51 protein-coding genes, 3 tRNA genes, 3 rRNA genes and 2 pseudogenes (1 of these 59 only partly in view) are annotated in these 56438 nt (G+C 66.4%); 19 read left to right on the plus strand and 40 right to left on the minus strand.

The window, feature by feature from the left end:
• From fabG to R5H19_RS16505, 8 genes are all read right to left on the minus strand, one after another.
• Positions 1 to 111, minus strand: the beginning of a protein-coding gene (gene fabG, locus R5H19_RS16470) for a 3-oxoacyl-ACP reductase FabG (protein WP_318160130.1). It extends 627 nt beyond the left edge of the window; the window shows 111 of its 738 coding nt (coding positions 1-111); its start codon is at positions 109 to 111; the stop codon falls past the left edge of the window.
• A gap of 18 nt (positions 112 to 129) precedes the next feature.
• Positions 130 to 564 carry a phosphotransferase gene (locus tag R5H19_RS16475; protein ID WP_318160131.1) on the minus strand — a complete coding sequence of 145 codons (435 nt, stop codon included), beginning with the start codon at positions 562 to 564 and terminating at the stop codon, positions 130 to 132.
• Positions 548 to 2965: an MMPL family transporter gene (locus R5H19_RS16480; RefSeq protein ID WP_318160132.1), complete on the minus strand. Its 2418-nt coding sequence runs from the start codon at positions 2963 to 2965 to the stop codon at positions 548 to 550. The genes R5H19_RS16475 and R5H19_RS16480 overlap by 17 nt, the downstream gene beginning before the upstream one ends.
• Positions 2966 to 2967: 2 nt before the next feature.
• The gene (locus R5H19_RS16485) at positions 2968 to 3624 is read right to left on the minus strand and encodes a LolA-related protein (protein WP_318160133.1); all 657 of its coding nucleotides are present in this window, start codon (positions 3622 to 3624) and stop codon (positions 2968 to 2970) included.
• Positions 3551 to 4507, minus strand: coding sequence for an acyltransferase (locus R5H19_RS16490; protein WP_318160134.1), 957 nt, complete (start codon positions 4505 to 4507; stop codon positions 3551 to 3553). The genes R5H19_RS16485 and R5H19_RS16490 overlap by 74 nt, the downstream gene beginning before the upstream one ends.
• Complete coding sequence (locus tag R5H19_RS16495) at positions 4504 to 4803, minus strand: hydroxymyristoyl-ACP dehydratase (protein WP_318160135.1); 300 nt, start codon at positions 4801 to 4803, stop codon at positions 4504 to 4506. The genes R5H19_RS16490 and R5H19_RS16495 overlap by 4 nt, the downstream gene beginning before the upstream one ends.
• Positions 4800 to 5519: a xanthomonadin biosynthesis protein gene (locus R5H19_RS16500; RefSeq protein WP_318160136.1), complete on the minus strand. Its 720-nt coding sequence runs from the start codon at positions 5517 to 5519 to the stop codon at positions 4800 to 4802. Before R5H19_RS16500 ends, R5H19_RS16495 begins: the two co-directional genes overlap by 4 nt.
• Positions 5520 to 5622: 103 nt before the next feature.
• Positions 5623 to 5892, minus strand: a complete 270-nt coding sequence (locus tag R5H19_RS16505; RefSeq protein ID WP_318160137.1) for a phosphopantetheine-binding protein — start codon at positions 5890 to 5892, stop codon at positions 5623 to 5625.
• A gap of 95 nt (positions 5893 to 5987) precedes the next feature.
• Here R5H19_RS16505 and R5H19_RS16510 point away from each other — a divergent pair, with 95 nt between their 5' ends.
• Positions 5988 to 6977, plus strand: coding sequence for a pteridine-dependent deoxygenase (locus R5H19_RS16510; RefSeq protein ID WP_318160138.1), 990 nt, complete (start codon positions 5988 to 5990; stop codon positions 6975 to 6977).
• Between the two features lie 18 nt (positions 6978 to 6995).
• Here the strand turns inward: R5H19_RS16510 and R5H19_RS16515 are convergent, their stop codons facing one another.
• From R5H19_RS16515 to R5H19_RS16585, 15 genes are all read right to left on the minus strand, one after another.
• Positions 6996 to 7409 carry a hemerythrin domain-containing protein gene (locus tag R5H19_RS16515; protein WP_318160139.1) on the minus strand — a complete coding sequence of 138 codons (414 nt, stop codon included), beginning with the start codon at positions 7407 to 7409 and terminating at the stop codon, positions 6996 to 6998.
• 156 nt (positions 7410 to 7565) lie between these two features.
• Entirely contained in the window at positions 7566 to 8936 is a 1371-nt protein-coding gene (gene glmU, locus R5H19_RS16520; protein WP_318160140.1) for a bifunctional UDP-N-acetylglucosamine diphosphorylase/glucosamine-1-phosphate N-acetyltransferase GlmU, read from the minus strand.
• A 73-nt stretch (positions 8937 to 9009) separates the two neighbouring features.
• Positions 9010 to 9546 carry a hypothetical protein gene (locus tag R5H19_RS16525; RefSeq protein ID WP_318160141.1) on the minus strand — a complete coding sequence of 179 codons (537 nt, stop codon included), beginning with the start codon at positions 9544 to 9546 and terminating at the stop codon, positions 9010 to 9012.
• A gap of 228 nt (positions 9547 to 9774) precedes the next feature.
• Positions 9775 to 10200 carry a F0F1 ATP synthase subunit epsilon gene (locus R5H19_RS16530; protein WP_318160142.1) on the minus strand — a complete coding sequence of 142 codons (426 nt, stop codon included), beginning with the start codon at positions 10198 to 10200 and terminating at the stop codon, positions 9775 to 9777.
• Between the two features lie 55 nt (positions 10201 to 10255).
• Entirely contained in the window at positions 10256 to 11668 is a 1413-nt protein-coding gene (gene atpD, locus R5H19_RS16535) for a F0F1 ATP synthase subunit beta (RefSeq protein ID WP_318160143.1), read from the minus strand.
• 133 nt (positions 11669 to 11801) lie between these two features.
• A complete protein-coding gene (gene atpG, locus R5H19_RS16540; protein ID WP_318160144.1) occupies positions 11802 to 12719 on the minus strand; it encodes a F0F1 ATP synthase subunit gamma in 918 nt (305 codons plus the stop codon).
• Positions 12720 to 12792: 73 nt separating this feature from the next.
• Positions 12793 to 14343: a F0F1 ATP synthase subunit alpha gene (atpA, locus tag R5H19_RS16545; RefSeq protein WP_318160145.1), complete on the minus strand. Its 1551-nt coding sequence runs from the start codon at positions 14341 to 14343 to the stop codon at positions 12793 to 12795.
• 148 nt (positions 14344 to 14491) lie between these two features.
• On the minus strand, positions 14492 to 15025 hold the full coding sequence (locus R5H19_RS16550) for a F0F1 ATP synthase subunit delta (RefSeq protein WP_318160146.1): 534 nt from the start codon (positions 15023 to 15025) through the stop codon (positions 14492 to 14494).
• A 3-nt stretch (positions 15026 to 15028) separates the two neighbouring features.
• Positions 15029 to 15499: a F0F1 ATP synthase subunit B gene (locus R5H19_RS16555; RefSeq protein ID WP_318160147.1), complete on the minus strand. Its 471-nt coding sequence runs from the start codon at positions 15497 to 15499 to the stop codon at positions 15029 to 15031.
• Positions 15500 to 15589: 90 nt separating this feature from the next.
• Positions 15590 to 15868, minus strand: coding sequence for a F0F1 ATP synthase subunit C (gene atpE / locus R5H19_RS16560; protein WP_027491150.1), 279 nt, complete (start codon positions 15866 to 15868; stop codon positions 15590 to 15592).
• 68 nt (positions 15869 to 15936) lie between these two features.
• Positions 15937 to 16755, minus strand: a complete 819-nt coding sequence (gene atpB, locus R5H19_RS16565) for a F0F1 ATP synthase subunit A (protein ID WP_318160148.1) — start codon at positions 16753 to 16755, stop codon at positions 15937 to 15939.
• Between the two features lie 3 nt (positions 16756 to 16758).
• Entirely contained in the window at positions 16759 to 17124 is a 366-nt protein-coding gene (locus R5H19_RS16570; protein WP_318160149.1) for a hypothetical protein, read from the minus strand.
• Between the two features lie 238 nt (positions 17125 to 17362).
• Positions 17363 to 17752: a phasin family protein gene (locus R5H19_RS16575; protein WP_318160150.1), complete on the minus strand. Its 390-nt coding sequence runs from the start codon at positions 17750 to 17752 to the stop codon at positions 17363 to 17365.
• 150 nt (positions 17753 to 17902) lie between these two features.
• Positions 17903 to 18265, minus strand: coding sequence for a 6-carboxytetrahydropterin synthase QueD (gene queD, locus R5H19_RS16580; RefSeq protein ID WP_318160151.1), 363 nt, complete (start codon positions 18263 to 18265; stop codon positions 17903 to 17905).
• 59 nt (positions 18266 to 18324) lie between these two features.
• Positions 18325 to 18401 (minus strand) — tRNA-Met (locus R5H19_RS16585).
• Positions 18402 to 18582: 181 nt separating this feature from the next.
• Between R5H19_RS16585 and R5H19_RS16590 the strand changes: the two genes are divergently transcribed.
• The 8 genes from R5H19_RS16590 to ampE all read left to right on the plus strand — a co-directional run bounded on the left by R5H19_RS16590 (position 18583) and on the right by ampE (position 23686).
• The gene (locus R5H19_RS16590; protein WP_318160152.1) at positions 18583 to 19143 is read left to right on the plus strand and encodes an RNA pyrophosphohydrolase; all 561 of its coding nucleotides are present in this window, start codon (positions 18583 to 18585) and stop codon (positions 19141 to 19143) included.
• A 66-nt stretch (positions 19144 to 19209) separates the two neighbouring features.
• Positions 19210 to 19407, plus strand: coding sequence for a (2Fe-2S)-binding protein (locus tag R5H19_RS16595; RefSeq protein ID WP_318160212.1), 198 nt, complete (start codon positions 19210 to 19212; stop codon positions 19405 to 19407).
• Between the two features lie 126 nt (positions 19408 to 19533).
• On the plus strand, positions 19534 to 20004 hold the full coding sequence (gene bfr / locus R5H19_RS16600; protein ID WP_318160153.1) for a bacterioferritin: 471 nt from the start codon (positions 19534 to 19536) through the stop codon (positions 20002 to 20004).
• Between the two features lie 103 nt (positions 20005 to 20107).
• A complete protein-coding gene (locus R5H19_RS16605; protein ID WP_318160154.1) occupies positions 20108 to 20863 on the plus strand; it encodes a DUF6776 family protein in 756 nt (251 codons plus the stop codon).
• Positions 20850 to 21278, plus strand: a complete 429-nt coding sequence (locus R5H19_RS16610) for a polymer-forming cytoskeletal protein (protein WP_318160155.1) — start codon at positions 20850 to 20852, stop codon at positions 21276 to 21278. Before R5H19_RS16605 ends, R5H19_RS16610 begins: the two co-directional genes overlap by 14 nt.
• Positions 21279 to 21324: 46 nt before the next feature.
• Positions 21325 to 21693, plus strand: a complete 369-nt coding sequence (gene erpA, locus R5H19_RS16615; RefSeq protein WP_318160156.1) for an iron-sulfur cluster insertion protein ErpA — start codon at positions 21325 to 21327, stop codon at positions 21691 to 21693.
• Between the two features lie 11 nt (positions 21694 to 21704).
• Positions 21705 to 22679, plus strand: a complete 975-nt coding sequence (gene nudC, locus R5H19_RS16620) for an NAD(+) diphosphatase (protein ID WP_318160157.1) — start codon at positions 21705 to 21707, stop codon at positions 22677 to 22679.
• Positions 22680 to 22816: 137 nt separating this feature from the next.
• The gene (gene ampE / locus R5H19_RS16625) at positions 22817 to 23686 is read left to right on the plus strand and encodes a regulatory signaling modulator protein AmpE (protein WP_318160158.1); all 870 of its coding nucleotides are present in this window, start codon (positions 22817 to 22819) and stop codon (positions 23684 to 23686) included.
• A gap of 9 nt (positions 23687 to 23695) precedes the next feature.
• On the opposite strand, the gene R5H19_RS16630 is transcribed toward ampE, so the two are convergent.
• Positions 23696 to 25570: an MFS transporter gene (locus R5H19_RS16630; RefSeq protein ID WP_318160159.1), complete on the minus strand. Its 1875-nt coding sequence runs from the start codon at positions 25568 to 25570 to the stop codon at positions 23696 to 23698.
• Positions 25571 to 25775: 205 nt separating this feature from the next.
• A complete protein-coding gene (locus R5H19_RS16635; RefSeq protein WP_318160160.1) occupies positions 25776 to 28838 on the minus strand; it encodes a TonB-dependent receptor in 3063 nt (1020 codons plus the stop codon).
• A 582-nt stretch (positions 28839 to 29420) separates the two neighbouring features.
• On the opposite strand from R5H19_RS16635, the pseudogene R5H19_RS16640 reads away from it, so the two are divergent.
• The 3 genes and pseudogenes from R5H19_RS16640 to R5H19_RS16650 form a co-directional block, all read left to right on the plus strand.
• Positions 29421 to 29843 (plus strand): annotated as a pseudogene (locus R5H19_RS16640) (transposase); the annotation flags it as partial.
• Between the two features lie 177 nt (positions 29844 to 30020).
• Positions 30021 to 30260: pseudogene (locus R5H19_RS16645) on the plus strand (transposase); the annotation flags it as partial.
• Positions 30261 to 30572: 312 nt separating this feature from the next.
• Positions 30573 to 31142, plus strand: coding sequence for a helix-turn-helix transcriptional regulator (locus tag R5H19_RS16650; RefSeq protein WP_318160161.1), 570 nt, complete (start codon positions 30573 to 30575; stop codon positions 31140 to 31142).
• 68 nt (positions 31143 to 31210) lie between these two features.
• On the opposite strand, the gene glyS is transcribed toward R5H19_RS16650, so the two are convergent.
• Positions 31211 to 33358, minus strand: a complete 2148-nt coding sequence (gene glyS / locus R5H19_RS16655; protein ID WP_318160162.1) for a glycine--tRNA ligase subunit beta — start codon at positions 33356 to 33358, stop codon at positions 31211 to 31213.
• On the minus strand, positions 33355 to 34266 hold the full coding sequence (glyQ, locus tag R5H19_RS16660) for a glycine--tRNA ligase subunit alpha (protein WP_318160163.1): 912 nt from the start codon (positions 34264 to 34266) through the stop codon (positions 33355 to 33357). The genes glyS and glyQ overlap by 4 nt, the downstream gene beginning before the upstream one ends.
• Positions 34267 to 34363: 97 nt before the next feature.
• Here glyQ and R5H19_RS16665 point away from each other — a divergent pair, with 97 nt between their 5' ends.
• Both R5H19_RS16665 and R5H19_RS16670 read left to right on the plus strand, forming a co-directional pair.
• Positions 34364 to 36184 (plus strand): ATPase, T2SS/T4P/T4SS family, encoded by a 1821-nt coding sequence (locus R5H19_RS16665; protein WP_318160164.1) that lies wholly within the window; start codon positions 34364 to 34366, stop codon positions 36182 to 36184.
• A gap of 33 nt (positions 36185 to 36217) precedes the next feature.
• Complete coding sequence (locus R5H19_RS16670; RefSeq protein WP_318160165.1) at positions 36218 to 36946, plus strand: glutamine amidotransferase; 729 nt, start codon at positions 36218 to 36220, stop codon at positions 36944 to 36946.
• A gap of 6 nt (positions 36947 to 36952) precedes the next feature.
• Here the strand turns inward: R5H19_RS16670 and R5H19_RS16675 are convergent, their stop codons facing one another.
• From R5H19_RS16675 to tyrS, 7 genes are all read right to left on the minus strand, one after another.
• Positions 36953 to 37636 (minus strand): rhomboid family intramembrane serine protease, encoded by a 684-nt coding sequence (locus R5H19_RS16675; RefSeq protein ID WP_318160166.1) that lies wholly within the window; start codon positions 37634 to 37636, stop codon positions 36953 to 36955.
• Positions 37637 to 37866: 230 nt separating this feature from the next.
• Positions 37867 to 37980 (minus strand): 5S ribosomal RNA (gene rrf / locus R5H19_RS16680).
• 118 nt (positions 37981 to 38098) lie between these two features.
• Positions 38099 to 40980: ribosomal RNA gene (locus tag R5H19_RS16685) — 23S ribosomal RNA — on the minus strand.
• 182 nt (positions 40981 to 41162) lie between these two features.
• Positions 41163 to 41238, minus strand: a tRNA-Ala gene (locus R5H19_RS16690).
• Position 41239: 1 nt separating this feature from the next.
• Positions 41240 to 41316: transfer RNA gene (locus R5H19_RS16695), tRNA-Ile, on the minus strand.
• A gap of 213 nt (positions 41317 to 41529) precedes the next feature.
• Positions 41530 to 43075: ribosomal RNA gene (locus tag R5H19_RS16700) — 16S ribosomal RNA — on the minus strand.
• Together the 16S, 23S and 5S rRNA genes with 2 tRNA genes alongside form the textbook arrangement of a ribosomal RNA operon.
• A 465-nt stretch (positions 43076 to 43540) precedes the next feature.
• Complete coding sequence (tyrS, locus tag R5H19_RS16705) at positions 43541 to 44752, minus strand: tyrosine--tRNA ligase (protein WP_318160167.1); 1212 nt, start codon at positions 44750 to 44752, stop codon at positions 43541 to 43543.
• Positions 44753 to 44937: 185 nt separating this feature from the next.
• Between tyrS and R5H19_RS16710 the strand changes: the two genes are divergently transcribed.
• Positions 44938 to 46383, plus strand: a complete 1446-nt coding sequence (locus tag R5H19_RS16710; protein ID WP_318160168.1) for a peptidoglycan DD-metalloendopeptidase family protein — start codon at positions 44938 to 44940, stop codon at positions 46381 to 46383.
• A 13-nt stretch (positions 46384 to 46396) separates the two neighbouring features.
• Positions 46397 to 47530: an anhydro-N-acetylmuramic acid kinase gene (locus R5H19_RS16715; protein ID WP_318160169.1), complete on the plus strand. Its 1134-nt coding sequence runs from the start codon at positions 46397 to 46399 to the stop codon at positions 47528 to 47530.
• Here R5H19_RS16715 and R5H19_RS16720 read toward each other — a convergent pair.
• The 3 genes from R5H19_RS16720 to R5H19_RS16730 all read right to left on the minus strand — a co-directional run bounded on the left by R5H19_RS16720 (position 47500) and on the right by R5H19_RS16730 (position 50026).
• Positions 47500 to 47802 (minus strand): hypothetical protein, encoded by a 303-nt coding sequence (locus R5H19_RS16720; protein WP_318160213.1) that lies wholly within the window; start codon positions 47800 to 47802, stop codon positions 47500 to 47502. The two genes, R5H19_RS16715 and R5H19_RS16720, sit on opposite strands and share 31 nt — an antisense overlap.
• 150 nt (positions 47803 to 47952) lie before the next feature.
• Positions 47953 to 49191, minus strand: coding sequence for an MFS transporter (locus tag R5H19_RS16725; RefSeq protein ID WP_318160170.1), 1239 nt, complete (start codon positions 49189 to 49191; stop codon positions 47953 to 47955).
• A 67-nt stretch (positions 49192 to 49258) separates the two neighbouring features.
• Positions 49259 to 50026, minus strand: a complete 768-nt coding sequence (locus R5H19_RS16730) for an exodeoxyribonuclease III (RefSeq protein ID WP_318160171.1) — start codon at positions 50024 to 50026, stop codon at positions 49259 to 49261.
• Positions 50027 to 50139: 113 nt separating this feature from the next.
• Between R5H19_RS16730 and pyrE the strand changes: the two genes are divergently transcribed.
• Positions 50140 to 50787, plus strand: a complete 648-nt coding sequence (gene pyrE, locus R5H19_RS16735; protein ID WP_318160214.1) for an orotate phosphoribosyltransferase — start codon at positions 50140 to 50142, stop codon at positions 50785 to 50787.
• Between the two features lie 106 nt (positions 50788 to 50893).
• Positions 50894 to 51535, plus strand: coding sequence for a DUF4124 domain-containing protein (locus tag R5H19_RS16740; RefSeq protein WP_318160172.1), 642 nt, complete (start codon positions 50894 to 50896; stop codon positions 51533 to 51535).
• An 83-nt stretch (positions 51536 to 51618) separates the two neighbouring features.
• Here the strand turns inward: R5H19_RS16740 and R5H19_RS16745 are convergent, their stop codons facing one another.
• The 3 genes from R5H19_RS16745 to coaBC are packed head-to-tail and all read right to left on the minus strand — an operon-like array spanning position 51619 to position 55659.
• Positions 51619 to 53940, minus strand: a complete 2322-nt coding sequence (locus tag R5H19_RS16745) for a phosphomannomutase/phosphoglucomutase (RefSeq protein WP_318160173.1) — start codon at positions 53938 to 53940, stop codon at positions 51619 to 51621.
• Between the two features lie 58 nt (positions 53941 to 53998).
• On the minus strand, positions 53999 to 54457 hold the full coding sequence (gene dut / locus R5H19_RS16750; RefSeq protein ID WP_318160174.1) for a dUTP diphosphatase: 459 nt from the start codon (positions 54455 to 54457) through the stop codon (positions 53999 to 54001).
• Positions 54454 to 55659, minus strand: a complete 1206-nt coding sequence (coaBC, locus tag R5H19_RS16755) for a bifunctional phosphopantothenoylcysteine decarboxylase/phosphopantothenate--cysteine ligase CoaBC (protein WP_318160175.1) — start codon at positions 55657 to 55659, stop codon at positions 54454 to 54456. The genes dut and coaBC overlap by 4 nt, the downstream gene beginning before the upstream one ends.
• Before the next feature lie 96 nt (positions 55660 to 55755).
• Here coaBC and radC point away from each other — a divergent pair, with 96 nt between their 5' ends.
• Complete coding sequence (gene radC, locus R5H19_RS16760) at positions 55756 to 56427, plus strand: DNA repair protein RadC (protein ID WP_318160176.1); 672 nt, start codon at positions 55756 to 55758, stop codon at positions 56425 to 56427.
• Positions 56428 to 56438: the final 11 nt, after the last annotated feature.

Raw genomic sequence — 56438 nt, forward strand, 5'->3', positions numbered from 1 at the left:
GTGCACGACGACGTGCCAGCCGGCCGCGGCAAGCGCGTGGCAGATCGCGCCGCCAAGCTCGCCACTGCCGCCGGTGACCAGGGCGCGACGTGCATTCTTCGCTTCGGACATGATGGAATTCGCTCCGAATCAGCGGGCAGGATGGAGCACCGCGGCACGCCCGCTGGCGAGCAGGCGGCCCCGATGCCCGACGCGGAACGCATACTGCGCGCCGCCGTCGTCGGCGTAAAGGCATTCGGCGTGGACGTCCAGAGGGCCATCGAGCCGGTCGACGTATTCCTCGAACAGCTGCACGTCACGCAGACTGACCAGCATGCCGGGGCGCACCGTCTCGTCGCCGCGCGACCGCGCCAGCAGCGCGCCGTGCACCGCCATCGCCTGCGCGCCGTATTCGGCCAGGTACACGGCGTGCAGTCCGTGCGGGCCGCGCAGCGGGTTGTCGGCGCGCGCGTGGCCGGCGCTGATCGCATGAATGCTGCGTTCGTCCCACGCCAGCACCGCGTCGAGCAGGCACATCGCGCCCGCGTGCGGGATCAGGTGAGCCCAGTCAGTCCTGTCGAGCATGCGGCGCCATCAGGATCGACAGACAGAAATGGAACGCCACGCCCAGGCTCACGGTGAGCCCGATCGCGCGCAGCACCGGGATCGTGGCCCACGCCAGCATGCCGAACACCAGCAGCGCGGACAGTACGCAGACCAGGGTGGCGTGCAGGGTGCGCCGCTGCTCGGCCGGGTCGCCGGTATCGCGCTCGAAGAACAGCGCGTAGTGCAGGCCGAGGCCGCCGGCGAGGATCAGCGCGACCAGGTGGAACAGCGAGATCTCGATGCCGGCCACGCGCTCCACCGCCAGCACCAGGAAGGTGGCCAGGGTCATTGGCGCCAGCACGTGCCAGGCGCGGCGCAGGCTGCGCAGCGCGAAGGCGATGGTCAGCACCAGCGAAATTGCGGCGACCAGCAAGGCCTGCAGGATACGCGTGCGGTAGTCGACCACCAGCGACTCCGAGGCCGCCTTCATGTCGAGCAGGCGCACCGCGCCGCGCGTGTTTTCGCCCAGCGCCTGCAGCGCAGCCACGTCGTGCACCCCGCTGACCGTGCCCAGGCCCAGCCAGTGGCCGTCGCGTTCGACCAGCATCGCGGCGAGGCGCTGGCCCAGCGGAGTCTGCGCGTAACGCTGCGGCGTCAGCGGCGGCAGCTGGCGTGCGGCTTCCACATCGTCGACGAACGGCTGGAACAGGTCGGCACGGAACGGCAGGCCCTGCGACGCTTCGTCCAGCGCGTGCTGCAGCGTGGCACGATCGGGCAGCTTCTGCTGGCGTTCGCGCTGCAACGCCACCGTCGGCAGATAGCGCGACGGCAGTTCCAGCGCATCGGCCGCGTGTTGCGCCAGCAGCGCATCGACCCGCGGCTGCAGTTGCTCCGACAGCGCCAGCACGCCCTGCGCAGTCGGCGCCTCGAGCACCAGCAGGTAGCGCACGTCCGGCGCGCCCAACGCCTCGCGCAGGCGCGCATCGTGCTGCAGCAGATCCGGCGGCAACGGAGTCAGCGCAGCGAGGTTGTCCTGCCAGAACGGGCCGCGGGCCAGCGCCAGCATCGCCACGACCGCCGCGGCGACCAGCACGGGAATCCAGCGCGGGCGCGGCAGGCGGTCGACGAAGCGGCGCGCCTCGATCAGCCAGCGCATGTCGGCCACGTCGCGCACGCGTCGCGGCAGCAGGTGCGGCAGCAGATAGCGCGTGCTGAAGCCGGCCACCAGCAGGCCGACGATGGTGAACACGGCCAGCTGTTTCAGCCCGTTCACGCCGGACGCGTAGAACGCCAGGTAGGCGATGCAGGCCGAGGCAATCGCGGTCAGCAGCAGCGGCCACAACGCACGCACGCTGGCCAGCGCATCCTCGCCGGCGCGGCGGTGGCTGAGCACGCGGATCGGGTATTCCTGCGCCACGCCAAGCAGGGTGAAGCCGAACGCCAGGGTGATGCCGTGCACTTCGGGGAAGGCGAGCGTCAGTGCGGCGATGCCGGCCAGTGCGGCGCTGGCGATCGGCAGCGCGGACAGCAGCAGCGAGCTGAAGCTGCGGTAGGCGAGCAGCAGCAGCGCGATGAAACCGACGGTGGAGATGCGCCCGATCCAGTCGGCCTGATGCCGCGTCTGCGCCGCGGCCACCATGCTGAAGTAGCCCGGTCCGCTCAGCTCGAGGGCTGCTCCGGCGCTGTCAGGCAGCGCAGCGAAGGTCTGGCGGATGCCGTCGATCGACTGCTGCTGCGCCCCCGGGTCGAAACCCGCGGCCGCCGTCTGCACCAGCAGCAACGCCTCGCCCTGCGGCGAGAACCACACTCCATCGCGCAACTCCGGCGACTTCGCCGGTGCCCATGCTTCGGCCAGCTTCAGCACTTCCAGCGTGGGGTCGCGCGGCAGCAGGCCTTTCAGCAGGCTGGCCGCGGGCGAGGACAGGTCGTCCAGCCGCTGCTGCAGTTGGTCGGCCAGGTACGCCTCGTCCAGCGGCTGCGCATCCAGCGTGGGCGACAGCAGGTAACGGTACGGCAGCAGGTTGGCATCCAGTGCAGCGAGATCGAAGCTGCCGTTGAGCACCTGGCTGTAGCGCGGGTCTTTCTTCAGCGCGGCGGCAAGGCCCTGGCTCAGCGCCGCCAGCTTCGCGTCGGACTGTCCAGCGCCGGCCATGGATGGCCCAGTGCCGCGAGCGCAGGCGACGGCAGGGATGCCGGAGTCAGAGCAATGCAAGGAGCAATTGCCGGATGCGCAGGAGCGGCCGATGGCGAGCAGCAGCAAGCGCGAACCCGGCCCCTCGCCGACCTGCTCCATCAGCAGGCGCTGGTCCGGCGTGGTCGGCGCGGGCATGAAGCTGCGCAGGTCGGTGCTGACGTGCAGGCGCTGACTGATCATCCAGCCGAGCCCGGCCAGCGCCAGCAGCCATCCAATCAGCAGTGCCGCGCGGGCGCTCCGGCGCATGCTCAGGGCTCGCCCTGGCACAGCGCCTGCAGCGCCTCACGGGTGGGTTCGGCCGGCATCCGCGCGGCCAGCGGGCCCAGCAGGTCGACCGCGAGGTCGCCGTCGGCTTCCTGCATGTGCATGCAGCGCGAGACCTTCGCGTAGCCGTCGATGCGGATGCTGGCGACGGTCTTCGCCACGCGGGCGTCGCGCGGCACCAGGGTCAGCGTCCACGCACCCGCCGCGTCGCCGTGCTGGCGGATCTCGAACGCCTGCTGCAGGCGCGCGGCATCGCCGCCGAGCAGCGCCACGAAGCTGTCCAGCAACACCTGCAGCTGCGGCGCACGCTTCAGCGAGAAGCGGCGCGGACTTTTGCCGGGGCGCTGCTGGGTCACCTCGCCGTCGGCGATGGTGGACGTTTCCTGCTGCGGACGATCGACGCGGCGCTGCAGCCGGTCGCCGCCCAGCCACGACAATTCGCCGGAGACCACCAGCGGGCGGTCGAGCACCTGCAGGAAGCGCGCCTCGGCGAACGCGGTGTGCGCGGGCGCCGGCTGGCCCAGGGCCGCGATCAGCGCCGGTGCGGACGACGCGGCCGGCGTCGGCTCAGACGCCGACGCGCTCGCCCACAGCGGCAGCAGCAGGCCCATCAGCCACAGGCGCGTCTTGCCAGAAATCATAGAAGTTGAACCAGTTGTAAGGAGCGACGTGCACGTAGTGTTCCAGCCGTTGCGCGTAGCGGGCAATCAACGCATCCAGCGCCGAGCCGCGATCATGCCGCGGGACCTCCACCCGATCACTGAACGACTCGAAGATCAGCTTGTAGCGATTGCCGCCCAGGTACAGGCCGAAACACAGCACCACCGGCACCTGCAGCGTATGCGCCAGCAGCCACGGGCTGATCGGGAACGGCGCGGAGGAACCGAGGAAACCGGTGTGCCGCAATACCTCGTGGCCGCGACCGCGGTCGGCCAGCATCGCCACCAGCGCGCCGTCGTGGCAGGCCTCGGCCATCGCCAGCGCGATCGTGGTGCCGTCCTGCGCCGCGTCGATCACGCAGGCACCCACGTCCGGCGCCAGCGCTTCGAGCAGTTCGGTCATCGCCGGGGTCTTCTGCTTGTCCAGTACCACGCGCAGCGGCATCTCCGGGCGGCGCGCGCCGAGCGCCCGCAGCGCCTCGAAGCTGCCCTGGTGCGAGCCGAACAGCAGCACGCCGCGGCCCTGCGCGAGGCGCTGGTCGAGCAGGTCCAGGCCTTCGGTCTCGATCCGGAACGACCGCTCGCCGTGTGCAAGCAGGAAGATCCGGTCCAGGGTGGTGGCGGCGAAACAATGGATGTGCCGCAGTACCTGCCATGTCGTGGCCGGCCGGCCGAACACGCGCTGCAGGTACTGGCGCGAGGCCCGCCGTTCCGGCGCGCGACGCAGGAAAAAGTACAGCGTGATCGGGTACAGGCACAGGCGGCCCAGCCGGCGGCCGCCATGCAGCGCGATGGTGCGGATCAGCCACAGCGCGAAGCGGCCGCCGCCTTCGGGCCGGCTCTGCCAGTGCCCCTGCGCGCTCATGCCGCTCCCTCGACCAGGCCGCGCGCCAGCAGCATGCCGTCACGCCGGATCTCGAAGCGGGCGCGCGCACCCTCGGCAGCCGTCAGGCGCAGCGTGGCGGTCTGCTCCGGCAGCAACGGCGCCGCGAATTTCGCCTCCAGCACGCGGCCCAGCCGCTGGCCGCGCCAGGTGCGCAGGGCCAGCGCCACCTGCTCCAGCAGCACCACGCCCGGTACCAGCGGCGCACCGGGGAAGTGGCCGGGCAGCGCCGGATGCTCCGCGCCGATGCGCAGCGCTTGTTCGAAGCCGGCGTTCATGGTGCCGCCGGGCGCTTGCCGCGCAGCAGTTGCGGCCAGTGCAGCGCCAGTTGCAACAGCATGTCGTGCAGACCGGGATGATGCAGATGACGCAGCCGCCAGCGGCGATAGACGTATTCCAGCGTGAAGGCCGCCGCCAGCAGGAGATAGCCGCCCAGATGCAGCCATGTCGCGGCCCAGCCCGCGGGCACCGGCAGCGGCGAGACCACGCCGACGCGCGCCAACAGCCCGTCGTGGTCGGCGCACAGCAGCAGCACGGCCAGCAGCAGCGCCTGGGCAGCCAGCAACACCGCCCAGAACCAGGTGATCTGGCGCGCATAGGCGGCCACCCCGGGCTGACGCAGCCGCTCGTCACCCTCGATGGCGACGATGAAACGCGCCACCAGCGGCTCGGCCGTGCCCAGCGTTCGGCCGAACCAGCCGGCCAGCAAGGCGTTGATCAGTACCGGCACCGCCTCCAGCAGCAGCCCGGCCAGGCCGCACCGCCATGCCACCAACAACCCGGCCTGCGCGCCCGACCACGACAGCCACGGCAGCACCCGACGCGCCAGCAGCTGCGGCAGCATCAGCGCGGTCAGCAACAGGGCCAGCGCCAGCAGCGCGAACACCTGCCGCTGCGTCAACACGCCGGCGATCGCCAGCAGCGGATAGGCCGGCAACAACAGCAGGCCGTAGCGCCGCGTGGCGTGGTCGGGCGAAAGTGAAGAGGACGTCATGCCGGATTCCGCATCGGCTCCGCCGGAGCCGCGAGCGTGCCACGGGCATGCGAACGCCGCATGAAGGGAGTGTGGCGGGCGCGACCGGACCGAACCGCCGGCCTCAGCCGGCGCGATGCTGCTCGACATGCGCGGAGAGCGTGCGCAGGCTGGTGAAGATCTGCCGGTTGTCCGGGTTGTCCGAACGCAGCTGGAAGCCGTAGCGCTTGGATACGGCCAGGGCGATTTCCAGCGCATCGATCGAGTCCAGCCCCAGTTCGCCGCCGAACAGCGGCGCATCGGGATCGATCTGCTCGGGGGTTACGGAGTCGAGATTCAGGCATTCCACGACCAAGGTGGCCAATTCGTGCTGCGCCGCTGTCTGTTCCGCCATGCTCGGTTCCGTACGCTGAATGCATTGCCTCCCCCCGGTGGCAGTGGGCGCGAAGTGTAACATAGCGCCCTTGTCGTCCCCGCTTTCAGGCAACCATGCAGAGCTGTGAAAAACCCCAGATCGAGCCGCAGCCGCGCCGTGCACCGCGGGTCTCCTACCGTGCGGCCGAGGCCGCCGCGCTGCTGGCCGAAGCCGGTACGCTGGCACTGTTCGGCTTCGGTGCCGGCGCCCCGGCCAGCACCGACCCACGCTACCTGCCGGTGGCGCTGGAAACGCTCGACGCGAGCGCGCCGCTGGAGCTGTGGCAGGTCGATGCACCGGTCAGCTGCGGCAGCGACGGCGCGCTGTGCTGGTCGGCCGGTGGCGGCTGGCTGTTCGCCTCGATCGAACTGGACGAGCACCAACACGGCGGCCCCATCGCTGCCGCCCGGCTGGCCTACGAGCAATTGCACCGCTTCGTCGCCACGCGCGACGAACGGCACGTGCAGCGTGTGTGGAATTACCTGGGCGCGATCAATCAGGGCGAAGGCGACGCCGAGCGCTACAAGCATTTCTGCGACGGCCGCGCCGCCGGCATGGGCGACTTCTTCGCCGAAGGCTTCCCTGCCGCCACCGCGATCGGCCACCACGGCGATCCGCACCGGCTGCAGGTCTACCTGCTGGCCTGCGATCAGGGCGGCCTGCGCGTGGAAAACCCGCGCCAGGTGAGCGCCTGGCGCTACCCGCGCCAGTACGGGCGCACTCCGCCCAGCTTCGCTCGCGCCATGGTGCTGCCGGCGCACGATGCGCTGGCGATCTCCGGCACCGCCGCCGTGGTCGGCCACGCCTCGGCACACCAGGACAACCTGGACGCCCAGCTGGCCGAGACCCTGACCAACCTCGAAGCGCTGCTGAGCAGCGCCGGCATGGCCGCCGGCTTCGACGCCCGCTCGCCGCTGAAGACCTACGTGCGCCATGCGGCGGATGCCGAGCGCGTGCGCGAGTTCCTGCAGCACCGCCTGCCCGGCGTGCCGCTGCTGCTGTTGCACGGCGACATCTGCCGCCGCGAACTGCTGGTGGAGATCGACGGCTGGCGCTACGCCTAGGCAGCGTCGCGCCAGCGCTCAGCCGACCTTCTTTGCTCCGCCGCAATGCGCATCGTAGGCCGGGTACAAGCGCACTTCCTCGCGCGTCCAGCGCTTGTTGAGCGTACCCATCACCCTGCCGAAGCCGCGCGCGAACACCAGGTCGTCGTGTTCGCCTTCCATGCCGTCGAAGAACGCCAGGATCTCGCGCGACAGCTCCTGCATCTCGTTGGCGTACGCGTCGGCCAGCGCCTGGGTTTCCGCACAGCCGCGCAGGGCGGGATACAGCAGCGCATCTTCGCGCTGCAGGTGTTCGACGATCAGCCGGCGCGCCTGTTTCAGGTACTGATGGCCCTGGGCGCTGGAAACGCCGTGGCGGCGTACGGTTTCCAGCAGATCGCGCATCTGCGCATGGTCATGCCGCAGGCTGGGGATGAGGGTGGTCGGGGACATGGTGCATCCGGTAACGGGGAGGAAGGCGACGACAGCCTTTCGTCGCGTGATCCGCCGGCATGGACATCGCGCGCTGTCGATGCCGCCAGCATGCCGGGCCAGCGCCGCGCCGGCACTGACCTGGATCACCGGCCGCGGCTTACGCCGCCGCTTCGGCTACGCCTGCTTCACCGGCCGCTTCCAGCCGGGAAACGTCTGCTGCTTGCCGCGCGCCACGGTGAGTTCGCCGTCGGGCGCGTCGCGGGTGATCACCGAGCCGGCGCCGATGGTGGCCCGGGCGCCGATCGTCACCGGCGCGACCAGCGCGCTGTTGGAGCCGATGAAGGCACCGTCGCCGATGCGCGTGGCGAACTTGTTCACGCCGTCGTAGTTGCAGGTGATGGTGCCGGCGCCGATGTTGACGCCGCGGCCCACCACGGCGTCGCCGAGGTAGCTCAGGTGGTTGGCCTTGCTGCCTTCGCCGAGATGGGTCTTCTTGGTCTCGACGAAGTTGCCCACGTGCACGCCGGCGTCGAGTTCGGTGCCGGGGCGCAGCCGCGCGAATGGGCCGATGGTGCACGGGCCGTGGGTGACCACGCCGTCGAGGTCGCAGTGCGGCAGCACCACCGTGCCGGCGGCCAGCTGCACGTCCTTCAGCCGGGTGAACGCGCCGATGCGCACGTCGTCGCCGAGCGACACGTGGCCTTCCAGGATCACGTCGACGTCCAGCTCGACGTCGTGGCCGGCCTCGACCGCGCCGCGCACGTCGATACGCAGGGGATCGGCCAGGCGCACGCCGTTGCGCATCAGCGCACGCGCCGCGCGCTGGCGATACTCGGCTTCCAGCCCGGCGAGCTGCAGCGCATCGTTCGCGCCCGAAGCCTCCACCGGATCGGCGCACTCCACGCCGAGCGCGGGGCGCTTCTCCTCGTTCGCCATCGCGAAGATGTCGGTGAGGTAGTACTCGCCCTGCGCGTTGTCGCGGTCGAGCCCGGCGATCCAGACGCGCAGCGCGGCGGCAGGCGCGACCAGGATGCCGGTGTTGACCAGGTTGACGGCACGCTGCTCCTCGTCGGCGTCCTTCTCCTCGATCACCGCCCGCACGTGGCCGTTGCCGTCGCACAGCACGCGGCCGTAGCCGCGCGGTTCGGTCAGCCGCATGGTGAGCAGGCTGAAGCCGCCTTCCGCCGCCGCCAGCTGCTGCAGGGTCTCGACCCGGGTCAGCGGCACGTCGCCGTACAGCACCAGCACGCGCGCGCCGTCGGGCACCTCGCCCAGCGCCTGCTCCACCGCATGACCGGTGCCCAGCCGCTCGGCCTGCAGCACCCAGCGCAGGTCAGGCTGGTCGGCGAACGCCGCGCGCACCTGCTCGCCGCAATGGCCGTAGACGACGTGGATGGCCGCTGGCTGCAGCGCCCGCGCGGTGTCGATCACGTGCGCCAGCAACGGCCGCCCGGCCAGCGGCATCAGTACCTTGGCCCGGTTCGATTTCATCCGCGTGCCGGCGCCGGCGGCGAGGATGACGACGTGGAGAGGAGTCTGGTTCATGGATGGAGCCCTGGCGCATTCCGATCGAAAAAGCATATCAGCCCGTTCTGCCCGCTCGCTGACGGGGCAGGGCTCAGGGCTTCGTGTCCGCGGACGACACCATGCCCTTGCCGGCATGGCATTCGAAACGGAACACGTAGTCGAGGCTGAACGGTTTTGTCTCGCTGTCCACTACATGGCTGTTGCCGTCGGCATCGGCGGCCCAGCGATTGATCGTCAACGGATTGAACTGCCACTGCAGCGCGGCCGTGCGCACCGCGGCGATGAAGGCGCGCCGATCGGCATCCGCCTGCGCCTCGTCCGCCACGCGCACCTCGCCGACCCTGCCGGCCTGATCCACGATCAGCAGGGCCGGCACCTCCTGCGGCGGCGGGCACGCGGCGAGCTGACCGGCCGGATAGATCGGCACGACGCGCCGGATCGCTGTGCCGCCGCTGGAGACCTCGCCCAGCGCCAGCTGGTAGCGCACCGTGCCGGGCTGCACGGCCCCACGCCACGACGCGTCACCGATGGCCGGCGGCGGTGGCGCGTGGCGTGGCATGGCGCAACCGGCCAGCAGCAGCAACAGCACGCAGCCGCCATGGCGGAATGTGGGCATCGATCCGGTCATCGGCTCTTCCCTGTGCAGCCAGGCTCGCATCCTGCCGATACGAAAACGCCGGCACAAGGCCGGCGTTCTTCTGCGCAATGTCCGTCGAAGCGACCGCTTCTATTGGGAGTGCGGCCATGGACGGCCGCCTTTTGATCCCGCTCTGCACTCATGGATGAGTGCACAACCCTCATTCCACGGATGGCCGCCTTTTGACTTTGCTCTGCGCTCACGGAAGAGCGCACAAGCTCAGTGCTTGAGGCTCTTGCGCAGGCGCTCCAGCGCCTGCAGCTGGGTGATCGCCTCGGCCAGCTTGACCTGCGCCTCGGCGATTTCCATCGCGTCGGTGCGGTTGGCCAGCGCGTCCTCGGCCTCCTTCTTGGCGCGCTGCGCGGAGGCCTCGTCCAGGTCGGCGGCGCGCGCGGCGGTGTCGGCCAGCACGGTGACCACCTGCGGCTGCACTTCCAGCATGCCGCCGGAAATCCAGAATTGCTGGCGCTCGCCACCGGTCAGCAGCACGTCGACGTGGCCCGGCTTGAGACGGGTGATCAGCGGTGCGTGGCGCGGCGTGATGCCGAGCTCGCCGATCTCGCCGGTGGCGACGACCATCGTCGCGTCGCCGGAGAAGATCTCGGCTTCGGCACTGACGATGTCGACGCGAATGGTGTGGGTCATGACTCAGATTCCAGATGCTTGAGGCGACGGACGGACGCGCGGTCCGCCCGGAGGATCAGGCGGCCTTCTTGGCGCCCATCTCTTCCGCTTTCTTGATCGCCTCGTCGATGCCGCCGACCATGTAGAACGCCTGCTCCGGCAGGTGGTCGACGTCACCGTCGACGATCATCTTGAAACCGCGGATGGTCTCCTTCAGCGACACGTACTTGCCCGGCGAGCCGGTGAACACCTCGGCCACGTGGAACGGCTGCGAGAAGAAGCGCTCGCACTTGCGCGCGCGCGCCACGGCCTGCTTGTCCTCTTCGCTCAGCTCGTCCATGCCGAGGATCGCGATGATGTCCTTCAGCTCCTTGTAGCGCTGCAGCGTGCCCTGCACCTTGCGGGCCACGTCGTAGTGCTCCTGGCCGATCACGTTCGGGTCGAGCTGGCGGCTGGTCGAGTCGAGCGGGTCCACCGCCGGGTAGATGCCCAGGCTGGCGATGTTGCGCGAGAGCACCACGGTCGCGTCCAGATGGGCGAAGGTGGTGGCCGGCGACGGGTCGGTCAGGTCGTCCGCGGGCACGTACACGGCCTGGATCGAGGTGATCGAGCCGGTCTTGGTCGAGGTGATGCGCTCCTGCAACACGCCCATTTCCTCGGCCAGGGTCGGCTGGTAGCCCACCGCCGACGGCATGCGGCCGAGCAGCGCGGACACCTCGGTACCGGCCAGCGTGTAGCGGTAGATGTTGTCGATGAACAGCAGCACGTCCTTGCCCTTGCCGGTCTCGTCCTTCTCGTCGCGGAAGTACTCGGCCATGGTCAGGCCGGTCAGCGCGACGCGCAGGCGGTTGCCCGGCGGCTCGTTCATCTGGCCGTACACCATCGCGACCTTGTCGAGCACGTTGGAGTCCTTCATCTCGTGGTAGAAGTCGTTGCCCTCGCGGGTACGCTCGCCCACGCCGGCGAACACGGACAGGCCCGAGTGCGCCTTGGCGATGTTGTTGATCAGCTCCATCATGTTCACGGTCTTGCCCACGCCGGCGCCGCCGAACAGGCCGACCTTGCCGCCCTTGGCGAACGGGCAGACCAGGTCGATCACCTTGATGCCGGTTTCCAGCAGGTCGGTCGCGGCCGCCTGGTCGGCGTAGCTCGGCGCCTCGCGGTGGATCACCCAGCGGTCCTGCTCGCCGATCGGGCCGGCCTCGTCGATCGCGTTGCCGAGCACGTCCATGATACGGCCCAGGGTGGCCTTGCCGACCGGCACCTTGATGCCTTCGCCGGTGTTGCGCGCCGCGAGGCCGCGCTTCAGACCCTCGGTGGAACCGAGCGCGATGGTGCGCACGATGCCGTCGCCCAGCACCTGCTGCACTTCCAGCGTGATTTCGGTGCCGTCGATCTTCAGCGCGTCGTACACCTGCGGCACCTGGTCACGCGGGAACTCCACGTCGATGACCGCACCGATGATCTGAACAACTTTGCCCTGGCTCATGCTGATAGCTCCGGATGGATCTTTGAGATTTCATGTCAGCGCCGCCGAAGCGTCGCTCTTGTTTAGAGTGCAGCCATGGATGGCTGCTTTTTGATCTTGCTCTGCGATCACGGACGATCGCACTTATATCCACTTACACCGCTGCCGCGCCGCCCACGATTTCCGAGATTTCCTGGGTGATCGCGGCCTGGCGGGCCTTGTTGTAGACCAGGGTCAGTTCGTCGATCACCTTGTTCGCGTTGTCCGATGCGCTCTTCATCGCGACCATGCGCGCAGCGTGCTCGCTGGCCAGGTTCTCCAGCGCCGCCTGATACACCACCGACTCGATGTAGCGGGTCAGCACGTGCTCCAGCACGGTCTGCGCGTCCGGCTCGTAGATGTAGTCCCAGTCGTGGCTGGACTCCAGCTTCACACCGGCATAAGCCGACTCGCCGGCCGCCTGGTGCTCCTCCATCTCCGCTGCCACCAGCGGCAGCGGCAGCAGCGCGTCGATGGTCGGCTTCTGCGTCATGGTGTTGACGAAGTCGTTGTAGGCGAGGAACACGCGATCCAGGCCATTGGCCTGGTAGGCGTCCAGCATCACCTTGATCACGCCGACCAGCTGCTCGAGCTTCGGCTTCTCGCCGAGGTGGCTGACGCTACCGACCAGGTTGACGCCCTTCAGGCGGCGGAAGAACGCCACCGCTTTCTGGCCGATCGCCACCACGTCGACCTGCACGCCCTGCTTCTGCCACTCGGCGATCGCCGGCAGCAGGCGGCGGAACAGGTTGGAGTTGAGGCCGCCGCACAGGCCGCGGTCGGTCGACACCACGATGTAGCCGACCCGCGCCACGCTGTCGCGCTGGACCAGGAACGGATGGCTGAAATCGGTGCTGGCCTGGGCCACGTGCGCGATCACCTTGCGCATCGAGCGCGCATACGGGCGCGAGGCCTTCATCAGATCCTGCGCCTTGCGGATCTTCGAGGCCGAGACCATCTCGAGCGCGCGCGTCACCTTGCGCATGTTCTGCGTGCTCTTGATCTTGGTTTTGATTTCGCGTCCGCTTGCCATGCTCTACCCGCTCGTTATGCTCGCTGGTGGGAAGGGAGAAGATTGCCTCCCTTCCGATTCGCCACTACCCGTATTACCAGCTGCCGGTCTTCTTGTACTCGTCCAGCGAAGCCTTGAAGACGGCCTCGATGTCCTTGTCCCAGTTGCCGGTGGCCACGATGGTCTTCATCAGGTCGGCGTGGTTCTGGTGCATGAACGCGTGCAGGCCCTTCTCGAACGCCAGCACCTGGTTCACCGGCAGGTCGTCGAGGTAGCCCTGCTCGGCGGCGTACACCGACAGCGCCAACTCGGCGATCGACAGCGGCGAATACTGCTTCTGCTTCATCAGCTCGGTGACGCGCTGGCCGCGGTCGAGCTGGGCGCGGGTGGCCGGGTCCAGGTCCGAGGCGAACTGCGCGAACGCGGCCAGTTCGCGGAACTGCGCCAGCGCCAGCTTCACGCCGCCGGACAGCTTCTTGACGATCTTGGTCTGCGCGGCGCCGCCGACGCGGGACACCGAGATGCCGGCGTTCACGGCCGGGCGGATGCCGGCGTTGAACAGGTCGGTCTCCAGGAAGATCTGGCCGTCGGTGATCGAGATCACGTTGGTCGGCACGAACGCAGACACGTCGCCGCCCTGGGTCTCGATGATCGGCAGCGCGGTCAGCGAACCGGTCTTGCCCTTCACTTCGCCGTTGGTGAACTTCTCGACGTACTCCTCGGATACGCGCGAGGCGCGCTCGAGCAGACGCGAGTGGAGATAGAACACGTCGCCCGGATACGCCTCGCGGCCCGGCGGACGCTTCAGCAGCAGCGAGATCTGGCGGTAGGCCACGGCCTGCTTGGACAGGTCGTCGTAGACGATCAGCGCGTCCTGGCCGCGGTCGCGGAAGTATTCGCCCATGGCGCAACCGGAGTACGGCGCGACGTACTGCAGCGCAGCCGACTCGGACGCCGAGGCGACCACGATGATGGTGTTGGCCAGCGCGCCGTTCTCTTCCAGCTTGCGCACCACGTTGGCGATCGACGAGCGCTTCTGGCCGATCGCGACGTAGATGCACTTAATGCCGGAATCCTTCTGCGCGATGATCGCGTCGATCGCCAGCGCGGTCTTGCCGGTCTGGCGGTCGCCGATGATCAGCTCGCGCTGGCCGCGGCCGACCGGGATCATCGCGTCGACCGACTTGTAGCCGGTCTGCAGCGGCTGGTCGACCGACTTGCGCCAGATCACGCCCGGCGCGACCTTCTCGATCGGCGCGTTGAGCTTGGCGTTGACCGGGCCCTTGCCGTCGATCGGGTTGCCCAGCGCATCGACCACGCGGCCGAGCAGCTCCGGGCCGACCGGCACTTCGAGGATGCGACCGGTGGTCTTGGCGGTGTCGCCCTCGCGCAGGTGCTGGTATTCGCCGAGCACCACCGCGCCGACCGAGTCGCGCTCCAGGTTCAGCGCCAGCGCAAACGCGTTGCCGGGCAGCTCGATCATTTCGCCCTGCATCACATCGGCCAGGCCGTGGATGCGCACGATGCCGTCGGACACGCTGATGATGGTGCCCTCGTTGCGCGCTTCCGCACCGAGCTTGAACTGCTCGATGCGGCTCTTGATCAGTTCGCTGATCTCGGACGGATTCAGTGTGCTGCTGGACATGGTCATCTATCCCGAAATTGGATGCTTTTTTAAGAGTCCGGCCAAGGATGGCCGGTTTTTGCTCTTCGCGAAACGGACTTCGCGTTTACTCAATCTGTCCGGCCCGGACGGCCGGTTTTGCTCTTCGCGAAACGGACTTCGCGTGAAACTAGTGGCTGAGCGCGCCGGCCAGCTTCGCTAGCCGCCCACGCGCCGAGCCGTCGATCACTTCGCTGCCGGTATCGATCACCACGCCCGCCAGCAGCGAGGCATCGACCCGGGTGTCCAGTTCGATCTCGCGCTTGAAACGACGCTTCAGCGAAGCCTTGAGCTGTTCGGCCTGGGCCGCGTCGAGCGCCATCGCGCTGGTCACCTTGACCAGCAGCTGCGATTCGGACTCGCGCTTGAACGCCTCGAACAGTTCAGCCACTTCCGGCAACAGCGCCAGCCGGCGCTGCTCGGCCATCTCGGCAAGGAAGTGCCCGAACGGGCTGTCGGCCGCCATGCCGGCGGGCAGGTGCAGGCCCACCAGCTGTGCCGGCAGCACCCGCGGGTCGTTGCCGAAGCCGGCCACGCGCGGATCGTTCGCCACCGCGGCGGCGAACGCCAGCGACTGCGACCATTCAGCCAGCGAACCGGCCGCATGTGCCACCTCGAAGGCGGCGCGGGCATACGGGCGGGCGAGGGTGATTGCCTGGGCCATGGATCAGATCTCGGCCGCGAGCTGGTCGAGCAGGGCCTTGTGCGTGGAGGCGTCGACCTCGCGCTGCACGATCTTGCTGGCACCGGCCACGGCCAATGCGCCAACCTGCTCGCGCAGCTGGTCGCGCGCACGCTGCGCCATCGAGGCGATGTCGTCCTGTGCCGCCGCCTTCAGCCGGTTGATCTCGGCGATCGCTTCGGCACGGGCCTTGTCGATGATCTGATTGGCCTGCTGCTGGGCCTTGTCGATGATCTCGGAGGCCTGCTGCCGCGCCTGCTTGATCTCGCCGGCGACCTTGACGTCGGCGCTCTTCAGCTCGGCGTGGGCGCGCTCAGCGGCGTTCAGACCTTCGGCGATCTTGATCTGGCGGTCTTCGATGGCCTTGTTGATGTGCGGCCAGATGAAGTGGACGCTGAACCAGATCAGGATGGCGAACGAAATCATTTCGCCAATCAAGGTCGCGTTGAAATCCATCGCTGCGTTACCTGTAAATGCGGGTTGAAACAGGCCCGGGCGTCACGACACCCGGGCCGCAACGGCGACGCCGCGGCGTCGCCAGGGGGCTCACGCGCCTGCCAGCTTCGACAGCAGTGGGTTCGCCACGGCGAAGTACATCGCCAGCGCCACGCCGATCAGGAACGCCGCGTCGATCAGGCCGGCCAGCAGGAACATGCGGCCCTGCAGCAGCGGCACCAGCTCCGGCTGACGGGCGGCGGCTTCAAGGAACTTCGAACCCATGACGCCGATGCCGATACAGGCACCCAGCGCGCCGAGGCCGATGATCAGGCCCAGCGCGATGGCGGTGAAGGACTGGACTTGAGCAATGTGAGTGATGAGTTCCACGACGGTCTCCTGAGAAATTCAAACTGGAAAAGGCAAAGCGGTTGAACAGATGGTTTCGACAACGCCGATCAGTGGTGATCGTGTGCCATCGAGATGTACACGATCGTCAGCACCATGAAGATGAACGCCTGGATCGAGATGATCAGGATGTGGAAGATGCCCCACACCGTGTAGCCGATGACGCCTGCGCCGTACAGCGCCCAGCCGGCCAGGCCGGCGCCGGCGCTGAACAGGCCGGCGATCAGCATGAACACCAGCTCGCCGGCGTACATGTTGCCGAACAGTCGCATCGCCAGGCTCACCGGCTTGGACGCCAGTTCGACCATGTTGAGCAGGAAGTTCGGAATCCACAGCAGCGGATGCTTGCCGAACGGCGCGGTGAACAGCTCATGCATGTAGCCGCCGGCGCCCTTGGCCTTGAAGCTGTAGAAGATGATCAACACGAACACCGTCAGCGACATCGCGAAGGTCATGTTGATGTCGGCGGTGGGCACGGCGCGGAAGTGCTTGATACCGAACATCTCGGTGATCCACGGCAGCAGGTCGACCGGCAGCAGGTCCATCGCGTTCATCAGGAACACCCAGACGAACACGGTCAGCGCCAGCGGGCCCAGCACGCGGCGATCGCCATGGAACACGTCCTTGACCTGGCCGTCGACGAACTCCAGCACGATCTCGACGAAGGCTTGGCCCTTGCCCGGCACGCCGGCGGTGGCCTTGCGCGCCTTCAGCCAGAACCACAGGCAGAACAACACGCCCAGCACCAGCGACACGGTGACCGAGTCGATGTTCACCGCCCAGAAGCCGCCCTCGCTGGTGTGCGGGGTCAGGTGCTGCAGATGGTGTTGGATGTACTCGGTAAGACCGCCAGTCGGCTCGCTTGCCATGGATCAACCCTTGAATCTGAACGCCAGCAGATAAACCGCGTAAGCCGCCGCCAACCCCGTGATGGCGGCCAGCGGTGGCAACTTGAATTGGAACAGGATCACGACCAGCCCCCCGACGACCACGATCCACTTCAGGAACATGCCCGTCAGCAGACGGCCCAACACCAGGCCAGCCCCGCCGAGACCGCTGAAGAATCGCGCCGACATCAGCGCGGTACCCAGCGCCACTACCGCCGCGCCTGCCACCGCCGCCACTGCTGCGCGATAACCCAGCGGCAGGAAGCCCAGGCCAGCCAGCAACGCCACAGCAAGCTGCAGCAGGACGATGCGCAAGGCGAGACGTCGACCAGAGGCAAGACTGTTGAGCACGTAGCGTCTCCGCGCGGCCTGCTTCAGGCGGCACCGATACAGCTGCGGGCCACGATCCAATCCGCGGAAGTATATCAGTGCGGCAATTGAGGCAACAAGCCGTGCAGCCTGCGACATCGTGTCCCGTGATCCGCTCTCCAGCTCCGCACTGCATGCCTCCTGCACGAGCACACGCAAACAGGGCCGAGCATGAAGCTCGGCCCTGTTTCATCGCGTGAACTGCAACGGTACGACCGGATTACTTGGCGGCGGCCTTCTTGGCCGCAGCCACCGGCGCGGCGACGGCGTCGTTGGCGGCCTGGCGCTGCTCCTGCACAAGCGCATTCAGCGACTCGGCGGTCTTCTGGGTGACCGCGAGCACCTCCTGCGACACCGCTACGGCGCGCTCGGCGTTGTCGCGGCCCAGGCTGGCGCCCTTCTCCCACAGGCTGCGCAGGCCATTGATGTCGCGCGCCTCCAGCGCCTCGGCGACGAAGTCGGCAGACACCTTGGCCTGCTCCTCGAGCGCCTTGAGCTGCAGCCCGGCGACCGTCTCCAGGCCCTTCAGGGCCAGCGACTGCGCCTTGAACGCGCTGTCGGTGAACTGCTTGGTGAAAGCAAAAAGCTGGTTGTTGAGTTGCTGCGTCATGGCGTCGTCCTCGTGGAGGATGGGGGAGTGGCAAGCACTCTAGCAGCCATTTTTGTGCAATGCAATATATTTTGGGAATCCATCCAGCACAGTCAACAAATGTTCATGAAACATACTGACTTACGAAGCGTCACCGGCTATCGCATTGCGTCAAAAACTATCGCGGCTACAGCTGGCCCCCGAGGTGCACGTTTCATGCACCACCACCTTGTCCAGTCCCGCCAGACGCGACTGCAGGCGCTGCCAGATCCAGCGCGCGAGCGCCTCGCTGGTCGGGTTCTCCAGCCCCTCGATCTCGTTGAGGTAATGATGGTCGAGCTGGTCATGCAGCGGCGCAAACGCCGCCTTCACGTCGGCGAAGTCCATCACCCAGCCAAGCTGCGGATCCGGCTCGCCCGCCACGTGGATCTCGACGCGGAACGAATGCCCGTGCAGCCGCGCACACTTGTGCCCGGCCGGCACATGCGGCAACCGATGCGCTGCCTCGATCTGGAACACCTTGAAGATATGCATGGCGGACGCCCGCGTGTCGTGACGATGAGGAACCGGCGGAAAACACACGCTCTGGCCATTGGTGGCTATGGGTGGACTCGAACCACCGACCCCAGCATTATGAGTGCTGTGCTCTAACCGGCTGAGCTACATAGCCTTGGGGAGACCCGCCGTACCGGCATCAGGACGATGCAGGCGGGGCGCGGCAGTTTAGTCGCGTAGCCGTGCAGGTTCAAGTCCGCTGCTTGCCGCTGCTTCACGCGCTGTGGTTGAATCGGTGACGGGACTCAGCTGCGGCTTTGCCGGCCACGCCGCGCCGTTCGGCCCCAGGAGGCGACATGATTGATGCAGATGGCTATCGTCCGAATGTCGGCATCGTACTGCTGAACGCGGACGGCCAACTGTTCTGGGCGCGCCGAGTCAATCGCGACGGCTGGCAGTTTCCGCAGGGCGGGATGCGTTCGGACGAGACTCCGCTGGAGGCGATGTACCGCGAGCTGGGAGAAGAGACCGGACTCGCCCCCCATCACGTCGAGGTGATCAGCGCCACCCACGGCTGGCTGCGCTACCGCCTGCCGAACCGCTATGTACGCCATCACCAGCGCCCCACCTGCATCGGCCAGAAGCAGGTCTGGTTCCTGCTCAGGCTGATCGGCGACGAGGATGCGCTGAAGCTGGACGCCTGCGACAAGCCGGAGTTCGATCTGTGGCGCTGGGTCGACTTCTGGTATCCCGCCGCGCATGTGGTCAATTTCAAGCGGCAGGTCTACGAGCGGGCGCTACGGCATTTCGCGCCGCTGGTCGAGGATCTGTTCGGCGTCCAGTTGGGCACGCTGCCGCCACGTGATGGCGCCGGGAACCCGCCCACCCGCCCCCGTGACGGCCGCGCCGCTGCCTGAACGGATGCGGTTGCGGCCGTCGATTGATTGTTGACAATCATTCGCATTCGCGTTCCAATGCGCGGCATGTACATCTGCATGTGCAATGCCGTCACCGACCACGACATCCGCCGCGAGGCTGCCGATGGCGTGCGTACCTTCGCCGAACTGCAGGCCCGCACCGGTTGCTCGGACTGCTGCGGGTGCTGCGAGCACGACGCGCGCGCCACCTTCGACCAAGCCTTGTCGCAGATCACCTGTCAGCTGCCGCTCGCCGCCGCCTGACCCTCTTGCCTGCACGCGCGTTCGCCCCGCTCCCGCGAGGCGAACTGTTGCCGTTCTCATTCCCGTCATCGAAGCGTGGAATTTGTATAGTCCTGGTCTTTGCTGTCTTCTATCGGAGTGGAAGCCATGAAAGGTGATGCCAAGGTCATCGAGTTCCTCAACAAGGCGCTCTACAACGAACTGACCGCGATCAACCAGTACTTCCTGCATTACCGCATGCTCAAGGACTGGGGCTACGCCGAACTGGCCGAGCACGAATACAAGGAATCCATCGAGGAGATGAAGCACGCCGATCACCTGATCGAGCGCATCCTGTTCCTCGACGGGCTGCCGAACCTGCAGCACCTGGGCAAGTTGCGCATCGGCGAGAACGCCCTGGAATCGTTGCAGGGCGACCTGGATCTGGAGCTGGCCGCGGTGAAGGATCTGCGCGAGGCGATCGCGTACAGCGAAGGCATCGCCGACTACGTCAGCCGCGACCTGTTCAAGGACATCCTGCACGACGAGGAAGAGCACATCGACTGGCTGGAAACCCAGTTCAGCCTGGTCAAGGACATCGGCGCGGAGCGCTATCTGCAGAGCAAGATGCAGGGCTGAGCCGCACCACCCGCCGGCAGGCGGCGAACGGAAGCGTGCGTCCGTTCCTTGACGCTTTCGTCGCGCCGGGGCTATACCTCTGGCTTTCCCCGGAACGCGCCGCATGGCCTCACGACCACCTCCGCGCTTCGTCGTGCGCCGGTACGACGACACCGGCCATCGCCGGCGCCGGTTGTGGCTGGGTCTGGCCTGGCTCGGCAGCCTGCTGGCGGTCGGCTTGATCGTCGGTGTACTGGTGCGCCAGGCAAACGCCCCAATCACCGTGGACAACCGCCAGCAGCGTGCCCTGCGCGGCCAGATCGACGACTTGAAGCAGCAGGTCGCCAACCTGGAACGTGCGGCCCAGGTCAACGAGGTCGCCACCCGTTCGCTGCGCGGCACCCTGGCACAACGCGAGGAGGAACTGAACGGCCTGCGCGCCGACCTGGGTTTCTATTCGCGGCTGGTCGGCGGCGACGCCCAGCGGCAAGGGCTGAAGCTGCAGGAGGTCAAGCTGCAGCCGATCGTGGGCTCGCGTGGTTGGAACATCAGCCTCAGCCTGACCCAGAACGCGAAACGCGGCGACGAGATTTCCGGCAATGTTCTGGTCAGCGTGGAAGGCCTGCGCGGCGACCGGGTGGCGCGGCTGGACTGGCCTGCGCTGGGCGATGCCGCGCAAAAGGACGGCCTGCCGTTCCGTTTCACCTATTTCCAGCAGTTGCACGGCACCATCGTGCTGCCGGCGGATTTCCGCCCGACGCGGCTGCGCATCAGCATTCAGCCCGCCAGTGGCGAACCGGTCAACCGTGCCGTCGCCTGGGCCGCCGCACTGAGCGGAAACATCACCAACGCCGAAGGGGACCGCGATGCTCAACCGTAGACGCAGCGATCGCAACGATCGCAACAGCAGCAACGAAACCAGCCTGATCGCCCGCGGCACGGTGGTCCGCGGCGACCTGCGCTTCAGCGGCGCGCTGCACCTGGACGGCCGCATCGAAGGCAGCGTGCTGGGCGAGGGCGACGATGCCGTATTCACGCTCAGCGAGCACGGCCAGGTGCACGGCGAGATCCATGTGCCGCAGGCAGTGATCAACGGCCACGTGACCGGCGACGTCAACGTCAGCGTGCGACTGGAGCTGGCGGCGCAGGCGCGCATCGACGGCGACCTGCGCTATCACACGATGGAAATGGCCGCCGGTGCGCAGGTCAACGGCCGCATCTCGCGCCAGACCGGGGAAACGCCGCGCGAACTGCCGGCACCGGACGCCGAGCTCGACGAGGCGATGCCGGCCTGACGCGGTATGCTTGGTTACAGTCCACCCTGCCCCCACCTAGATGGCCATGGAAACTCTCGTCGCGATTCCCGATTACCGCAGCAGCGGCGCCCCACTGGTGTTCACCGCCGCCGCCGCGCACAAGGTGCATGAACTGATCACCGAGGAAGGCAACCCGGCGCTGAAGCTGCGCGTGTACATCTCCGGCGGCGGCTGCTCGGGTTTCCAGTACGGATTCACCTTCGACGAGGCGCAGGCCGAGGACGACCTGGCGATCGAACGCGACGGCGTGACCCTGCTGTGCGATCCGCTGTCGCTGCAGTACCTCGGCGGCGCGCAGATCGACTACGCCGAGAACCTCAGCGGCGCGCAGTTCGTGATCAGCAACCCGAACGCCAAGACCACCTGCGGCTGCGGCTCCTCGTTCTCGGCCTGAAGACGGCGCCGATGGACCGGGCCATCCAGCCCCCGCTGAACACCTTCGCCGGGCTCAGCCTGGTGCTCGACCGCGTCGCCGAATCGCGCGACGAATCGGTGTGGATCGTCGAACAAGCCCGCTCGCCGCAGGCACGCTACCTGCTGCTGGACGGCGCCGGCGAGGCCTTTTTGCACCGCGACCGCGACGCGTTGCGCTGGCTCGATGCGAACGAACGCGAGCAGTGGCTCGACGACCTGCGCGCCAGCCTGCTCGGCATGGCGTACGAACGCCCGCACTTCCTGCTGGTGGTCGACGACACCGGTCGCATTGGCGAACTGGAGCATGCGCTCGACGCCCGCCGCATGAGCCTGCGCGGCGCCGGCCTGCAGCTGGCGGCCGACGAGGCCGGCCTGTTCGCCTATGCCAAGGGCCTGTCGCACTGGCAGCGCGAGACGCGCTTCTGTGCCCACTGCGGCGCGCCGCTGCTGCTGGTCGCCGCCGGCCACCGCGCCCAATGCACCAACCCGGATTGTGCGCGGCTGCATTTCCCGCGCACCGACGCCGCCGTGATCATGCTGGTCGAGCACGACGGCGCCTGCCTGCTCGGCCGCCAGGCCGGCTGGCCGCCCGGCCGCTACTCCACCCTGGCCGGCTTCGTCGAGCCGGGCGAGGCGCTGGAGGACGCAGTGCGCCGCGAAGTGGCCGAGGAGGCCGGGGTGATCGTCGATACGGTGCGCTACCACTCCTCGCAGCCGTGGCCGATGCCCGCCTCGCTGATGGTCGGCTTCATCGCCACCGCCGCGTCGCGGCAGATCCGCATGCGCGACCACGAACTGGAAGACGCGCGCTGGTTCACCCCCGAACAGATCGCCGACGGGATTGCCGACGGCAGCTTCCTGCCATCCACGCGCCTGTCGGTGTCTTACCAGCTGCTGGCGTACTGGTTGCGCCAGCAGGCCGGACTGGAGCTGGACGCACTGGTGGCCGACGCCACGCCGGGCTGACCTGACGCACGTTCGCAAGCGCGACAGCATGGCCGCTGCGGATCGACGAACGCGACCCGGCAGCGACCGGCCTCTGCTGCTGTCGGCCGCAGTCCGTCGCTTACAATGGCAGCCACCGTCTGCGAGCCCGCCCCGCCATGGCCATACGTTTGCTAGTTGCCCTCGTCGCCCTCGGTCTGCTGCACGTCATGCCGCAATTGGCGCGCTGGCGCGGTGACGGCCTGTTCCGTCGCTGGGTCGCACAACTGGCGGACACCAGCGGTGGTGGACGCGTGGCATTGACCCTGCTGGTGCCGCTGGTGCTGTGTGCGCTGCTGGAGTGGCTGCTCGGGCGCTCGCTGCTGGGCGAGCTGCTGCCGCTGCTGTTCGCGCTGGCGGTGTTGCTGTACTGCCTCGGTCCACGTGAGTTCGAGGCCGACCTGGAGGCGATCCTGGGCGCCCCGGACGGCGCCAGCCGCGAAGCCGCGGCGCAGGCGCTGGCCGACGATGGCCGACCTGTCGCCTGGAACGCGCCGGCGCTGGGCGAGGCGATCGCCTATGCCGCGTTGCGCCGGCGTTTTGCCGTGCTGCTGTGGTTCTTCCTGCTCGGCCCGGCCGGCGCGCTGGGGTACCGGCTGGCGCAGACGCTGGGCCGTGACGACGCGCTGCAGCTCGATACGGACAGCCGCCGCGCCGCCGGCTACGTGGCCAACGCGCTGGACTGGCTGCCGGCGCAGCTGCTGACTTTCACCCTGGCCGTGGTCGGCCACTGGGAGGCGGTAATCAATGCCTGGCGACGCTGGCACAACCAGGCCGCACCGACCAGCTGGTACGCCAGCGCGCCGGGTTTCCTCGGTGCCGCGGCGCAGGCCGACGTGCTGATCGACATCGAGGCCGGCGACGGCTACGCCGAAGAGCACAGCGATCCGCTGGCCGAGCTGCGACGCCTGCGCAGCGCGCTGCTGCGCGCGTTGCTGGCGTGGCTGAGCGTAGTGGCGCTGGTGGTAGTCGGCGGCTGGATCGGCTGAGTCGGCGGTTCAGGCCCGTTCGCCGCGCAGCTCGCGCACCCGCGCCTCCAGCGTCGCCGCCGAGACCTGCGCCGGCGCCTGCGGCGTGTCCACCACCAGTTCCACCCTCGCCCGGAACCGTCGTGGCAGGCGCGCTCGACGCAGCATCGAGTCACGCCGGCTCCACACGCTGCCCCACAGGCCGCGCAGCGCCATCGGCACCACCGGCACCGGCCGGCGCGCCAGGATCTTCTCCACGCCCGAGCGGAACGGCGCAATCTCGCCGTCGGCGGTGAGCGCGCCTTCCGGAAAGATGCACACCACCTCACCCGCGGCCAGCGCGGCGTCGATCGCGTCGTAGGCTTGCTGCAGCACCGCGGGGTCTTCCTTCTGCCCGGCGATCGGGATGGCTTTCGCGGTGCGGAACACGAAACTGAGCAACGGGATGTTGAAGATCCTGTAATACATCACGAAGCGCACCGGTCGGCGCAGCTTCGCCATCAGCAGCAGCGGGTCCATGAAGCTGACATGGTTGCAGACCAGCAGCGCCGGCCCCTCCCAGGGAATCCGGTCGCTGCCGTCGGCGCGCACCCGGTACAGTGTGTTCACCAGCACCCAGGTGATGAAGCGCATCACGAACTCGGGCACCAGGGTGAAGATGTACCAGGCCACCAGCACGTTGAGCAGCGCCGCGGCGAGGAAGATCTGCGGCGCATCCAGCCCCAGCGCGCCCAGCCCCAGGCCGAAGCCGGCCGCCAGCACGATCAGCAGCGCATTCAGGATGTTGGTGCCGGCGATGATCCGCGACAACCTCTCGCGCGGCGCACGCGCCTGCACGAAGGCGAATAGCGGCACCACGTAGAAGCCGGCGAACACGCCGACCAGGGTGAGGTCGAGCACAATGCGCCAGCTGCCCGCGGCATGCAGGAAGGCCAGCCAGTCCAGCCCGCGCACGGACGCCATGCCGTGCCGCGCGAAGTACAGGTCGACACCGAACGCGGTCAGCCCGAACGCACCCAGCGGAACCAGGCCGATCTCCACCCGTCGGCCCGACATCTTTTCGCACAGCAGCGCGCCGGCACCGGTACCGATCGAGAACAAGGTGAGCACCAGCGTGTTGACCGAGCCGTCGCCGCCCAGCGTCTCGCGCGTGTAGATCGGCAGCTGCGCGATCAGCACCGTGCCGAAGAACCAGAACCACGAGATGCCCAGCACCGCGTTGAACACCGCGCGATCGGCGCGGGTGATCGCCAGCACCCGCGCGGTCTCACTGAACGGGTTCCAGTTGAATTCGAGTCCCGGCGCGGTGGCCGGCGCCGGCGGAATCCGGCGAGAGGCCAGGTAGCCGGCCACTGCCACCGCGATCGTGGCGCCGGACGCCAGCAGCGGCCCCACGCCAGCCACCAGCATCAGCGAGTTGCCGGCGATCATGCCGATCAGCATCGCCATCTGCGTGCCCATTTCGACCAGCCCGTTGCCGCCGACCAGCTCGACCGGCGTCAGCGCCTGCGGCAGGATCGCGTACTTGATCGGCCCGAACATGGCCGAATGCATGCCCATCATGAACAGCACGACCAGCAGCAACGTGGTGTGGTGCGTGTAGAAACCGTACGCGGCCAGCGCCATCGCGCCGATCTCGAACAGCTTCACGTAGCGGATGATCCGGCTCTTCTCGTACTTCTCGGCCAGTTGCCCGGCCGTGGCGGAGAACAGGAAGAACGGGATGATGAACAGTGCCGGTGCGAGGTTGGTGTACAGCGACACCGTGCGGTCGCCCAGCCCCATCTGGAACGCCACCAGCATCACCAGCGCATTGCGGAACGCATTGTCGTTGAACGCCCCCAGCGCCTGGGTCCAGAAGAACGGCGCAAAGCGCCGCTTGCCCAGCAGTGCAAACTGGCTCATGCAATGTCCTTTGTGTGTCGTCTCGCTGCGGCCAACGAGCGGCGGCGCCCGCTCTCCCGGCCATTATTGCCGGCGCTCGCGATGAGCGACAGCGCAGATCCCGTCATGTAGTCACCTTCGGCACGCACGCCGGGCACGAAAAAAGGCCGCCGGGTCATCCCCGGCGGCCTCCTTGCAACTACCACATGCGTGTTACTTCAGCTCATCAGAAGTCGTACGAAGCACCGAAGCGGACGTAGCGACCCGTCTGCATGCTGTACGGACGGCCGAAGCTCGAGCTTGCCTCGATCGGATAGGTCTGCGTGATCTTCTGGCTGTCGAACACGTTGTTGACCATCACGTTGAAGGCCAGCTTCTTGCCCGCCCACTCCGGCCGGTACTCCGCGCTCAGGCTGAGCGTGTAGGTCCACGGGTTGCGCGTGGCGCCCGGAGGCGACGGCTGACCCTTGCAGAAGTGGTAGTACGGACCGTAGCCGAGACCCGGGTTGGTCTGGGCAGCACCGTAGTAGCCCAGGCAGGTCTTCGGCGAACCGGACAGGATCGCCAGGTTGCCCGACACCATCCATTCCGGCGCGATCTGGTACGAGCCGTATGCCTTGAGCTGGTGGCGACGGTCGTTGGAGAGTGCGCCGTTGGCGTAATCCATGGTCGCGGCGTAATCCCAGTCCACCGTCGCCGACACGTCATCCTGACCGATGTCGGAGCGCACCTGGCCTTCGCTGTTGCCGTAGCTGCGCGAGAACAGGTAGTCGACCTTGCCGTACCACTTGCCGTCGAACGGATGCTCCAGGTACAGGTTCAGGCCATAGTACTTGCGCTTCATCGTGGTGTTGAAGTGGAAGTCGTTCTTCCAGTCCATCTCCACGGTGTAGTAGCCGCCGCCCAGCTTCGGAATGTTGAAGATGGAGGTGCTGCCCGGGTTGATCAGGATGCTCGCCGGCACCTGGGTGGCATCGTAGCTGTTCGGATCGATGCCCATCGCGTTCATCTTGGCGATGATCGAGACGTTGTCGCCGACGTCGTCGATGGCGTTGCGCAGGTTGCGGTAGGTCGCCTTGGCGCCGTACACCCACGAGTCGCCCAGCTTCTTGTCGAAGCCGAGGATGTACTCGTCCTGGTACTCCGACTTCAGGTTGGTCGAGGCCGAGGTCTTCGGATCGCGTGCCTGGCCGTACTCGCCGTTGGCCGACACGGGCGCACCGGCACCCAGGTAGGTGTCGAGCGGGGTCAGGCCGGTCGGGATGCCGTTGGCATCGATACCCGTGTACGTGAAGTACTCGCGGGTGTACAGCGAGGTGCCGGCGGAGCGCAGCGCCACGCTGGTCGGCAGCGCGAGGTAGTAACGACCGGCGTTGCCGTAGACCTTGAAGCTGGAATCACCATTGACGTCCCAGCTGAAGCCCACGCGCGGCGCCCACTGCGGGCTGGTCAGGCGCAGGTAGGGCTGGCCGACGGCGTTGTAGTTGGTGAACTGGTCGTTGCGCAGGCCGAGCTTGACCAGCCAGCGGTCGTTGACCTGCCAGCTGTCCTCGACGTACTGCGCACGCTGCGCCACGCGCACCGAGGCATTGTCGTGGTAACGGTAACGGGCCACGTAGTAGCCGGTCTCGCCACCCGGCTGGGAGCCGGTGTTGGCCACCCACGGCGAGTTCTGCCAATCGGCACCCGGCTGAGCGGTACCCGGGCCACCCATGACGTAAGTATCGGGATCGCCGAAGTCATTGTATTCCCACGCGTAGCCAAGACCCTCGTCGGGGAACTTGGTACCACCGTCAATGTTCTTCTGGTCCTGATTGTCGATACCGGCGGTCAGTGTGTGGTCGCCGAGCTTGTAGCTCACGTCGATGCGCAGGTTGGTGTTGGTCGAGCGGTGACCCGGCAGGTTGATCGTCGACACCGTCTGGCTGTTGGTGATCGTCGAGCCGCCGTTGAGGGCGGGGTTCTGGTCCTGGGCGCCGAAGATGTACGGATAGGTCGGATCGTAGTCGGCAACGCTGCTGTACCAGGTGCCCTTCATCTTGCCGTACAGCGCGCTGACGGTCAGGTCATCGGTGATGTAGCTGGTGAACTTCGCCGAGTAGACGTCCGCACCGTTCTTGGTGTGGGTGTCGTTGCTGTTGAAGCCGCCTTCGGTCAGGGTGGCGTAGCTGAAGTCGTTGAAGACGCCCTGGTAGGACGACTTGTTCGACGCACCGGTCAGCTCGAGGATGTTGCTGTCGGTGATGTTCCAGTCCAGCTTGCCGTACCACTTCGGGTTGTCGTAACGGTAATGGGTAACGAACGGCGCCACGTTGGAGCCGGTCGACTCGCCCTGCTGGCGCTCGGCCTCGACGGCGGCGAACAGGAACAACTTGTCCTGGATCAGCGGGCCGCCGACGTAGGCGTCCACCGTGGTGGTCCACGACTTGTTGTTCTTGCGGTACTGGCGCAGCTTGCCCTGCGAGCCGTCCTTGTTGACGTAGTACCAGTTCTTCGGATCGGCGCGCAGACCCTTCGGGGTCCACTGGATCTGGCCACCGAAGTGCCACTCGTTGGTGCCGCGCTTGCCGACCTGGCTGATCACGCCGCCGTCGGAACGGCCGTAGGCCGCGCCGTAGCCGCCGCTCATGATTTCCTGCTGGTCGATGGCGCCGTACGGCAGGGTGATGCCGCCGAAGCCGCTGAGCGGATCGGTGGTGTTGAAGCCGTTGATGTAGTACGCGTTCTCGGTCACCGAGGAGCCGCCGAACGACACCACCGAGCCACCGGTGAGGTTGGTGAACAGGCCGCTGCCCTGGACCACGCCCGGGGCCAGCAAGGCAATCGCCTCGGCGCTGCGCGCCAGCGGCAGGCGGGCCAGCTGCTCGGCGGTGATGACCGTACGGGAGTCGACGCCGCTGACGTCGATGCTGGGCAGGGCGTTGGCCTGCACCGTCACCGCCGACAGGTTCTGGGCGTTCTGGGCGCCGAAGGAAACCTCGGTACCCGAACCCACGCGCAGCGTGACGTTGGAGCGCGAGTCGACAGCCTGGCCGTCGCGCTGCAGGGTCACCGTGTAGTTGCCCAGCGGCAAGGAGTCCACCGTGTAACGGCCGGAGGTGTCGGCCGTAACTTGCCGGGTGATACCCGACGTGCTCTTGACCAAGACGGTGTCACCCGCCTGCGCCTGACCGAAGATGCTACCGGTAGTCGCCTGACCAAAAGCCAAGCCGCTGAGGCCCATACCCAGTGCCAGAGCAAGCGCGGTGCGCTGCGCCCCTCTCGTCTTGAAATTTTTACGCGAATTCATCAGTTAACTCCCCAAGGTTCGACCCGAATGGCTCGGGCAAATCAAACTTCAGTGTGTTCACAACTTCCCAACGGACGATGCAGGCCCGGGCCGATCTACGCGGTCCGGGCTGCGTTTCTCACGCAAATGTTTACGTAAGTTGTTGTGACGCTAATTCAAGAAATTGCGCAGGTCAACACTTTCATAACTTTTGCCGCGCTCCCGCCCCGGCTGGCCACGCAGGCTTGCGCAGGGCCACGCCCCCGATCCGCCCAGCACGGTACGCACGAATTTGCGCTTGACCCGCGGCGTACTGCGCTTTCCAGGGCAAACTGCCGCTGGTCGTACGGGTCGGCAACGCCAGCAGAACCCGCCCCCGGATGCTCGGCCCCCTTCGGGGGCGCGGCGTTCTGCCGCCGCGGGCGTACCCCGACAATCCCCCTGCCAGATGGCCTGATCTGATCTCGCCGTGCGGGTCCCGGCCGCATCGCCAGGCTTCCGCTCGCAGGCCGAGCCCTATCGGTGAAAGGCAGCCACAAAAGCCGGGATCCCCCGGGACCCGGCCACGTCACCAGAAGGTCGACCTATGGCAGCCCGCCAGCCAACCATCAGAAGCCGGAAGGCCTGATTGGCGAGAATGGCCTGCCCAAGCAACTGACCAGGCTGCCGGTCAAGAAGGCTCCGGATGCGGAAATGGCCGGGTACCCCGGTTACGAGAAGCACGAGCCGACGGCCAGCGCCGCCGGAAACGCGCGCAACGGCGCAACCACAAGATCCTCCAGGGCCGGTTCGGCGAACTGCCCATCGAGGTACTGCGCGACCGCAGCGGCACCTTCGGGCCGAAGCTGGCCCCCAAGCAGCAGACCCCGCCGGACCGGCTCCGACAACCAGACCCTGTCGCTGTACGCCCGTGACTCGATGGTGCGAGTGAAGGCAACCTACCCGGTCATCGGCATCATCATGCCCGGCGAGTAGGAGGTGCCAGGCCTGTGGCTGGCCCGGACCGAGGATGCGAAGTTCAGGATATAGGTGGTGACCCGGGCTACGCGCGGCGGGCAGGACATCTTCGTCGCCTGCGTGGGTGGCAAGCGGCGGACGCTGCCGGTCCGCGATCAGGGGGCCGTGTCCAAGCGCTTTACCGTCCCGTTCGAGGGACGCATCTTTCGGCTGCAAGCCCGATCCCGTTTGCACAAAATTCTGCACATACTCTGGGCGCATGAGCGTGGCGTGCAGCCATGCCTGATCGAACCAGGCAAGCCGAACCATGATGCCTGCACCGAGTCATTCAGCGGCCGCTTGCGCCACGAATGCCTCAACGAACGCTGGTTCCAGGCCCGTTGCACGCACAGCGCCGAGATCGAGCGCTGGCGACGGGAATACCATGAGGAGCGGCCGAAGAAGGCGTTGGGCAGACTGGCACCGCCGCCTATGCGAAACAGATAAAGTAAACCCGGCCCCCCAGTCGTCCCGCCACCCAAAGCGAGAGCGTCGGCAAGCCCCAAGATTCGATCCAAACAGCCGGAACATGAAACTTTCGTCTGTTCGCAACATCCAACAACGGCACCCAGGGAAAGCACGCGGTCCGCATGATCCACCGGATCAGGGTGACTTCTCGGGTGCGCCTCATCGCAAAGATTTACGGACGAATTTCAAGAAATCACGCGAGTCAACAGTTTCACAACATCGCCACCAGCTTTCCTTCACTCGATTTGCGTCATAGACGCTGCACTCCCCCCAACCCACGGCAGTTTTCCCATGGACACGCAAAAAAACATGAGCCCGCAAGCTACAGAAACCTTCGCCGAGCGCATCAAGTTACTGATCCAGCGCGTGGGAAGCGCCACCGAGATCGCACGAATGTGCGGTTTTTCCGAGGGCGTGGTGCGCAGCTGGCGTGATGGCAACACCGATCCGTCGCGCGCTCGTTGCGTGACGCTGGCCAAGACGCTGGGCATCTCGCTGGTCTGGCTGGTGGCGGGCGAAGGAACGCTGCAGATCGACCCCACCCACACTGTTGCGGATGAGCAGTACAGCTCGGAGAAAGCCACGCCGCACCGTGCCCACGCCCGCCTGACTTCCGCACACGGCCACGCAACCGCCTCCACCGCGGCAGTCGATGCGCAGCGGTTGGATACCGCCGTGCGCATCCTGCAGTCGGAGCTGAGCCTGGCCGACAGCCATCTTTCGCTGTCCGAAAACACCGATCTGATTAGTCAGCTCTATGAAATCCTTGGCCCCGGCGGCTCCCACGTGGATCCGCACGCCATGGTGTCGTTCAACCAGCAACTTGCCGAACGGATCCGCAAGGAGCGCGGTATGGCCTGATCCATGGCCCAGTCGGCAGTGAAGGCGTGGCAGGCTGCATGGTCGCCACGCCTTTTTTGTGCCGCCTCTCAGAGCAGGGCGATGTCGGCAATGGCGCCGAACTGCGCCTTCAGCTGACCCAGCAGGGCCAGCCGGTTGGCGCGCACTGCCAGATCGTCGGCATTCACCAGCACAGTGTCGAAGAAGGCATCCACCGGCGCCTGCAACTGGGACAGCCGTGCCAGTACGGCAGTGTAGTCACCGGCAGCCAGCGCCGCGGCACTGTCCTGCCGTGCCGAGTCCAGCGCGTCGGCCAGTTCGCGCTCTGCATCCGCCTCGAAGTGCGCCGGATCGACGACCTGCCCGACGGGAGGCGCACCCGGCTCCCCGGCCTGTTTGCGCAGGATGTTGGCGACCCGCTTGTTGGCGGCAGCCAGGCTGGCCGCTTCCGGACGACGGCCGAACTCGGCCACCGCGCGCAGGCGGCGGTCAAAGTCGGCCAAGCTGGTCGGCTGCACCGCCAGCACCGCCTCGAACTGGGCGTTGTCGAAGCCCTTCTCGGCGTAGTAGCCGCGCAGGCGATCAAGCACGAAGTCGTACAGTTCATCCGTCAGGATCGCCCGTCGCTGGCCCGCGTTCAGGGCCGGTGGCCTGCCGTCCTTGCCGGGCCTCAGGCCAGCCGCCAACGCCACGTCCGGCAGCAGTTCGAGTGCCTCGACGAAGCTGGCGCGCAGATCCAGCTCGAGGCCACCCTCGATCAGGGTGCGCGCCAGGCCCAGCGCTGCACGGCGCAGGGCGAACGGATCCTTGTTGCCGCCGGGCTTCATGCCGACGGCGAAGATGCCAGCCAGGGTATCCAGGCGCTCGGCCACGGCCAGCACCTGGCCGAGCCGGTCGGCCGCGATCGCGTCGCCGCCGAAGCGTGGCTGGTAGTAGCTGTCCAGCGCCTCGGCTACCGCGGCCGACTCGCCGTCGTGACTGGCGTAATAGCGGCCCATCACGCCCTGCAACTCGGGGAACTCGCCGACCATGCGGGTCAGCAGGTCGCACTTGCTGAGGGAAGCAGCGCGGGTGGCCAAGGCGGCATCGACGCCGACCCGGTTGGCGGTGACCCGCGCCAGCTCGGCCACGCGCACGCTCTTGTCCCACAGGCTGCCCAACGTCTGCTGGTAGGTGACGTGCTTGAGCGGTTCCTGGTAGCTGGCCAGCGGCGTCTTCAGGTCCTCGTCCCAGAAGAACTTGGCGTCGGCGAAGCGGGGCCGGATCACCCGCTCGTAGCCCTTGCGGATCGCGGCCGGGTCCTTGCTCTGGATGTTCGCGATGCCGATGAAATGCTCGGTCAGCCTGCCCTCGGCATCGAATATCGGCACGAATTTCTGGTTCGCCACCATGGTGGTGACCAGCGCCTCCGGCGGCACGGCAAGGAACTCGCGCTCGAACGTGCAGGCAATCGCCACCGGCCATTCGGTGAGATTGGCCAGCTCGTCCAGCAGCGCATCGTCCAGCCGCGGCATGCCGCCGGTGACCGCGGCCGCCAGGCCGACCTGGTCGCGTATGCGCTGGCGCCGCTCGTGCGGATCGGCCAGCACGTTGCAGGCACGCATCGCGTCCAGCCAGCCGTCCGCATCGGCCAGATGCACCGGCTGCGGGTGCATGAAGCGGTGACCGCGCGACTTGCGACCGCTGTGCAGGCCGAGCACGCGACCGTCCACGATGTCGGCGCCATGCAGGATCACCAGCCAGTGCACCGGACGCACGAAGCTGTAGTCATGGTCGGCCCAGCGCATCGGCCGCGGGATCGGCAGCGCCTGCAGCGCCTCGTCAACGATTTCCGGCAGCAGCGCCGCCACCGGCTGGCCCGGCTTGACCGTGCGCCAGACGAACCAGCTGCCCTTGTCGGTCTCCAGCTTCTCCAGTTGTTCGACGCCGACGCCGCACGACTGCGCAAAGCCGAGCAGCGCCTTCGAGGGCCGGCCTTCGGCGTCGAGCGCAGCATTCAAGACCGGACCACGCCGCTCCAGCGCCTGCGGCGGCTGCGCCGCGGCCACCGCCGGGATGTAGGCAGCGAGGCGGCGTGGCGAGGCATAGGCCCGGGCCAGGTCGAGCCCGGCAGCGATGCCACGTTTGGCCAGGCCGTCGCAGATGCCGCGCAGGAAGGCCGCGGACAGTTCGTCCAGCGCCTTCGGTGGCAGTTCCTCGGTGCCCAGCTCGATCAACAGCGACTTGGCGGCGCTCATGCGGCCTGCTCCCTGGAAACGTTCTTCAGGCCCGGAAAACCGAGCTTCTCGCGCTGCGCCACATAGGTCTCGGCCACGCTGCGCGACAGCGTGCGCACACGCAGGATGTAGCGCTGGCGCTCGGTGACGCTGATCGCGCGGCGCGCATCGAGCAGGTTGAAGGTGTGGCTGGCCTTCATGACTTGCTCGTATGCCGGCAACGGCAGGTTCGCCGCGACCAGTTGGTTCGCGGTTGCCTCGCACACGTCGAACCAGTGCAGCAACTCGGACACGTTGGCGTACTCGAAGTTGTAGGTGCTTTGCTCCACCTCGTTCTGGTGGAACACATCGCCGTAGGTCACCGTGCCGCGCGGACCGTCGGTCCAGACCAGGTCGTAGACGTTGTCCACGTTCTGCAGATACATCGCCAGGCGTTCCAGGCCGTAGGTGATCTCGCCGGTCACCGGGCGACACTCGAGCCCGCCGGCCTGCTGGAAGTAGGTGAACTGGGTGACCTCCATGCCGTTCAGCCACACTTCCCAGCCGAGACCCCAGGCACCGAGCGTGGGCGACTCCCAGTTGTCCTCGACGAAGCGCAGGTCGTGCACCAGCGGATCGAGCCCCAGTTCCTTCAGCGAGCCGATGTACAACTCAAGGATGTTCTCGGGATTGGGCTTCATCACCACCTGGTACTGGTAGTAATGCTGCAGGCGGTTCGGGTTTTCGCCGTAGCGGCCGTCGGTGGGCCGGCGCGATGGCTGCACGTAGGCAGCCGACCAGGGCTCCGGGCCGAGCGCGCGCAGGAAAGTGGCGGGGTGGAAGGTGCCGGCGCCGACCTCGGTGTCGAGTGGCTGCAGCAACACACAGCCCTGCGCCGCCCAGTAGCGGTTGAGGGTCTGGATCACATCCTGAAAGGTGCGTGCGGACATGGTTTTCCGTGACCTTGGGTAAAGCGCGTTAGTATAGCTGCAGCTTGCTTTTTCGCCGGATTCCGGCCGGAAAGCGCATCGAAGGGGACGCCTCCGGATGGCCGCTTCACCGCAAATCGCATCCCTGCTTGGCCGCCGTGGCCGGCTGGAACTGGACGAACTGCTGGCGACGCTGGTGGTCGACGGTTACCTGCTGGCCGATGACGCCAAGCAGGTGCGCATGGGCGCGCGGGCCGGCCGCAGCACGATCGAGCTGCACCCGCTGGTGCTGATCGCGAACGCACGGCTGGCCAACCAGCGCGATCCGGGACGCCCGCTGAGCCTGGAAGCCCTCACTGAGTGGCTGGCCGGCCACGCCGGGCTGCCGTACCTGAAGATCGATCCGATGAAGATCAACGTCGCGGCGGCGACCCAGGTGGTAAGCCATGCCTATGCCAAGCGCCACCGCATCCTGCCGATCGCAGCCGCCCCGGGCGAGGTGACGTTCGCCACCTGCGAGCCGTTCGAGGCCGACTGGGCGCCCGACCTCGCGCAGATGCTTCGGCGCGACGTCAAGCGCGTGGTGGCCAGCCCGATCGACATCAACCGCTACCTGCAGGAGTTCTACGGCGTCCAGCGCTCGATCCAGCTGGCGCAGGACGCCAAGGCCGGCAGCGATGCATCCTCGGCCATCCTCAACTTCGAGCAACTGGTCGAACTGGGCAAGAGCGGCGAGGTGGGCGCCGATGACCGCCACGTGGTGCACATCGTCGACTGGCTGCTGCAGTACGCATTCGAACAGCGCGCCTCGGACATCCACCTGGAGCCACGTCGTGACACCGGGTACATCCGCTTCCGCATCGACGGCGTCATGCAGAAAGTGTTCGAACTGCCCGCACCGGTGATGACCGCGGTGACCGCCCGCATCAAGATCCTGGCCCGCATGGACGTGGCCGAGAAGCGCCGCCCGCAGGACGGTCGCATCAAGACCCGCTCGTCCGGCGGGCGCGAGGTGGAGCTGCGCATCTCGAACATGCCCACCGCGTTCGGCGAGAAGGTGGTGATGCGTATCTTCGATCCGGACCTGGTGGTGAAGGACTTCGCCCAGCTCGGCTTCTCCGCCGACGAGGCCGCCAACTGGCGCAATATGGTCGAGCGCCCGCACGGCATCGTGCTGGTCACCGGCCCCACCGGCTCGGGCAAGACCACCACGCTGTACTCCACGCTGAAGCACCTGGCCACGCCCGAGCTCAACGTGTGCACGGTGGAAGATCCGATCGAGATGGTCTCGCCGGAATTCAACCAGATGCAGGTGCACGCGGCGATCGACCTCGATTTCGCCGCCGGCGTGCGCACGCTGCTGCGGCAAGACCCGGACATCATCATGATCGGCGAGATCCGTGACCTGGAGACCGCGCAGATGGCGGTGCAAGCCTCGCTCACCGGCCACCTGGTGCTGTCCACCCTGCACACCAACGATGCGCCCAGCGCCGTCACCCGCCTGCTCGACCTGGGGGTGCCGCACTACCTGATCCAATCCACCCTGACCGGCGTGGTGGCACAGCGGCTGGTGCGCACGCTGTGCCCGCACTGCAAGCAGGCGGACACGCAGGATCCGCACGCCTGGAACGTGCTTACCCATGGCTGGAACCTGCCGGTACCGTCGCAGGTGTTTCGGCCGGTCGGTTGCCTGGAGTGCCGCAATACCGGTTTCCTCGGGCGCACCGGCATCTACGAGATGATGAAGCTGTCGCCGCGGTTGCGCGGCATGATCTCGGCCCAGCTCGACCTCGGCGGATTCGGCCAGGCGGCGCTCTCCGAAGGCATGCGCCCGCTGCGCATCTCGGCCGCCGACCAGGTTGCCGCCGGACTGACCACGGTGCAGGAAGTCCTCACCGTATTGCCGCCGATTGACGTGCTCGGTGATGCCCAGCCGTAAAGACGTCCAGATGATTCACCAACGGTCTCCTGCATGAAGCGCGTACTGATCATCCGCACCGGCCGTGCGCCGGATTTCATCCGCGCCCGCCACGGCGACTTTCCACACTGGTTCCGGCTGGGCGCAGGGCTGCGCTTGCACCATCTGCAAGTCGTCGACGTAGCCGCCGGGGAAACGCTGCCGACACCGCGGGAGGTCGCCGGCGCCATCATCACCGGTTCGGCCGCCATGGTCACCGAACGAACGGACTGGAGCGAGCGTACCGCCGGCTGGATCCGCGATGCCATGGACGTCGAGCTGCCCCTGTTCGGCGTTTGCTACGGCCACCAGCTGATGGCCCATGCGCTGGGCGGGCGCGTCGACTACCTGCCGGATGGGCGCGAAATTGGCACCCAGACGATCGAGCTGTCGACTTCCGCCGCACACGACCCGCTGGCTACCGTGCTGCCGACCAGCTTCCGCGCGCATACCACGCACCAGCAAAGCGTGCTCGAGCCGCCCGCCGGGGCCATCGTACTGGCCCGGTCGGCGCGGGACCCGCATCAGCTGCTGCGCTACGGACCGCATGCGCTCAGCGTACAGTTCCACCCCGAATTCAACGCCGAGGTGATGCGTGCCTACATCCGGCACAAGCACGCTGACATGCGGCGCGAGGGCATGGACCCGCAGCAGATCCTCAGCGCCGTGGCCGCCACGCCGAGCGCCCGCCGGCTGCTGCGTCGGTTTTCGCGCCACCACCACTGGACCGCGGCCGCAGGCTGAACTTCCTCAGCCACGCAAGCGGCGGGCGATCGCATCGCGCGAAAACAGCGCGAACACCACGCCGAACAGGAAACCGCCGATATGCGCCCACCATACGTAGGCGCCATAACTCGGCCCCGCGTAGCTGAACAGCAACTGCAGCAGCACCCACAAACCGATCAGCAGGAACGCCGGCACCCGCACGAATTCCAGATACAGGCCCAGCGGCAACACCAGGCCGAGCCGCGCGCGCGGAAACAGCGCCACGTACGTGCCGACCACCGCTGATACCGCTCCGCTGCAGCCGATGATCGGCAGGCGCACACCGGTCAGCGACAGCGCGCCGATCAGATTCGCCACCATCCCGCCCGCGATGAACAGCAGCAGGAAGCGCAGCGAGCCCAGCGCCCGCTCGCCCGGCAGGCCGAAGATCGCCAGGAACAGCAGGTTGCTCAACAAGTGCAGCCAGGTCACGTGGATGAACAGCGCCGTGAACAGGCGCAGCAGGGCGGGATCGGTCAGCTGCGGCAGCAACGCTTCATGCGGGTCGAAGATATTCGCCGGCACCGTGCCCCACTCCAGCAAAAGGGAAACCCGTCGCGTGGCGGGCAGCAGTGCCAGGCCTACAAAGCACACCACGCAGACGGTCACCATCAGCAGGGTCGCCCAGTGCCATCGGGGCCGACGACGCGTTTCGACATGAACAAACAAGGACCGTTTCCCCAGGCATGCACCGGATCGCGGCGCGCCGACATCATAGGCGAAGGAGCATATTGACCGATGCCCGCGGTGTGTGAAGGCTGAGGTGGAGATTGGCGCTGGGCCAATCGCCCGGTGATGCGCCAAGCAGCCTTCGCTGCCGCTGCAGGCTGAGGCGAGCGTGCCCGCGACTCCAAAAAGACGAAGGCCTCCCCGGGTGGGGAGGCCTTCTGGAAAAAAGCCCCTGGCGGTGACCTACTCTTGCATGGCAAAGCCACACTACCATCGGCGCATGCGCGTTTCACTTCTGAGTTCGGGATGGGATCAGGTGGGACCACGCCGCTATGGCCGCCAGGGAAGGGGTGGGAGCAGCGCTTGAGCGCCGGCTCCACAGAGGGTGTAAACGAGTGACAAGCGTCGAGGTGAATCGGTTTACCGAGAGAAGTTCGTGCACGTGAAGCCACTTGGGGTTATATGGTCAAGCCGCACGGCTCATTAGTATCAGTTAGCTGAACGCATTGCTGCGCTTCCACACCTGACCTATCAACCACCTGGTCTTGATGGTGCCTTAAGGAGAGTCAAGCTCTCGGGAGATCTCATCTTGGGGCGTGCTTCCCGCTTAGATGCTTTCAGCGGTTATCACTTCCGTTCATAGCTACCGGGCAATGCCTCTGGCGAGACAACCCGAACACCAGCGGAACGTCCACTCCGGTCCTCTCGTACTAGGAGCAGCCCCCCTCAAATCTCCAACGCCCACGACAGATAGGGACCGAACTGTCTCACGACGTTCTGAACCCAGCTCGCGTACCACTTTAAATGGCGAACAGCCATACCCTTGGGACCGGCTACAGCCCCAGGATGTGATGAGCCGACATCGAGGTGCCAAACACCGCCGTCGATATGAACTCTTGGGCGGTATCAGCCTGTTATCCCCGGAGTACCTTTTATCCGTTGAGCGATGGCCCTTCCATACAGAACCACCGGATCACTAAGACCTACTTTCGTACCTGCTTGATCCGTCGATCTCGCAGTCAAGCACGCTTATGCCTTTGCACACAGTGCGCGATGTCCGACCGCGCTGAGCGTACCTTCGTGCTCCTCCGTTACTCTTTGGGAGGAGACCGCCCCAGTCAAACTACCCACCATACACGGTCCCTGGTCCGGATTACGGATCGAGGTTAGAACGTCAAGCACTTCAGGGTGGTATTTCAAGGATGGCTCCATGCAAACTGGCGTCTGCACTTCAAAGCCTCCCACCTATCCTACACAGAAGAACTCAACGTTCAGTGTAAAGCTATAGTAAAGGTTCACGGGGTCTTTCCGTCTTGCCGCGGGAACGCTGCATCTTCACAGCGAATTCAATTTCACTGAGTCTCGGGTGGAGACAGCGCCGCTGTCGTTACGCCATTCGTGCAGGTCGGAACTTACCCGACAAGGAATTTCGCTACCTTAGGACCGTTATAGTTACGGCCGCCGTTTACTGGGGCTTCGATCAAGAGCTTCGCCTTGCGGCTGACCCCATCAATTAACCTTCCAGCACCGGGCAGGCGTCACACCCTATACGTCCACTTTCGTGTTTGCAGAGTGCTGTGTTTTTGATAAACAGTCGCAGCGGCCAGGTTACTGCGACCCTTCAACGCTCAGTCACGCACGTGACCACGTCGAAGGGCGCACCTTCTCCCGAAGTTACGGTGCCATTTTGCCTAGTTCCTTCACCCGAGTTCTCTCAAGCGCCTTGGGATTCTCACCCTGCCTACCAGTGTCGGTTTACGGTACGGTTTTTCTCAAGCTGAAGCTTAGTGGCTTTTCCTGGAAGCGTAGTATCAGTCACTTCGCCCAAAAGGGCTCGTCTCGGTGCTCGGCATAAAGGATCCCGGATTTGCCAAAGATCCATGCCTACCGCCTTTCCCCGGGGCAACCAACGCCCGGTAGACCTAACTTTCTCCGTCCCCACATCGCACTTGAGAAAAGTGCTGGAATATTAACCAGCTTCCCATCGACTACGCATTTCTGCCTCGCCTTAGGGGCCGACTCACCCTGCGCCGATGAACGTTGCGCGAGGAAACCTTGGGCTTTCGGCGTGGGGGCTTTTCACCCCCATTATCGTTACTCATGTCAGCATTCGCACTTCCGATACCTCCAGCAGACCTTACGATCCACCTTCACAGGCTTACGGAACGCTCCTCTACCGCGTACACATAAATGTGCACACCCCGAGCTTCGGTGCATGGCTTAGCCCCGTTAAATCTTCCGCGCAGACCGACTCGACCAGTGAGCTATTACGCTTTCTTTAAAGGATGGCTGCTTCTAAGCCAACCTCCTGGCTGTCTATGCCTTTCCACATCGTTTTCCACTTAGCCATGACTTGGGGACCTTAGCTGCGGGTCTGGGTTGTTTCCCTTTTCACGACGGACGTTAGCACCCGCCGTGTGTCTCCCGGATAGTCTGTCCTGGTATTCGGAGTTTGCCATGGTTTGGTAAGTCGCGATGACCCCCTAGCCATAACAGTGCTCTACCCCCAGGAAGATTCGTCCGAGGCGCTACCTAAATAGCTTTCGAGGAGAACCAGCTATCTCCGAGTTTGTTTAGCCTTTCACTCCTATCCTCAGCTCATCCCCATCTATTGCAACAGATGTGGGTTCGGTCCTCCAGTGCGTGTTACCGCACCTTCAACCTGGCCAAGGATAGATCACTCGGTTTCGGGTCTACTGCCAGAGACTATGCGCCCTATTCAGACTCGATTTCTCTTCGCCTCCCCTATACGGTTAAGCTTGCCACTGACAGTAAGTCGCTGACCCATTATACAAAAGGTACGCAGTCACCCTTGCGGGCTTCCACTGCTTGTACGTATACGGTTTCAGGGTCTATTTCACTCCCCTCTCCGGGGTTCTTTTCGCCTTTCCCTCACGGTACTAGTTCGCTATCGGTCAGTCAGGAGTATTTAGCCTTGGAGGATGGTCCCCCCATGTTCAGACAAGGTTTCACGTGCCCCGCCTTACTCAATTTCACGCACGGTGCCCTTTCGCTTACCGGGCTATCACCGTCTATGGCCAGCCTTTCCAGACTGTTCAACTAAAACACTGTGCGCTTTTGGGCTAGTCCCCGTTCGCTCGTCGCTACTGAGGGAATCTCGGTTGATTTCTTTTCCTCCGGGTACTTAGATATTTCAGTTCCCCGGGTTCGCCTTGCATGGCTATGTATTCACCATGCAATACCGCTCGCGCGGTGGGTTTCCCCATTCGGACATTGCCGGATCAAAGCTTGTTGCCAGCTCCCCGACACTTTTCGCAGGCTGCCACGTCCTTCATCGCCTCTGACTGCCAAGGCATCCACCGTATACGCTTAGTCGCTTGACCATATAACCCCAAGTCGCCTCGGGATCACACGTCCAAACCACTTCGTTCGTGCCTTAACACTTGCCTCGGTTCGGTTCGAACCAAGACGCTTGTCACTCGTTTACTTGTTTTCAAAGAACATCACGCCGGCCTCAATGCCGGATGATTTCGAAATCTTGGGTGTGCTGATACTTCACGCTGAGTGGTGGAGCCAGTCGGGATCGAACCGACGACCCCCTGCTTGCAAAGCAGGTGCTCTCCCAGCTGAGCTATGGCCCCATGGTGGGTCTGGGTGGACTCGAACCACCGGCCTCACCCTTATCAGGGGTGCGCTCTAACCACCTGAGCTACAGACCCATGAAGGATGAATCCCAGAACCCGCGAGCCAAGCTACCTGGTTTCGTTCGACGCGGCCGTGAGCCCCGTTCGAAGCGGTTGTTGTGAAGAGTCCGGTCCGGACGGCCGGCTCGGCTCTTCGCAACACGGACGTTGCGTAAAGCAAACCCTTCGCGTGAAGTACAGGTGTCTTGTGTGGACGTCTTGCGTGATGACTCACGCCGTCGTTTCTTGAAAGGAGGTGATCCAGCCGCACCTTCCGATACGGCTACCTTGTTACGACTTCACCCCAGTCATGGACCACTCCGTGGGCGTCGTCCTCCTTGCGGTTAGACTAACGCCTTCTGGAGCAACCCACTCCCATGGTGTGACGGGCGGTGTGTACAAGGCCCGGGAACGTATTCACCGCGGCATAGCTGATCCGCGATTACTAGCGATTCCGACTTCATGGAGTCGAGTTGCAGACTCCAATCCGGACTGGGATCGGCTTTCTGGGATTGGCTCCACCTCGCGGTATTGCAACCCTCTGTACCGACCATTGTAGTACGTGTGTAGCCCTGGCCGTAAGGGCCATGATGACTTGACGTCATCCCCACCTTCCTCCGGTTTGTCACCGGCAGTCTCCTTAGAGTTCCCACCTTTACGTGCTGGCAACTAAGGACAAGGGTTGCGCTCGTTGCGGGACTTAACCCAACATCTCACGACACGAGCTGACGACAGCCATGCAGCACCTGTGTTCCGATTCCCGAAGGCACTCCCGCATCTCTGCAGGATTCCGGACATGTCAAGGCCAGGTAAGGTTCTTCGCGTTGCATCGAATTAAACCACATACTCCACCGCTTGTGCGGGCCCCCGTCAATTCCTTTGAGTTTCAGTCTTGCGACCGTACTCCCCAGGCGGCGAACTTAACGCGTTTGCTTCGACACTGATCTCCGAGTTGAGACCAACATCCAGTTCGCATCGTTTAGGGCGTGGACTACCAGGGTATCTAATCCTGTTTGCTCCCCACGCTTTCGTGCTTCAGCGTCAGTGTTGTCCCAGATGGCCGCCTTCGCCACTGATGTTCCTCCCGATCTCTACGCATTTCACCGCTACACCGGGAATTCCACCATCCTCTGACACACTCTAGCTGCCCAGTATCCATCGCCATTCCCAGGTTGAGCCCGGGGATTTCACGACAGACTTAAGCAACCGCCTACGCACCCTTTACGCCCAGTAATTCCGATTAACGCTTGCACCCTTCGTATTACCGCGGCTGCTGGCACGAAGTTAGCCGGTGCTTATTCCTCAGGTACCGTCAGACTGCACACGTATTAAGCATGCAGATTTCGTTCCTGATAAAAGTGCTTTACAACCCGAAGGCCTTCTTCACACACGCGGCATTGCTGGATCAGGCTTGCGCCCATTGTCCAATATTCCCCACTGCTGCCTCCCGTAGGAGTCTGGGCCGTGTCTCAGTCCCAGTGTGGCTGATCATCCTCTCAGACCAGCTAGCGATCGTCGCCTTGGTAGGCCATTACCCCACCAACTAGCTAATCGCACATCGGTTCGTCCAGCCGCGCGAGGCCTAAAAGGTCCCCCGCTTTCTCCCGTAGGACGTATGCGGTATTAGTCCCGGTTTCCCGAGGTTATCCCCCACGTCTGGGTAGATCCCGATGCATTACTCACCCGTCCGCCACTCGCCACCCAAGGAGCAAGCTCCTCTGTGCTGCCGTTCGACTTGCATGTGTTAGGCATGCCGCCAGCGTTCAATCTGAGCCAGGATCAAACTCTTCACTTAAGTTTTCGACCATCCGAAGATGATCTATCTTTCCGAAGCGTTCTTCCCAACCGAAAAAACTCATTACTGACTTTCTTTGGTGGGACGCTTGCATTGCTTGGACAGGTCGCAACCCATCAGCACAAGACGTCCACACAATTCACCTGCGCACACTGTCAAAGATCTTCACTTCTCCAACCACCCTTTCGGTGATCGCCCCGGGGCCTTTCGCACCGGGTGAGCCGCCCATTCTACATCGCTTTTCTAGACCGTCAACACCCGCAAGGAAGAATCCTCGCGACCCCGGCGGTCCGTCTGGCGACGTTGGGCGACTGCGGGCCGCGAATGATACGGGCTGCGCCGTATTTGGCAAGCGTTTCTTGAGAAAAATTTCATGGAATCTGCGCAAGCGCCTGTCGTGTCGCCGAATTATTCTTTATCTCGGGAACGCCACAGACGCCATCGCGCCGACGGGACCGTACCGGATCAGGCAAGCACGAGCTTCACACGAGCGAAATTGCGCTTGCCCACCTGCAGCACGCCCTCGAAACCGGCGCTGAATACACGCTGCGCATCCTCCACGACCTCAGCGTCGATGCGCACGGCGCGCTCCTTCAACTTGCGATTCGCCTCGGAATTGCTGGCGGTGAGTCCCGCCGCGGTCAGCAGGGCGGCCAGGCGCACGCCCTCCGCCGGCACCACGATGTCGGCCTGCGGCAGCAGCGAGGTGTCGCCCTCGCCGCGCACCACCGCGTGCCAGCCTGCCACGGCCTGCTCGGCGGCGGCCGCGCCGTGGAAGCGCACGGCCAGCTCGTGCGCCAGGCGCAGCTTCGCATCGCGCGGGTTGAGCATGCCGCTGGCGACGTCCTGCTTCATGCGCGCCAGCTCGTCCAGCGAGACGTCAAAGCTGAGCAGCTCGAACCAGCGCCACATCAGTTCGTCACCGATCTTCATGGTTTTGGTGACGATGTCGATCGCCGGCTCGTTGATGCCGATGTAGTTGCCCAGTGACTTGGACATCTTGTTGACGCCGTCCAGTCCCTCAAGCAGCGGCATGGTCAGCACGATCTGCGGCGGCTGGCCGTGGTGCTCCTGCAGCGCGCGCCCCATTAGAAGATTGAATTTCTGGTCGGTGCCACCCAGCTCCACGTCCGCCTTCAGTGCCACCGAATCGTAGCCCTGCACCAACGGATACAGGAATTCGTGGATCGCGATCGGCTGTTGCGTCGCATAGCGCTTGGTGAAGTCGTCGCGCTCGAGCATGCGCGCCACGGTGTGCTGGGCGGCCAGCCGGATCATGTCGGCCGCACTCATCTTGCCGAACCATTCGGAGTTGAAGCGCAGCTCGGTCTTCTCGCGGTCGAGCACCTTGTAGACCTGCTCGGCGTAGGTCTCGGCGTTGGCCAGCACGTCTTCGCGACTGAGCGGCTTGCGCGTGACGTTCTTGCCAGTGGGGTCGCCGATCATGCCGGTGAAGTCGCCGATCAGGAAGATCACCTGGTGGCCCAGGTCCTGGAACTGACGCATCTTGTTCAGCAGCACGGTGTGGCCCAGATGCAGATCCGGCGCGGTCGGGTCGAAACCGGCCTTGATCCGCAACGGGCGACCCTGCTTCAGGCGCTCGGCCAGGTCTTCCCGCTTGATGATTTCGTCGGCGCCACGCGCCATCGTGGCCAGCGCCCGGTCAAGCTCGCTCATTCAAGGTTTCTCAGTCGATGTAAATGAAGTGGGCGACGGTTCGCCATGCGACCGTGCCGCCTACGTTAATTGTGTGTTAACAGCAAATGCGTTGCAAACCCTTGATGCGAAAGGCGTTGACGCCCTTTGCACATGACCGCTATGGTACGCGGGGTTTGTTACTTTGTAGCGCGGGCGTGCACAGCATGACAGAAGAAAAACAGGGGGCGCGGCAAACCCGCAAGCAGGCGATCTGCCGCAAGGCACAACGGCGGCACTCCCATTTCTATGAACGCTGTGCCCACTGGTCCTTCAATCGCTCGGGCGAACTCGAGCCGATCCGCTGGCAACGCGAGCGCCTGGTGCTCGCCGGCACGGCACTGCTGATCACCCTGCTGTCCGGCTTCATCATGCCCGCCTGGGCCAGCGCGATGCGTCCCGCGCCCGTACCGGAGGCGCATTCGCTGCTGCCGCTGGCGCTGCCGAAGATCACGCCGGCCAACACCACGGCTCCGACCGTGGACGATTGGCAGGTGGTGCGGGTACAACCCGGCCAGACGCTGTCGGACATCTTCACTGCACGCGGCCTCGGCATGACCGACCTGCAAAAGGTGATGGATGCCGCCGGCAGCGCGAAATCCGCCCTGCACAACATCCGTCCGGGCCAGGAATTCGACTTCCTGCTCGGCAGCGACGGCAGCCTCAAGGGCTTCCGTTTCGACCAGGACCAGGCCAGCCGTGCCACCGTCCGCCTCGACGGCACGCAACCCACCGTCGCCATCCAGCAGCGCGACATGGACCTGCGCGAGCAAGTGGCGCACGGCGTGATCCGCAGCAGCCTGTACGCCGCCGGCGACCAGGCCGGCATGGACGCGGCGATGGTCGGCAAGCTCGCCGATCTGTTCAAGTACGACATCGACTTCGTGCAGGATCTCCGCGTCGGCGACAGCTTCACGGTGATCTACGACGACATTTACCGCGACGGCGTGCGCTACGGCCAGGGCAACATCATCGCGGCCGAGTTCATCAACCAGGGCAAGCGCTACACCGCCTACCGCTTCAAGAAGGCCGACGGCAGCTACGGGTGGTACAGCGAGGACGGACGGCCGATCCAGAAGTCGTTCCTGCGCATCCCGGTGGATTTCACCCGCATCTCCTCGCAGTTCAGCGTCGCGCGCCTGCATCCGATCCTCGGCCGCATGCGCGCGCACAAGGGCGTCGACTACGCCGCCCCCAGCGGCACCCCGATCCACGCGGCCGGCGACGGCGTGATCAAGTACCACGGTTGGGAGCGCGGTTACGGCAACTTCGTGGTGATCCAGCACGACAGGAGCATCAGCACCGCCTACGGGCACATGTCGCGCTTCGTGAAGGGCCAGCGCGTGGGCGAACGTGTGCGCCAGGGCGAGGTGATCGGCTACGTCGGCATGACCGGCCTGGCCACTGGCCCGCACCTGCACTACGAATTTCGCGTCAACGGCGTGCAGCGCAATCCGCAGACGGTGACCCTGCCGAAGCCGGAACCGTTGCCGGCCGCCCAGATGGCACGCTTCAAGGCCGAAGTGGTGAAGCCCCAGCTGGCGCGACTGACCGAACTGGACGCGCGCATCAGACTGGCGCGCGCCAACGCCCCCACCAACCACGACAACTGAGCGTACGCTGCGCGTGGATGACGCCTCGGCGCTCTACATCGGGCTGATCTCCGGCACCAGCGCCGACGGCATCGACGCCGTGCTGGCCGACTTCGGCCACGACATGCCCCGGATACTGGCCAGCCACACGCATCCCTGGCCGGACGACCTGCGCCGGCGGATGCTTGCGCTGGCCCAGGGCGAGGGCGCGCTCGACCTCGACGCGTTTGGACGGCTGGACGTCCAGATCGGCCACTCCTTCGCCGATGCCGCACTGCAGTTGCTCGAACGCAGCGGCACGCCAGCCTCGGCCGTCCGCGCGATCGGCTCGCACGGGCAGACACTGCGACATCGTCCCACCGGCGAATACCCGTTCACCCTGCAGCTCGGCGACCCCAGCGTGATCGCCGAACGCTGCGGCATCGACGTCGTGGCGGACTTCCGCCGCGCCGACGTCGCCGCGGGCGGGCAGGGCGCGCCGCTGCTGCCGGCGCTGCATGCGATGCTGCTGGCACGACCCGGACACACGCGGGTGGTGCTGAACCTCGGCGGTATCGCCAACATCACCGTGCTCGGCGCCGACGGCAGCGTGCTCGGCTTCGACACCGGCCCGGCCAACGGCTTGCTCGACGCCTGGTGCCTGCGTCAGCGCGGCGAGCCGTTCGATCGCGACGGCGCCTATGCCGCCAGCGGCCACCCCGACGCTGGCCTGCTCGACGCCCTGCTGGCCGATCCCTACTTCGCGCTGCAGCCGCCGAAGAGCACCGGCCGCGAGTACTTCCATCTGGACTGGCTGGCGGCACGCACGCCGCCGCGTGCCGCACTGGATCCTGCCGACGTGCAGGCCACCCTGCTGGAACTCACTGCACGCAGTGTCGCCGCGGCGATCTCGCAGTACGCGCCGGAAGCGGGCGAGGTGCTTGCCTGCGGTGGCGGCGTGCACAACGCGGCACTGATGCGGCGACTGGGCGAACTGCTGGCGCCTCGGGTGCTGCAGCGCACGTCGCGCTACGGCGTCGATCCCGACTTTCTCGAGGCCACCGCGTTCGCCTGGCTGGCGCGACAGCGCCTGCTCGGCCTGCCCGGCAACCTGCCGGCGGTCACCGGCGCGCGCGGACCGCGGGTGCTGGGCGCGATCTACTCCGCACCCGCGGCGGGTTCGTCGTAACGGATGCGCTCCGGAGCGAGCTGCGTCGGCCGGGTCTGCGCCAGCGCACGCAGCGCTTCCTGAAACACGCCCTGCTCCGCGTCTTCCCACTGGCCTTCGAGTACGGCCACCGCTTCCGGGTCGCGCAGACTTTCGCTGAAGCCCTGCGCGGCGGAAATGCCCAGGCCATGGCGCAAGGCATTCAGCATCACGTCGTTGATCGTGCACTGGCGTTCCCTGGCCAGCGCCCGGATCCGTTCGGTGAGAAGGCTGTCGACGTGCTGCAAGATCATGTCCGGCACAAGCGTCACTCCCTGGTTGCACATGCCCCTGTCGCACCGGATGTTGGCACGACCACGGCGAAGCCAGGCGCCGCGTCGGCGATTTCGTGGATGGCTTGGCAGTTTCGCTGTGAACGCCGCCACGCCACACCGGCTGGTTGCCTATGTGGCGGCCTCCGCCGCCGCGCGTGCGCGCTCCTCGCCGCGGAAGTATCGCCACAGGCCGGCGAACAGCAGCATCGACGGCAGCACCGCCAGCACCGTGATGACGAAATAGCCGCCGTAGCCGGTGGCGGTGGCGATGCCGCCGGCGAAGAAGCCGAGCAGCTTGCCGGGCAGGTTGACCAGCGAGCTCAGCAGCGCGTATTGCGTCGCGGTGTGCTGGCGGTTGACCAGCGAGGACAGGAACGCCACCGTCGGCGGCCCCAGCATGCCCAGGGTCAGGTTCTCGCCGGAGATCACCAGGGTCAGCACCAGCAGGTCGCCGGGGTGGGCGATCAGTAGCAGGTACAGCAGGTTGCTGCAGCCGCACAGCACGATGGTGACGCCGAGCGGACGCCACGCGCCCCAGCGCGCCACCATGGCACCACCGATGAACACGCCGACGATGCCGATCCAGATGCCGTAGATCTTGGTGATGGTGCCGATCTCGGTCTTGGAAAAACCCATGTCGCGGTAGAACGGGCTCATGATGCCGCCGATGGTGGCCTGCTCGGGCATCTTGAACAGCAGCAGGAACAGCAGGGTCACCCCAGCCAGTGCCCAACCGTAACGGCGAAAGAAATCGGTGAACGGGTCGAGCACGCTCTCGCGCATCGCCTCGCGCCAGCGCGTGGCGCGCACCCGCAGCACGTCCGGTTCGCGCGCGATCAGCGTGGTCGCCACCGGCACCGCCATCGCCAGCGCCATCAGTGCGTAGACCAGCCGCCATGGCAGGTGGTCGGCCAGTATCAGCGCTACCGCGCCGGCCAGCAGCAGGCCGATGCGGTAGCCCAGCGAGTAGGTGGCGACCAGCGCGCCCTGCGCCTCGATCGGCGCGATCTCGATGCGATAGGCATCCACCGCGATGTCCTGGGTGGCGCCGAAGAACGCCACCACCAGCGTGGCCGCCACGAAGGGGGTCAACTGCGCCGGCGTCAGCAACGCCATCGCCAGCAGGCCTGCGGTCACCCCCAGCTGCGCGAACAGCAGCCAGCCGCGACGCTGGCCCAGCCGGGCGAAGCCGGGGATCCGCCAGTGGTCGAGCAACGGCGCCCACACGAACTTGAATGCGTAGGTCATGCCGGCGCTGGCGATCATCGTGATGTCTTTCAGCTCGATGCCGTTTTCCTTCAGCCAGTACGCCAGCGTGCCGGCCACCAGCAGGAACGGCAGGCCGGAGGAAAAGCCGAACAGGAACATCGTCCACGCCGCCGGCTGGGCGAACGCCCGCCATACCGACGGCTTCGCTGGCCGGCCCGCTACCGGTTCAGCCGGCATAGTCGACGGTATAGGGCGCGTGATCGGAGAAGCGCTCGTCGCGGTAGATCGAGCAGGCCTTCAGGCGCTCGCGCAAGCCTGGCGAGACGACCTGGTAGTCGATGCGCCAGCCCACGTCGTTCTCGCGCGCGCGGCCGCGATTCGACCACCAAGTGTAGTCCTCGCCGGCGGGATGCAGCGTGCGGTAGCTGTCCACCCAGCCACGCTCGATCAGGCCATTGAGCCAGGCACGTTCCTCGGGCAGGCAGCCGGAATTCTTCTGGTTGGACTTCCAGTTCCTGATGTCCTTCTCGCTGCGCACGATGTTCCAATCACCGCAGATCACGTAGTCGCGACCACTCTGCAGCCACGCCTCGAAGATCGGCGTGATCCATTCCATCGCCTTGAACTTGAACTGCTGGCGCTCGTCGCCGGAGGAACCAGACGGAAAGTACAGCGAGACCACCGAGAGCTTGCCGAAGCGCGCCTCGATGTAGCGGCCCTCGTTGTCGAACTCGTCCCAGCCCAGTTCGGTCAGCACCTGGTCCGGTTCGCGCTTCGCATGGATCGCCACGCCCGAATAGCCTTTCTTGCTGCTGGCGTCGCGGTAGAAGCAGTGGTGGCCGTCGGGACGGAACATCGCGTCGCTGAGCTGGTCTTCCTGCGCCTTGGTCTCCTGCAGGCAGACCACGTCGGCCTTTTGCTTGCGCAGCCAGTCGAACACGCCCTTGGTCGCGGCCGAGCGGATGCCGTTGGCGTTCAGGGTGATGATGCGCATGCTGACTCCCGGGGCGATGAGGCCATCATAGCAACCACGCCGGCCCCGGCCGCACCGCTGCGGGCTGTACCATGACGCCCGCCATCCGGCTTCCACCGCTTGCGAGTTCCCCTGTGCACGACTACCAGCGCGACTTCATCAAACTCACCCTCGAGCGCGAGGTGCTGCGCTTCGGCGAGTTCACCCTGAAATCCGGCCGCCACAGCCCGTACTTCTTCAACATGGGGCGGATCGACTCCGGCGCCGCGCTGGCCCAGCTCGGCCGCGCCTACGCCGCCGCCCTGGCGAACGCGGGCATCGCGGTGGACATGCTGTTCGGTCCTGCCTACAAGGGCATCGCACTGGCCGCCGCCACCGCCATAGCGCTGGCCGACGTCCACGGCCGCGACCTGCCGTGGGCGTACAACCGCAAGGAGGTGAAGGACCACGGCGAGGGCGGCGTGCTGGTCGGCGCGCCGTTGAAGGGCCGCGTGCTGATCGTCGACGACGTGATGACCGCCGGCACCGCGGTGCGTGAGTCGCTGGCGCTGATCCGCGCGCACGGCGCCGTGCCGGCCGGCGTGCTGATCGCGCTGGACCGCCAGGAGCGCGGGCAGGGCGAACGCTCGGCCGCGCAGGAAGTGGCGGCCGACTACGGCATCCCGGTGATCGCCATCACCAGCCTCGACGACGTGCTGGCCTACGCCGGCGAGCAGCCGCGACTGGCCGCCGAGCACGCGCGCCTGCTGACCTATCGCGAGCGCTACGGGGTTCAGCGCTGAACTCGACGGGCGCGAGCGAACCCGGTCACACTGGCGGTCGCCGCTGCCGGCGTCGAGCTAGGCAGCGCGACGACGCTGGCTATACTGGGCCACCAGAGAGGTACCCATGCACAAACCATTGCTCGTCATCGCTGCCGTCGCGCTGCTCGCGGGCCTGTCGGTACATGCCCAGAACACCGGCAACGTCCGCTACAAATGGTACGACGGGCAGGGCCTGGTGCACTTCAGCGACAGCCTCACCGTCGAGGCAATGAAATACGGCTACGACCTGGTCAACGACCGCGGCATGGTCGTGCAGCGCGTGCCGCGCCAGCTGAACGCCGCCGAACGCGCCGCCGCCAACAAGCTGGCGGCCGAGCAGGCGGCCAGCCAGCGCGCCGCGCAGGAGCGCGCGAATGCCGATGCGCAGATGCTGGCGGCCTATCCGGACGAGGAGTCCTACCGCATCTCGCTGCAGCAGGCGCTGGATACCATCGACCAGCAGATCCACACCACCCGGATCAACCTGCGCAGCCAAGAAAAGGCGCTGACCGACCTGCTTGCCCGCGCGGCCGAACTCGAGAACGCCAAGAACCCGGTGCCGAAATTCCTGGTCGACAGCATCGCGCAGCAGCGCAACGTGGTCGGCACACTGCGCGACACGCTGCGCCGCCAGCAGACCCTGCGCAGCGACACCATGCAGCAACAGGTCGGGCAACTGGCCCACTACCGCGAAGTCCGGGCGGCGCAGGACCGGGCGGCCGAGTAGAACGACGCCGACGCGATCCCGGGCTGATCGATCACGCAAGCCGACGGCGGGTCGAGCGCGGGCAGGCGCTTCCCCGATAGCGGCTAGAAAGGCAGCTTCAGACCCGGCTCCACCGCCAGCAACTGCTGGCGGAAGACCTGCTGGATCCGCTGCAGCGCCGCCGCATCGTCCGCCTCGAAACGCAGCACCAGTACCGGCGTGGTATTCGACGCGCGCACCAGCCCCCAGCCGTCCGGCCAGTCGGCGCGCAGGCCGTCGATGGTGACCAGGCTGGCGTCCTCGAAGCTGGCCTGCTGACGCAGCTTGTCCATGAAGCGGTAGTGCTCGCCCTCGGCCAGCTCGACCTTCAGTTCCGGCGTGGAGACGCTCTTCGGCAGCGTGGCGAAAATCTGCCCGACGCTGCGCCCCTGCAGGTCGCCGGCAAGGATCTCCAGCAGCCGCGCGGCGGCGTAGATGCCGTCGTCGAAACCGTACCAGCGCTCCTTGAAGAAAAAGTGCCCGCTCATCTCCCCGGCCAACTCGGCGCCGGTCTCGCGCATCTTCGCCTTGATCAGCGAGTGTCCGGTGCGCCACATCAGCGGGCTGCCGCCGGCGTCCAGGATCTGTCCCTTCAGATGGCTGGTGCACTTCACGTCGTAGATCACCGTGGCGCCGGGCTGGCGCGACAGCACGTCGCGCGCGAACAGCATCAGCAAGCGGTCCGGATAGACGATCTCGCCGGAACGGGTGACCGCGCCCAGGCGATCGCCGTCGCCGTCGAAGGCCAGACCGAGGTCGGCGCCGCTGCTCTTCACGGCAAGGATCAGGTCTTCCAGGTTGTGCGGATCGGACGGGTCCGGATGATGGTTCGGGAACGTGCCGTCGACGTCGCAGTACAGCGGCACCACCTCGCAGCCGATACCTTCCAGCACCTGCGGCGCGATCGCGCCCGGGATGCCGTTGCCGCAGTCGACCACCACCTTCAGGCGGCGCTCGGCGAGCACGTCGGAAACGATCTTCTCGATGTAGTCCGGCGCCACATCGACCTGGCGCAGACCACCGCCGCCACCGCTGGCCAGCGCACCGCTGGCGATGCGCTGGTACAGGTCACGGATCGCACCTTCGGCCAACGTCTCGCCGCCGACCACGATCTTGAAGCCGTTGTAGTCCGGCGGATTGTGGCTGCCGGTGACGGCCACGCCGCAACCGGTGTTGAAGCGGTACACGGCGTAGTACACCACCGGCGTCGGCACCGCGCCGAGGTCGATCACGTCCACCCCGGCCTCGCGCAGGCCCTGGGCCAGTGCGCCGGCCAGCTCCGGGCCAGACAGCCGGCCGTCGCGGCCGACCACGATTTCGCGCAGGCCCTTCTCGGCCATCAGCGTGCCGATCGCCTGGCCGAGCAGGCGCGCCACGTCCGCGTTCAAGCTCTTGCCGACCACGCCGCGCACGTCGTACGCGCGGAAGATGCCGGGGTCCACGCCGACGGTCGCGGCCGCCGGCGGCTCCGGCGGCGACGCCGGCGGTGAAGCCGACGGCTTGGCCCGGACCGGGGCGGCCTGGCGGGCCGGCAGCGGCACCTCGGGCTCCTCGACTACCGGCTCCACCCTCCAGCGCCGGCGCAGATGCAGCAGATAGCCGCCGCCGCCCAGGCCGAGCAGGGCCAGCAAGCCGCTCAGCAGCCACGAGCGCGGCAACACGATGAAGGCCCCGGGCAACCCGGCACCGACACTGAACGTGCTGCCCGCGACCGGCTTGCCGGTGGCCTCGGCCTCGGCCGAGCTGGTGCCGTGCGAGAGCAACTGCACGTAGCCGTGGTCGTCGCCCTGACGCAGATCGAGCCGGCCGCCAGCCGGCGGGATCGCGTCGAAGCGCTGCTGCAACGGCGCGAACGACAGCTCGACCCACGCCCACGCCTGGGCCCGCTGCGGCGGCCCCAGCGGAATCACCAGGCTCAGCCGGCGATCGCCGTTGTAGGAGACGCTCTGCGCCAGCGGCACGCCTTCCGCACTTTGTGCAGCCATCAGCTGGGCCGCCTTGGCATAGCCGAATTCGCGGTAATTGGCCTTGAGCACCTCGTTGAGGTCACCGCTGTACAGCTCCAGCTTCTTCGCCTGCGGCAGTTGCTGGCGCAGCGCCGCGGCGGACTGCGCCGGATCGCTCATCAGGGTCGCCGGATCCACGCTGGCCAGCACTTTTTCGACCGCGCCGCGCTGGCTGGCGATCTCTCCGGACAGCACCTGGACGGCCTCGTCCTGGGCCTGGTGCACACGCTGGATCGCATTGCCCTCGTCGGCGATCAGCCAGGTCTGCCAGCTGCAGAACAGTCCCAGCAGCAGCAGCACGGTTGCGCCGGCCAGCGGCAGCAGGTCCCGCCACTCGACCTGCAGGCTGCGCAGCCGTTCTCTTGCGATGTTCAACGCCATACCCGCCCCCGCGGCTGTCACTGTGGAGCGGCCCGACGGCCCGGGCCGACCCCGCTGGTTACTGGATGCCGGTCGAACCGAATCCGCCGCCGCCGCGCTCGCTGGGCGCGAAGTCGGCCACCACCTTCAATCGCGCCTGCGCCACCGGCACCAGCAGCAACTGGGCGATGCGGTCGCCCACCGCGATGGTGTACGACTGGCTGCCGCGATTCCAGCACGAAATCATCAGCGGGCCCTGGTAGTCGGCGTCGATCACCCCGACCAGGTTGCCCATCACCAAGCCGTGCTTGTGGCCCAGCCCGGAACGCGGCACGACCAGCGCACACCAGCCGGGATCGCCGATGTGGATGGCGATGCCGCTGGGTACCAGTGCGCTTTCGCCGGGTGCAAGCGTCAGCGGCGCATCCAGCGCGGCGCGCAGGTCCATGCCGGCGCTGCCGGGCGTGGCCGTCTGCGGCAACGGGATGCTGTCGCCCAGCCGCGGATCGAGGATCTTCAGTTCGACGTCGATCGTCATCCGCGCGTCGCCCGGTAGCGTTCGGCCACGCAGGCGATCAGCTGGCGCGCCAGTTCGGGCTTCGCCGCCCGCGGCAGTTCGGCGACGCCGTCGGCCCAGTACAACGTCAACGCATTGTCGGCCGCCTCGAAGCCGAGGCCGCCCCCCACCTGATTCGCTGCAATCATGTCCAGCCTCTTGTGGCGCAGCTTGGCCTGCGCATAGCTCGCCACATCATGCGTCTCCGCGGCGAATCCGACCAGGAACGGGTGCGCGGTTTGCGCCGAGAGACTGGCCAGGATGTCCGGGTTCTCGCCGAGGCGCAGAGTCAGCTCGCTGCTATCGTGCTTTTTCAGCTTCTGCGCAGCTACCTGAAGCGGGCGGTAGTCGCCGACCGCCGCCGCGCCGATATAGATGTCCGCCTGCGCCGCGGCGTCCAGCACCGCCGCGTGCATCTGCGCCGCACTGCGCACGTCGATGCGCCGCGCCACCCCGGGCGGTGTGGCCAGGTCCACCGGCCCGGCCACCAGGCTGACCACGGCACCGGCCTGCGCCGCCGCCTCGGCCACCGCGAAACCCATCCGGCCGGAGCTGCGGTTGCCGATGAAGCGCACCGGGTCGATGTCCTCGTAGGTCGGGCCGGCACTGACCAGCACGCGCAGCCCGGCCAACAGCGGTTCGCCGAACGAGGCCGCCAGCGCGTCGCGCAGCTCGTGCGGTTCCAGCATGCGGCCACTGCCGACATCGCCGCAGGCCTGGTCACCCACCGCCGGCCCCAACAGCTGCGCGCCGTGCCGGCGCAGCGTCTCGATATTCGCCTGCACTGCCGGATGCGCCCACATCTGCTGGTTCATCGCCGGCGCCAGGTACAGCGGCGCGGCGCTGGCCAGGCACAGCGTGGTCAGCAGGTCGTCGGCCTGGCCGTGCGCCAGCCGCGCCAGCAGGTCGGCGCTGGCCGGCGCCACCAGGATGCGCTCGGCCCAGCGCGCCAGTTCGATATGCCCCATCGCCGCCTCGGCCTGCGCGTCCCACAGGCTGACCCGCACCGGTTGGCCGGACAGTGCCTGGAAGGTGGTCGGGCCGACGAAATGGGTGGCGCCCTCGGTCATCACCACGCGCACCTCCGCACCGAGCTCGCGCAGCCGGCGAACCACTTCGCAGGACTTGTAGGCGGCAATGCCGCCCGACACTCCGAGCAGGATGCGGCGCTGGGCAAGACTCATGTAAGACGGGCCTGACAATCGGGCAGAGGCCTAGCTTACCGGATTCACTCGTACGCACCGCTGTCCGGCGCGGACGCCAGCCGGCAAGCTGGGGGCATGAGCATCCGCGACTGGCCCGAAGGCGAACGCCCCCGCGAAAAACTGCTGGCACGCGGCAGCGCCGCCTTGTCCGACGCCGAACTGCTGGCGGTGCTGCTGGGCAGCGGCAGCCGCGGCAAGGACGCGCTGGCGCTGGGTCGCGAGCTGATCGCCGGCGCCGGCAGCCTGGGTGCGCTGCTGGCCCGGCCCGAGCGGCAGATCCGCGCCGGCGGACTGGGCCCGGCCAAGCACGCACGGATCGCCGCCGCGCTGGAGCTGGCGCGGCGCAGTCTGGCCGAACAGTTGCGCGAGCAGCCCAGCCTGGGCAACCCGCGCGACAGCGGCGACTACCTCAGCGCCCGCCTGCGCCACCTGCCGTACGAAGTGTTCGGCTGCCTCTATCTGGACAACCGCCACCGCGTGCTGGCGTTCGAAGAGCTGTTCCGCGGCACCATTGACGGCGCCAGCGTGCACCCGCGCGAAGTGGTGCGGGCCTGCCTCGCGCACAACGCCTGCGCGGTGATCTTTGCCCACAACCATCCGTCCGGCGTGGCCGAACCCAGCGCCGCCGACCGCGCGATCACCCGCGAACTGCGCGATGCGCTGCAACTGATCGGCGTACGCGTGCTCGACCATCTGGTGATCGGCAGCGGCGAGCCGGTGTCGATGGCGGCGCGCGGCCTGATCTGAAACTGACCCTC

Origin of the sequence: Rhodanobacter sp. KK11 (assembly GCF_033345435.1) — a bacterium.
Taxonomy (GTDB): domain Bacteria; phylum Pseudomonadota; class Gammaproteobacteria; order Xanthomonadales; family Rhodanobacteraceae; genus Rhodanobacter.

Bases quoted from the DNA above. Each gene is read 5' to 3' on its own strand.
- R5H19_RS16610 (WP_318160155.1), top strand. From the start codon at position 20,850: ATGCTCAACCGTAGACGCAGCGATCGCAACGATCGCAACAGCAGCAAC.
- R5H19_RS16515 (WP_318160139.1), bottom strand. From the start codon at position 7,409: ATGTCCCCGACCACCCTCATCCCCAGCCTGCGGCATGACCATGCGCAG.
- R5H19_RS16575 (WP_318160150.1), bottom strand. From the start codon at position 17,752: ATGACGCAGCAACTCAACAACCAGCTTTTTGCTTTCACCAAGCAGTTC.
- R5H19_RS16555 (WP_318160147.1), bottom strand. From the start codon at position 15,499: ATGGATTTCAACGCGACCTTGATTGGCGAAATGATTTCGTTCGCCATC.
- glyQ (WP_318160163.1), bottom strand. From the start codon at position 34,266: ATGTCCGCACGCACCTTTCAGGATGTGATCCAGACCCTCAACCGCTAC.
- R5H19_RS16630 (WP_318160159.1), bottom strand. From the start codon at position 25,570: ATGAGCCAGTTTGCACTGCTGGGCAAGCGGCGCTTTGCGCCGTTCTTC.
- R5H19_RS16730 (WP_318160171.1), bottom strand. From the start codon at position 50,026: ATGCGCATCATCACCCTGAACGCCAACGGCATCCGCTCGGCCGCGACC.
- R5H19_RS16510 (WP_318160138.1), top strand. From the start codon at position 5,988: ATGCAGAGCTGTGAAAAACCCCAGATCGAGCCGCAGCCGCGCCGTGCA.
- erpA (WP_318160156.1), top strand. From the start codon at position 21,325: ATGGAAACTCTCGTCGCGATTCCCGATTACCGCAGCAGCGGCGCCCCA.
- atpB (WP_318160148.1), bottom strand. From the start codon at position 16,755: ATGGCAAGCGAGCCGACTGGCGGTCTTACCGAGTACATCCAACACCAT.
- bfr (WP_318160153.1), top strand. From the start codon at position 19,534: ATGAAAGGTGATGCCAAGGTCATCGAGTTCCTCAACAAGGCGCTCTAC.
- R5H19_RS16480 (WP_318160132.1), bottom strand. From the start codon at position 2,965: ATGCGCCGGAGCGCCCGCGCGGCACTGCTGATTGGATGGCTGCTGGCG.
- R5H19_RS16720 (WP_318160213.1), bottom strand. From the start codon at position 47,802: ATGATCTTGCAGCACGTCGACAGCCTTCTCACCGAACGGATCCGGGCG.
- R5H19_RS16475 (WP_318160131.1), bottom strand. From the start codon at position 564: ATGCTCGACAGGACTGACTGGGCTCACCTGATCCCGCACGCGGGCGCG.
- coaBC (WP_318160175.1), bottom strand. From the start codon at position 55,659: ATGAGTCTTGCCCAGCGCCGCATCCTGCTCGGAGTGTCGGGCGGCATT.
- atpD (WP_318160143.1), bottom strand. From the start codon at position 11,668: ATGAGCCAGGGCAAAGTTGTTCAGATCATCGGTGCGGTCATCGACGTG.
- glyS (WP_318160162.1), bottom strand. From the start codon at position 33,358: ATGAGCGCCGCCAAGTCGCTGTTGATCGAGCTGGGCACCGAGGAACTG.
- glmU (WP_318160140.1), bottom strand. From the start codon at position 8,936: ATGAACCAGACTCCTCTCCACGTCGTCATCCTCGCCGCCGGCGCCGGC.
- R5H19_RS16745 (WP_318160173.1), bottom strand. From the start codon at position 53,940: ATGGCGTTGAACATCGCAAGAGAACGGCTGCGCAGCCTGCAGGTCGAG.
- R5H19_RS16605 (WP_318160154.1), top strand. From the start codon at position 20,108: ATGGCCTCACGACCACCTCCGCGCTTCGTCGTGCGCCGGTACGACGAC.
- R5H19_RS16500 (WP_318160136.1), bottom strand. From the start codon at position 5,519: ATGACGTCCTCTTCACTTTCGCCCGACCACGCCACGCGGCGCTACGGC.
- R5H19_RS16485 (WP_318160133.1), bottom strand. From the start codon at position 3,624: ATGATTTCTGGCAAGACGCGCCTGTGGCTGATGGGCCTGCTGCTGCCG.
- nudC (WP_318160157.1), top strand. From the start codon at position 21,705: ATGGACCGGGCCATCCAGCCCCCGCTGAACACCTTCGCCGGGCTCAGC.
- atpA (WP_318160145.1), bottom strand. From the start codon at position 14,343: ATGTCCAGCAGCACACTGAATCCGTCCGAGATCAGCGAACTGATCAAG.
- R5H19_RS16710 (WP_318160168.1), top strand. From the start codon at position 44,938: ATGACAGAAGAAAAACAGGGGGCGCGGCAAACCCGCAAGCAGGCGATC.
- R5H19_RS16665 (WP_318160164.1), top strand. From the start codon at position 34,364: ATGGCCGCTTCACCGCAAATCGCATCCCTGCTTGGCCGCCGTGGCCGG.
- R5H19_RS16595 (WP_318160212.1), top strand. From the start codon at position 19,210: ATGTACATCTGCATGTGCAATGCCGTCACCGACCACGACATCCGCCGC.
- R5H19_RS16650 (WP_318160161.1), top strand. From the start codon at position 30,573: ATGGACACGCAAAAAAACATGAGCCCGCAAGCTACAGAAACCTTCGCC.
- R5H19_RS16590 (WP_318160152.1), top strand. From the start codon at position 18,583: ATGATTGATGCAGATGGCTATCGTCCGAATGTCGGCATCGTACTGCTG.
- queD (WP_318160151.1), bottom strand. From the start codon at position 18,265: ATGCATATCTTCAAGGTGTTCCAGATCGAGGCAGCGCATCGGTTGCCG.
- R5H19_RS16505 (WP_318160137.1), bottom strand. From the start codon at position 5,892: ATGGCGGAACAGACAGCGGCGCAGCACGAATTGGCCACCTTGGTCGTG.
- ampE (WP_318160158.1), top strand. From the start codon at position 22,817: ATGGCCATACGTTTGCTAGTTGCCCTCGTCGCCCTCGGTCTGCTGCAC.
- atpG (WP_318160144.1), bottom strand. From the start codon at position 12,719: ATGGCAAGCGGACGCGAAATCAAAACCAAGATCAAGAGCACGCAGAAC.
- R5H19_RS16490 (WP_318160134.1), bottom strand. From the start codon at position 4,507: ATGAGCGCGCAGGGGCACTGGCAGAGCCGGCCCGAAGGCGGCGGCCGC.
- R5H19_RS16740 (WP_318160172.1), top strand. From the start codon at position 50,894: ATGCACAAACCATTGCTCGTCATCGCTGCCGTCGCGCTGCTCGCGGGC.
- R5H19_RS16725 (WP_318160170.1), bottom strand. From the start codon at position 49,191: ATGTTCCTGTTCGGCTTTTCCTCCGGCCTGCCGTTCCTGCTGGTGGCC.
- R5H19_RS16635 (WP_318160160.1), bottom strand. From the start codon at position 28,838: ATGAATTCGCGTAAAAATTTCAAGACGAGAGGGGCGCAGCGCACCGCG.
- radC (WP_318160176.1), top strand. From the start codon at position 55,756: ATGAGCATCCGCGACTGGCCCGAAGGCGAACGCCCCCGCGAAAAACTG.
- R5H19_RS16495 (WP_318160135.1), bottom strand. From the start codon at position 4,803: ATGAACGCCGGCTTCGAACAAGCGCTGCGCATCGGCGCGGAGCATCCG.
- tyrS (WP_318160167.1), bottom strand. From the start codon at position 44,752: ATGAGCGAGCTTGACCGGGCGCTGGCCACGATGGCGCGTGGCGCCGAC.
- R5H19_RS16670 (WP_318160165.1), top strand. From the start codon at position 36,218: ATGAAGCGCGTACTGATCATCCGCACCGGCCGTGCGCCGGATTTCATC.
- R5H19_RS16530 (WP_318160142.1), bottom strand. From the start codon at position 10,200: ATGACCCACACCATTCGCGTCGACATCGTCAGTGCCGAAGCCGAGATC.
- R5H19_RS16550 (WP_318160146.1), bottom strand. From the start codon at position 15,025: ATGGCCCAGGCAATCACCCTCGCCCGCCCGTATGCCCGCGCCGCCTTC.
- dut (WP_318160174.1), bottom strand. From the start codon at position 54,457: ATGACGATCGACGTCGAACTGAAGATCCTCGATCCGCGGCTGGGCGAC.
- R5H19_RS16525 (WP_318160141.1), bottom strand. From the start codon at position 9,546: ATGACCGGATCGATGCCCACATTCCGCCATGGCGGCTGCGTGCTGTTG.